35 protein-coding genes, 4 tRNA genes and 1 riboswitch (1 of these 40 cut by a window edge) are annotated in these 47,015 nt (G+C 61.1%); of the genes, 19 read left to right on the forward strand and 20 right to left on the reverse strand.

Features of this window, described 5'->3' with window-relative positions:
- The 3 genes in view from ASD07_RS08260 to ASD07_RS08270 are tightly spaced (at most 4 nt apart) and all read left to right on the forward strand, a layout consistent with a single transcriptional unit that may run on beyond the window.
- Positions 1-751, forward strand: the 3' portion of a protein-coding gene (locus ASD07_RS08260) for a phosphate ABC transporter substrate-binding protein (protein ID WP_055927888.1). Its footprint begins 68 nt before the window's first position; only the last 751 of its 819 coding nucleotides appear in the window; its start codon lies off the left edge, out of view; the stop codon is at positions 749-751.
- Between the two features lie 4 nt (positions 752-755).
- Positions 756-2,735 carry a GGDEF domain-containing protein gene (locus ASD07_RS08265; protein WP_082507210.1) on the forward strand — a complete coding sequence of 660 codons (1,980 nt, stop codon included), beginning with the start codon at positions 756-758 and terminating at the stop codon, positions 2,733-2,735.
- A complete protein-coding gene (locus ASD07_RS08270) occupies positions 2,708-3,928 on the forward strand; it encodes a TIGR03862 family flavoprotein (protein ID WP_055927894.1) in 1,221 nt (406 codons plus the stop codon). Before ASD07_RS08265 ends, ASD07_RS08270 begins: the two co-directional genes overlap by 28 nt.
- On the opposite strand, the gene ASD07_RS08275 is transcribed toward ASD07_RS08270, so the two are convergent.
- The 5 genes from ASD07_RS08275 to hpnC form a co-directional block, all read right to left on the reverse strand.
- Positions 3,902-4,717: a head GIN domain-containing protein gene (locus tag ASD07_RS08275; RefSeq protein ID WP_055927896.1), complete on the reverse strand. Its 816-nt coding sequence runs from the start codon at positions 4,715-4,717 to the stop codon at positions 3,902-3,904. The two genes, ASD07_RS08270 and ASD07_RS08275, sit on opposite strands and share 27 nt — an antisense overlap.
- An 11-nt stretch (positions 4,718-4,728) precedes the next feature.
- Complete coding sequence (locus tag ASD07_RS08280; protein WP_055927898.1) at positions 4,729-5,514, reverse strand: DUF1700 domain-containing protein; 786 nt, start codon at positions 5,512-5,514, stop codon at positions 4,729-4,731.
- Between the two features lie 126 nt (positions 5,515-5,640).
- Positions 5,641-6,987 carry a hydroxysqualene dehydroxylase HpnE gene (gene hpnE / locus ASD07_RS08285; protein ID WP_055927900.1) on the reverse strand — a complete coding sequence of 449 codons (1,347 nt, stop codon included), beginning with the start codon at positions 6,985-6,987 and terminating at the stop codon, positions 5,641-5,643.
- A complete protein-coding gene (gene hpnD / locus ASD07_RS08290; RefSeq protein ID WP_055927903.1) occupies positions 6,980-7,813 on the reverse strand; it encodes a presqualene diphosphate synthase HpnD in 834 nt (277 codons plus the stop codon). The genes hpnE and hpnD overlap by 8 nt, the downstream gene beginning before the upstream one ends.
- A gap of 38 nt (positions 7,814-7,851) precedes the next feature.
- Positions 7,852-8,676, reverse strand: a complete 825-nt coding sequence (gene hpnC / locus ASD07_RS08295; protein ID WP_055927907.1) for a squalene synthase HpnC — start codon at positions 8,674-8,676, stop codon at positions 7,852-7,854.
- A gap of 166 nt (positions 8,677-8,842) precedes the next feature.
- On the opposite strand from hpnC, the gene ASD07_RS08300 reads away from it, so the two are divergent.
- The 12 genes from ASD07_RS08300 (at position 8,843) to ASD07_RS08355 (ending at position 22,204) form a co-directional block, all read left to right on the forward strand.
- A complete protein-coding gene (locus ASD07_RS08300) occupies positions 8,843-9,916 on the forward strand; it encodes an efflux RND transporter periplasmic adaptor subunit (RefSeq protein WP_229207097.1) in 1,074 nt (357 codons plus the stop codon).
- Entirely contained in the window at positions 9,913-12,999 is a 3,087-nt protein-coding gene (locus ASD07_RS08305; RefSeq protein WP_055927910.1) for an efflux RND transporter permease subunit, read from the forward strand. Before ASD07_RS08300 ends, ASD07_RS08305 begins: the two co-directional genes overlap by 4 nt.
- Positions 13,000-13,180: 181 nt before the next feature.
- Positions 13,181-13,267 (forward strand) — tRNA-Leu (locus ASD07_RS08310).
- A gap of 34 nt (positions 13,268-13,301) precedes the next feature.
- Positions 13,302-14,639: a trigger factor gene (tig, locus tag ASD07_RS08315; RefSeq protein ID WP_055927913.1), complete on the forward strand. Its 1,338-nt coding sequence runs from the start codon at positions 13,302-13,304 to the stop codon at positions 14,637-14,639.
- A 57-nt stretch (positions 14,640-14,696) separates the two neighbouring features.
- A complete protein-coding gene (gene clpP, locus ASD07_RS08320) occupies positions 14,697-15,314 on the forward strand; it encodes an ATP-dependent Clp endopeptidase proteolytic subunit ClpP (RefSeq protein WP_055927915.1) in 618 nt (205 codons plus the stop codon).
- Positions 15,315-15,448: 134 nt separating this feature from the next.
- On the forward strand, positions 15,449-16,717 hold the full coding sequence (gene clpX, locus ASD07_RS08325) for an ATP-dependent Clp protease ATP-binding subunit ClpX (protein ID WP_055927918.1): 1,269 nt from the start codon (positions 15,449-15,451) through the stop codon (positions 16,715-16,717).
- A 235-nt stretch (positions 16,718-16,952) separates the two neighbouring features.
- Positions 16,953-19,361 carry an endopeptidase La gene (gene lon / locus ASD07_RS08330; protein ID WP_055927920.1) on the forward strand — a complete coding sequence of 803 codons (2,409 nt, stop codon included), beginning with the start codon at positions 16,953-16,955 and terminating at the stop codon, positions 19,359-19,361.
- A gap of 221 nt (positions 19,362-19,582) precedes the next feature.
- The gene (locus ASD07_RS08335) at positions 19,583-19,855 is read left to right on the forward strand and encodes an HU family DNA-binding protein (protein ID WP_055927923.1); all 273 of its coding nucleotides are present in this window, start codon (positions 19,583-19,585) and stop codon (positions 19,853-19,855) included.
- Positions 19,856-19,896: 41 nt separating this feature from the next.
- Positions 19,897-19,972, forward strand: a tRNA-Val gene (locus tag ASD07_RS08340).
- Positions 19,973-20,005: 33 nt separating this feature from the next.
- A tRNA-Asp gene (locus tag ASD07_RS08345) sits at positions 20,006-20,082 on the forward strand.
- A 23-nt stretch (positions 20,083-20,105) separates the two neighbouring features.
- Positions 20,106-20,182: transfer RNA gene (locus tag ASD07_RS08350), tRNA-Asp, on the forward strand.
- Between the two features lie 126 nt (positions 20,183-20,308).
- A complete protein-coding gene (locus tag ASD07_RS08355) occupies positions 20,309-22,204 on the forward strand; it encodes a SurA N-terminal domain-containing protein (RefSeq protein ID WP_082507211.1) in 1,896 nt (631 codons plus the stop codon).
- Between the two features lie 94 nt (positions 22,205-22,298).
- Here the strand turns inward: ASD07_RS08355 and mnmH are convergent, their stop codons facing one another.
- Positions 22,299-23,354 (reverse strand): tRNA 2-selenouridine(34) synthase MnmH, encoded by a 1,056-nt coding sequence (gene mnmH / locus ASD07_RS08360; RefSeq protein ID WP_055927926.1) that lies wholly within the window; start codon positions 23,352-23,354, stop codon positions 22,299-22,301.
- On the reverse strand, positions 23,351-23,980 hold the full coding sequence (locus ASD07_RS08365) for an arylesterase (protein WP_156397939.1): 630 nt from the start codon (positions 23,978-23,980) through the stop codon (positions 23,351-23,353). Before ASD07_RS08365 ends, mnmH begins: the two co-directional genes overlap by 4 nt.
- Positions 23,981-23,984: 4 nt before the next feature.
- On the opposite strand from ASD07_RS08365, the gene ASD07_RS08370 reads away from it, so the two are divergent.
- Positions 23,985-24,683 carry an ABC transporter ATP-binding protein gene (locus ASD07_RS08370; RefSeq protein ID WP_055927934.1) on the forward strand — a complete coding sequence of 233 codons (699 nt, stop codon included), beginning with the start codon at positions 23,985-23,987 and terminating at the stop codon, positions 24,681-24,683.
- A 4-nt stretch (positions 24,684-24,687) separates the two neighbouring features.
- On the opposite strand, the gene ASD07_RS08375 is transcribed toward ASD07_RS08370, so the two are convergent.
- Positions 24,688-26,214 (reverse strand): bifunctional ADP-dependent NAD(P)H-hydrate dehydratase/NAD(P)H-hydrate epimerase, encoded by a 1,527-nt coding sequence (locus ASD07_RS08375; protein ID WP_055927937.1) that lies wholly within the window; start codon positions 26,212-26,214, stop codon positions 24,688-24,690.
- A gap of 54 nt (positions 26,215-26,268) precedes the next feature.
- On the opposite strand from ASD07_RS08375, the gene ASD07_RS08380 reads away from it, so the two are divergent.
- On the forward strand, positions 26,269-29,871 hold the full coding sequence (locus tag ASD07_RS08380; protein ID WP_055927940.1) for a hydantoinase B/oxoprolinase family protein: 3,603 nt from the start codon (positions 26,269-26,271) through the stop codon (positions 29,869-29,871).
- Here the strand turns inward: ASD07_RS08380 and ASD07_RS08385 are convergent.
- Together ASD07_RS08385 and ASD07_RS08390 are read right to left on the reverse strand one after the other, a co-directional pair.
- The gene (locus ASD07_RS08385; protein ID WP_055927945.1) at positions 29,868-31,505 is read right to left on the reverse strand and encodes a tetratricopeptide repeat protein; all 1,638 of its coding nucleotides are present in this window, start codon (positions 31,503-31,505) and stop codon (positions 29,868-29,870) included. The two genes, ASD07_RS08380 and ASD07_RS08385, sit on opposite strands and share 4 nt — an antisense overlap.
- Before the next feature lie 12 nt (positions 31,506-31,517).
- Positions 31,518-33,128: a tetratricopeptide repeat-containing response regulator gene (locus tag ASD07_RS08390; RefSeq protein WP_055927947.1), complete on the reverse strand. Its 1,611-nt coding sequence runs from the start codon at positions 33,126-33,128 to the stop codon at positions 31,518-31,520.
- Positions 33,129-33,347: 219 nt separating this feature from the next.
- Here ASD07_RS08390 and purL point away from each other — a divergent pair, with 219 nt between their 5' ends.
- Positions 33,348-37,391: a phosphoribosylformylglycinamidine synthase gene (gene purL, locus ASD07_RS08395; protein WP_055927950.1), complete on the forward strand. Its 4,044-nt coding sequence runs from the start codon at positions 33,348-33,350 to the stop codon at positions 37,389-37,391.
- Positions 37,392-37,394: 3 nt separating this feature from the next.
- Here the strand turns inward: purL and ASD07_RS08400 are convergent, their stop codons facing one another.
- The 8 genes from ASD07_RS08400 to ASD07_RS08435 all read right to left on the reverse strand — a co-directional run bounded on the left by ASD07_RS08400 (position 37,395) and on the right by ASD07_RS08435 (position 43,457).
- Positions 37,395-38,075, reverse strand: coding sequence for a hypothetical protein (locus ASD07_RS08400; RefSeq protein WP_156397938.1), 681 nt, complete (start codon positions 38,073-38,075; stop codon positions 37,395-37,397).
- Between the two features lie 142 nt (positions 38,076-38,217).
- Positions 38,218-38,916 carry a DNA alkylation repair protein gene (locus tag ASD07_RS08405; protein ID WP_229207098.1) on the reverse strand — a complete coding sequence of 233 codons (699 nt, stop codon included), beginning with the start codon at positions 38,914-38,916 and terminating at the stop codon, positions 38,218-38,220.
- A 26-nt stretch (positions 38,917-38,942) separates the two neighbouring features.
- Positions 38,943-39,719, reverse strand: coding sequence for a peptidylprolyl isomerase (locus ASD07_RS08410; protein ID WP_055927960.1), 777 nt, complete (start codon positions 39,717-39,719; stop codon positions 38,943-38,945).
- Between the two features lie 64 nt (positions 39,720-39,783).
- Positions 39,784-40,563 carry a peptidylprolyl isomerase gene (locus tag ASD07_RS08415; protein WP_055927962.1) on the reverse strand — a complete coding sequence of 260 codons (780 nt, stop codon included), beginning with the start codon at positions 40,561-40,563 and terminating at the stop codon, positions 39,784-39,786.
- Between the two features lie 120 nt (positions 40,564-40,683).
- A complete protein-coding gene (locus ASD07_RS08420) occupies positions 40,684-40,956 on the reverse strand; it encodes a BolA family transcriptional regulator (RefSeq protein WP_055927964.1) in 273 nt (90 codons plus the stop codon).
- A complete protein-coding gene (locus ASD07_RS08425) occupies positions 40,953-41,657 on the reverse strand; it encodes a septation protein A (protein WP_307143558.1) in 705 nt (234 codons plus the stop codon). Before ASD07_RS08425 ends, ASD07_RS08420 begins: the two co-directional genes overlap by 4 nt.
- On the reverse strand, positions 41,587-41,985 hold the full coding sequence (msrB, locus tag ASD07_RS08430) for a peptide-methionine (R)-S-oxide reductase MsrB (protein WP_055927970.1): 399 nt from the start codon (positions 41,983-41,985) through the stop codon (positions 41,587-41,589). The genes ASD07_RS08425 and msrB overlap by 71 nt, the downstream gene beginning before the upstream one ends.
- An 8-nt stretch (positions 41,986-41,993) precedes the next feature.
- Positions 41,994-43,457 carry a YdiU family protein gene (locus tag ASD07_RS08435; protein ID WP_082507212.1) on the reverse strand — a complete coding sequence of 488 codons (1,464 nt, stop codon included), beginning with the start codon at positions 43,455-43,457 and terminating at the stop codon, positions 41,994-41,996.
- A gap of 234 nt (positions 43,458-43,691) precedes the next feature.
- On the opposite strand from ASD07_RS08435, the gene ASD07_RS08440 reads away from it, so the two are divergent.
- Entirely contained in the window at positions 43,692-44,441 is a 750-nt protein-coding gene (locus ASD07_RS08440; protein WP_082507217.1) for a PEP-CTERM sorting domain-containing protein, read from the forward strand.
- Positions 44,442-44,497: 56 nt separating this feature from the next.
- Here ASD07_RS08440 and ASD07_RS08445 read toward each other — a convergent pair whose 3' ends face one another.
- Together ASD07_RS08445 and ASD07_RS31260 are read right to left on the reverse strand one after the other, a co-directional pair.
- Positions 44,498-46,264 (reverse strand): S8 family serine peptidase, encoded by a 1,767-nt coding sequence (locus ASD07_RS08445; RefSeq protein WP_055927975.1) that lies wholly within the window; start codon positions 46,262-46,264, stop codon positions 44,498-44,500.
- A gap of 104 nt (positions 46,265-46,368) precedes the next feature.
- Positions 46,369-46,457, reverse strand: a riboswitch (cyclic di-GMP riboswitch).
- A gap of 269 nt (positions 46,458-46,726) precedes the next feature.
- The coding region (locus ASD07_RS31260; RefSeq protein WP_229207099.1) for an Ig-like domain-containing protein at positions 46,727-47,015 on the reverse strand (289 nt) is incomplete at its 5' end.

Genomic DNA, 47,015 nt, shown 5'->3' on the forward strand with positions numbered 1-47,015 from the left:
CAAGCGCGCGCAGAAGCTTCATATCGCCGGCTCCACCACCATGGGGCCGTTACTGAAAGAAATCGCGTCCAAATACCGCCTGATGCACCCGGAGATCGGGATCGAAGTGGAACTGGGCGGTTCTTTACGTGGGCTGGACGACGTGCGTTCGGGGCATGCGCATATTGCGATGCTGTCGCGCGCACTCGCTCCCGCCGAACGCGATTTGTACGGCATTCCGATTGCTCGCGATGGCGTTGGCGTAGTAGTTCACGCCAATAATCCGGTGCGGGATTTGAGCGTCGAACAGCTGCAAGCCATTTTCACAGGGCGCATGCGCGAATGGCGCGATGCCGGTGGCGGCCGGGAACAGGTCTATGCATTGGGCGGTCTGCGCGATGGCGCGTCGAGTGCCTTGTTTGCACGCTTCCTGCGGCAAGCGCTGGATGATTTCAGCCTTAATGCAGCGGTGGAATCGAACATCGAACGGCTGGCCGTGGTGGCCGCGTGCGAAAACGCTATCGCCTACGTTTCAGTCGGCGCAGCGGAGCGCGCCATTTCGCAAGGCGTGTCGATACGCCTGCTGCCCATTTCGGGCGTTGCAGCCAGCAGCGCCAATATACGCAACGGCAGTTACCCGATCTGCCGTGTACTCACCCTGGCAAGCAGGGATGCGCCAACCGGCGTCGCACGAAGTTTCTTCGCCTTCTGCCTTTCCGCCCAAGTGAACGGCATCCTGTCGGCATTCGACTTTGTACCCTACCTGGACTGACGCCATGGAACATTCTATTTTGCTTGGGATGCTGGCTGCGTGTGCAGCAGCGACGACCATCAAATGGCTGCTGGCACGCGAAGCCGATCACCGGCGGGCCAATGCGCAAACTGATGAGCTGCTGCGCAGCAACCGGGCCTTGCGCATGGCTTCGCGTTGCCGCGTAGCGCTGCTGCACGCCGGCAGTGCGGAGGAAATGATGGCGGCTGTCTGCAAGGCCATCTCCGAAGAGGGCGGCTATTCGCTGGTGTGGACCGGTTTGTCGATGGCTGGCAGCAGCAGGGACTTGCTGGCCAGCGAGATCCAGGGCACGCCGGCAGGACGCTTCGCAGCAGCCGCAGGTGGCTTGCAACGCGGCTGCAGCTGCGAAGGCATTGCGCTCGATGTGATGTCGGATGCGAAATCCCGCCTGCGCCATGGGACGTCGGCAGAGTTCGGCTACCCAAGCGTGCTGGCCTTGCCCCTGGGCAGCGCCAGTGGAGATGCGGCGCCAATCGGGGTGCTGTGCGTATACTCGATCGCCCCCTGCGCTTTCGACAGCGATGACGTGCAAGTCTTGCAGGAACTGGCCACCGACCTGGCGCTTGGATTGAGCAATATGCACGCGGCACGCAGCCGCCGCGCGGCCGAGCAGGCGTCGGCCTGTCACGCCCAGCATGACCCGGCGACCGGCCTGGCCAGTCGCTCGCTGTTCAATGACCGCTTGCGCCAGGCCCTGGTAGCGGCGGAGCGCACCGGCCGCAAGGTGGCCGTGCTGGCACTGAGCATGGACCGTTACCGCGGCGTCAAGGCCAGCCTTGGTGCCGACGCCTGCAGCGCCTTGCTGATGCACGCGGCATCCGCCATGAAGTCCTGCCTGCACGAGGGCGATACGGTGGCCCACCTGCTTGGCAACGAATTCGCGGTGATCCTGTCCGACCTGATCAACGACGACGATGTGCTGCCGGTTGCGGGCAAGCTGCTCGAGGCCATCAAGGCACCGATGCGCTGGCAGGACAATATCGTGAATACCACAGCCAGCATCGGCATCGCATTGATGGGCGAGGATGGCGGCGAACCTTCGGTCATGCTGCGCTCGGCCAACTCGGCTATGGCGCATGCGGTCGGGCATGGCGGCAACCGCTTCCGTTTCGTCGCGCAGGAGATGAACGAGCGCGCCTCGCGCATGTTTGCGCTCGAGGCTGAACTGCGCAGCGCCCTGCTGCACAATGAAATGGTGGTGCATTACCAGCCGCGTGCGGCCCTGGGCGATGGCTGCCTGACCGCCGCCGAGGCGCTGGTGCGCTGGCAGCATCCGACGCGCGGCCTGGTGCCGCCGGCTGAGTTCCTGCCGCTGGCCGAGAGCAGCGGCCTGATTGTTCCGCTCGGAGCCTGGGTGATTCGGGAAGTGTGCCGCCAGCAAGGGGCGTGGCGCGACGCAGGCCTGCCAATGGTGCCGGTTTCGATCAACCTGTCGGCGCGCCAGTTCCGCGAAGAAGGGCTGGTGGAACATATTGAAGTGACGCTAGAGGAGTATGATGTGCCATCGGCCATGCTGAGTTTCGAGATCACGGAATCGATGGTGATGGAGGATCTCGACGATGCCGTGGCCCGCATGAACGAATTGAAGGCAATTGGCGTCAAGCTGTCGATGGACGACTTTGGCACCGGGCATTCCTCGCTGGCCCGCCTGCGCCTGCTGCCGCTGGACCAGCTGAAGATCGACCAGTCCTTCGTGCGCCAGCTCGGCAGCGAGCAAGCCGACGAAGCCATCTGCCGTTCCATCATCGACGTGGGCCACAACCTCAATATGCAGATCGTCGGCGTCGGGGTGGAAACGCTGCTGCAGCGCGAATGGCTGCGTGCCCACTACTGCGACGAGATGCAGGGCTGCTTCTTTGGGCGGCCCATGGCGGCGCAGGACTTTGCCCAACTGCTGGCGGCCGATCGCCCGAGATCGAATACAATGCTGCCCCTATGGAAAGCAATCAATTACAAGGTGTAGCGGTGATCGGCGGCGGCCCGGCCGGCCTGATGGCCGCCGAAGTATTGGCGGCGGCGGGCGTGCGGGTAGATGTCTACGACGCCATGCCTTCGGTCGGCCGCAAGTTCCTGCTGGCAGGCCGCGGCGGCATGAATATCACCCATTCCGAACCCTATGAGGCATTCTTGGCGCGCTACGGCAGCCGTGCCGGCGTCATGCGCCCGATGCTCGATGCCTTCAAGCCCGACGACTTGCGGGCCTGGGTGCATGGGCTGGGCATCGATACCTTTGTCGGCACCTCGGGCCGGGTTTTCCCGACCGAAATGAAGGCGGCGCCGATGTTGCGCGCCTGGTTGCACCGCCTGCGCGAAAGCGGGGTGCACTTCCACCAGCGCCATCGCTGGCTGGGCTGGACAGCTGACGACAGCTTGCGCTTCGCGACAGCGGCAGGCGAGCGCAGGGTGCGCCACGCTGCGGTGTTGCTCGCACTGGGCGGTGCAAGCTGGGCGCGCCTCGGCTCGGACGGGGCGTGGCAGCCCCTGTTGGCCGAACGCGGCGTCGGCATTGCGCCGCTGGTGCCTGCCAATTGCGGTTTCGATTCCGGCTGGAGCGCCCATTTCTCCGAAAAATACGCGGGCCAGCCGCTGACCACCGTGGCGATTGATGGCCGCAAGGGCCAGATGGTGGTCACCGCAACGGGCGTGGAAGGCAGCCTGGTTTATGCCCTGTCGGCCGGTATCCGCGACCGCATCGCCGCGCATGGCAGCGCGACTATCGAACTGGACCTGCTGCCGGACTGGCCGCTGGAGCGCCTGCGGCAGGAGTTGTCGCATCCGCGCGGCTCGCGCTCGATGTCGAGCTTCCTGCAAAGCCGGGTCCACATCAAGGGCGTCAAAACCGGCCTGCTGCACGAGGTACTGGACAAGGAGGCTTTCCATGACCCGCTGCGCGTGGCGGCGACCCTGAAGGCGCTGCCAATCACCCTGCGCGCGCCGCGCCCGATCGATGAAGCAATCAGCAGCGCGGGCGGGGTTCGTTTCGAGGCACTGGAAGGAACGATGCTGAAGGCGGTGCCGGGCGTGTTTGTTGCCGGCGAAATGCTGGATTGGGAGGCGCCGACCGGCGGCTACCTGCTCACCGCCTGTTTCGCCAGCGGCATGGCCGCCGGCAAGGACATGCTGCGCTACTTAATGAACCCAGCTGACGCCGCCTGAACCGCTGCGGCTGACGTTGCGTTCCGCAGGATTGCCAAACACGCGGATATTGCCGGTACCCTTGACGGTGAGATCGGCCGATTGGCGGGCAAACACATTGGTGGTGCCGGAACCGAGCAGGGTCACGGCCACCTTATCGGTCGCCAGGTGCTCCGCATCGAGGTCGCCGGAACCGGTGACTTCCGCGGTCAGCTCCTTGCAACTGCCGCTGGAAGTGATTGCGCCCGAGCCCACCATCTCCAGCATGACTTTCTCGCCGTGGCCGGTGTTCAGGTTCAGGTCACCACTGCCGTGCACTCCGGCCTCGACATTCTTGTAGCGGCCGTTGAAGGTCAGGTTGCCCGAGCCTTGCAGCTGTACGCTCAGGTGCTCGCCGCTGAAACCATTGACGTTGCTGTCGCCGCTGCCGTTGATCACCAGTTCGTGCAGGGACGGCAGCACCAGCTCCACTTCAATCGGGCGGCGCGGGTGCAGCAGCAGCCCTTTCGAACCAATGCGCAGGGTCGAGCCATCCTGTTCGGTGCCGATATTGCCCAGCAGCCGCTGCTCGCCGCGTACTTTGAGCGAGGGCACATCGCCTTGTTTCAGGCGCAGGTCGATCGGGCCGACCAGTTCAACGCTGGAAATCGTCGCGCTCACTTCGCGCACTTCGGTGCGGGCGGCGCGGCCGGCCACGCTGGTCGGGTTGGCGGCGCCCTGGGCGCGCAGCATGCTGTAGGTGACGCCAGTCAGCAGCACCGCCAGCAAGGCCAGCCCGAAGCCGATTTTGAGCAGGGAACGGAGGTTCATTGCGTTTCCTTTCAGCGGCCGCGCAGCAGCGCAACATTCATCTGGATGTAGCGTTTCAGGCCGATCAGCGAGTAACGCGTCACCACGATGCTGGCCAGGCTCAGGACGATGCCGAGCAGTATCAGGCCGATGCCGACAGCGGTCTGCGTCGCGCGCGATTCGTTATCGAGGTCGGAGATGATGCGCACGCCGCCTTCGGCCATGGCTTCCGCACCTTCCAGCCACTTCTCGGATTTGCTGTCCGCCTCATCCCATTCCTTGCGCAGGCCGGCCGAAGGTTCCTGGAACACCTCGATGCCGTGGTCGCTGATCGAAATCTTGGTTTGCATGCGGGCGTCCACCTGGTCGCCTGCGTCGTCGAAAATGACAAGGTGGCGCAGCGGGCCGGTCAGGACCAGCTCATTGGCGCCGGCCAGGCCGGTTGCGGTAATGGCAATGCCGCTGATGTAAAAGGCGAAGGCGCTGGCGTAGATCGACACCAGCAAAGCAGAAAAGACTGCTGCCGGCACCACCATGAAGAGGTTGAAGATGCCGAGGCCAATGAGCGAGAGCAGCATGCGGGCCAGGTTGGCCGGATTGCTCTTTTGCTCGAATGCGCTGCGGTGGGCGTTGGCGCGCAGGGTCATGGCGATCTTGCGCGGCTCATCCAGTTCGGCCGCGATTTCCTCTTCAGTCCTGCCGGCGGCCAGGCTGTCGATAAAGCGCTGTTCGTAGTAAGCCATCGTCTTGGCCGCCACGTCGGGCGGCAAGCCGGCGAGGGCTTTCTTCAGTGCGTCAAGGTACTCATGCTTGCTCATTGGAAACTCAAGCCTCCGGTTGTTCCATGATCGCACTGTATCGTTGGCACCAGGGCGGCTCCACTTGTTTACGACAGGATGCAGAAATGGGGGAGCAGGCGACTGAAAAGCGGGACAGGCGGGACATCAAACTTTCGCTTTCGCGAGCAGGCGGGCGGCTTGTACGCCGCTGCGGACGGCCATTTCGAGCGTTGCAGGGTAGTCGCCGGCGGTATAGTCGCCGGCCAGGACCAGGCCTTTGGCCGGAGTTTCGTTGGCGGGGCGCTTCAGGCCCGGCGTGCAGGCGTAGGTGGCGCGTTTTTCGGTGATGACTTTGCTCCAGGCCGGCTGCGCGAACTCTGGCCGCCGCAGGTCGGCCGCCAGTTGCGCCGCCACTGCTGCCGTCAATACATCCTGCGGCAGGCCGGCCGCGTCGCTGGAAGCGCTGATCACGACGGCAAACAGGCCGTCCTGCCGGGCATCGAGCTGGCCGCGATCAAAGACGAATTGGCCCCAGCGCTGGCTTGCAGGATCGTCAACCAGGGCGAAGAACGGGATCTCCAGGCGCGTGCCGGGGGCATATTGCAGGTAGCAGGTGGTGATCGGCTCGGGCTCGAACGCGGCCAGCTGGCTTGCCAGTTCGGCAAAGCCCGGCATGCCTTCAACCAGTGCGATGGTCGCGCTGGACGAGGCGGCGAGCACGACGCCATCGAAATTGCCGCTCCAATCGCCGCCAACGGCCGCGCCGCTCGCCTCCACGCGCCAGCTGCCGGCAGCCGCTTGGAGGGCGCTGACTTTGGCGCCCAGGTGGATGGTGTTGCCCTTTGCCTGCAGCCAGGCTGCCGCGGCATCCGGGAAGAGGGCGGAAAGGTCGGCGCGCGGCACCAGCATATCGGAGGCGGCGCGGCGTGCGCCAAGGCTGTCGCGCAGCACGGCCAGGAATACCTGCGCCGATGCGCGTTCCGGCGGCGTATTCAGCGCGGCCAGGCACAATGGCCGCCACATCAACGTCACAAGGCGCGGCGTCTGGTCGAAGCGTTGCAGCAGCTCCGCCACGCTGCAATCATTGTTCAAACGCCAATCCATCCAGCGTGCGGTAGTGGTGAAGCGCGCCAGCGCCATCTTGTCCTCGCGCGCCAGGCCGCGCGCGCGCAGCAAGGCGATGCCGACATGCAGCGGCGCCGGCAGGCGCGGGGCCAGGAAGTTCATGCCATCGCCGCCAGGCGGATAGCGCATCTGCAAGGGCAGGGTGAGGACGGCCGAGCGTAAATCCACGCCAACGGCGCGCATGATGCGCAGCGATTCGGAATAAGCCCCCAGCATGATGTGCTGGCCGTTATCCAGCTCGCGCCCCTCGACAGCGACGCGCCGCGCCCGCCCGCCCAAGGTGCGGGCAGCCTCGAAAACCGTCACCTGGTGGCCAGCCCGCACCAGTTCGACCGCGGCGGCAAAACCCGCCCAGCCGCCGCCGGCTACCGCAAAGTGCTTAGCCACGAACCCAGGTCTTCCAGGCCAGCCACAGTTTGCGGATAGGTGTCAGCGAAATGCGTTGCTTGAGGACGTGGTAGCCGTCCTCTTCGATCTCGTTCAGCAGGGTGCGGTAAATCGCTGCCATGATCAGGCCCGGGCGCTGGGCGCGCCGGTCTTCCTTCGGCAGCAGTGCAAATGCTTCGTCATAAGCCTTCTGCGCGCGCGCCACCTGGAATGCCATCAGTTTCGAGAAATTCTCGGTCTCGCGCGCGTTCAGCAGGTCCGCCGCAGTCACATTGAACTGCTGCAGCTCATTGACCGGCAGGTAAATGCGGCCTTTGCGGGCGTCTTCGCCTACGTCGCGGATGATATTGGTGAGCTGGAAGGCATGGCCCAGCTTTTCGGCGTACCTCAGCGTCTCCGGGCGGGTCACGCCGAAAATCGACGCCGACAGGATGCCGACTACGCTGGCCACGTGCCAGCAATACTTCGACATGCCCGCGTAATCCAGGTAGCGGGTCTGGTTCAAGTCCATCTCCATGCCATCGATGATGGCCTGCATATGTTCTTGCTTCAGGTCGTACACGGCGAGATGCGGCTGCAAGGCCTGGGTGACAGGGTGCGACTGCTTGCCTTCATACATCTGGGCGATTTCGTTGCGCCACCAGGCCAGCTTGATGCGTGCCAGCGACTCATCGCTGCATTCATCGACGGTGTCGTCAACCTCGCGGCAGAAGGCGTACAGCGCCGTGATGGCACGGCGGCGCTCCGGTGGCAGGAACAGGAAGCTGTAATAGAAACTGGAGCCGCTGGCGGCGGCCTTCTGCTGGCAGTATTCGTCGGGGGACATGTTCTTATGGCTTGGGTAATGCTGACAAAGGCGCTATTTTATAGTGAAGAAGGCTTCATCCGAAGCGCGCGCCATAAAAGCTTGAACCAATCGCGCTTTTGCAGCGTCGGACGACGCAGGAAAACGTCATAATCGACTTCCTCGATTGCCTCCAGGATGCGCAGGCCGCCCTGGACCACCAGGCGCAGCTCCAGGCCGATGCGGCCTTTCAGGCGGCAGGCCAGCGGGGCGCCGGATAGCATCAGGGCGCGGGCGCGGTCGACCTCGAACTTCATCATGGCGCGCCATTTTGCCCTGTTATCGGGGCGCGCGAGGTGGGCCGGCGACAGCGCATAGCGGGCCAGGTCTTCCATTGGCAGGTAGATGCGCTCCTTATGCTCGTCGATCGCCACATCTTGCAGGAAGTTGATGAGCTGCAGGGCGGAGCAGATGGCGTCCGACTGGCGGACATTCTCTTCACTGGCGGCGCCGTACAGGTGCAGCATCAGCAGGCCGACCGGGTTGGCCGAGCGGGCGCAGTAATCGAGCAGGGACGCGTAGTCCTGGTAGCGGTGCACCACAATGTCCTGCTTGAAGGCGGACAGCAGGTCGTAGAAAGGGCGCAGCGGCAGTTTATGCTGTTCGATGACGGCAGCCAGCCGCTCGAACATCGGCTCAGGGCCGCCTTCTGCGCGTTCGATGCGGCCCAGCGCTTCTTCATAGGCCGCCAGGGCCGCCAGGCGCTGTTCCGGCGTGGCGACGCCTTCGTCGGCGATATCGTCGGCGCTGCGGGCAAAGGCATAAATCGCCTCCACTGCCGGACGCAGCCGGCGCGGCATCAGGATGGACGCGACAGGGAAATTCTCGTAATGGTCAACGGACATAGAGGTGCTGTTCTAAATTAATGACGCGAAAGTCATTTGCAAGTTCGGTTGACCCGGCTATAATTTTTTCTTACTAAACGGAAAGTCAGTTAGTTCCAAACGGGAAATAATAATGGCAAACATGCACTCCCGGCAATTGCCAGAGACACTAAAAAGGAATTCCATCGTGTTCGTAGCGAAAAAACTCCCCCTGGTTGCGGCTTGCGCTTTGCTGCTCGCAGCCTGTTCGAAAGAAGCCCCCAGGACCGAAGACATCCGGCCGGTGCGCGCCATGGTGCTGCAAAGCTCGGACATCGATGTGAATGCCGAATTCTCCGGCGAAGTCCGTTCGCGCGTCGAATCGCGCCTGGGATTCCGGGTTGGCGGCAAGATTATCTCCCGCAAAGTGGATGTGGGGAGCGTGGTCAAGCGCGGCCAGGTCCTGATGGACCTTGATCCCCAGGATTTGAAGCTGTCGCAGGCGCAGTCCATGGCTGCCTTGCGCGCGGCGGAAACCACGCGCGACCTGGCCAGCGCGGAATTGAAGCGCTACCAGGAGCTGCGCGACAAGAACTTCGTCAGCCAGGCTATCCTCGATGCCAAGCTGTCGGCCTATAAGTCGGCGCAGGCGCAAGTCGATTCGGCGCAGGCGGCGTATCGCGGCATGTCCAACCAGGCCGGCTACGCCAGCCTTGAGTCGGACATCGATGGCGTAGTCACCGCGGTCGATGCGGAAGTCGGGCAGGTGGTGTCGCCCGGCACGCCGGTCGTGCGCGTGGCCAAGACCGATGAAAAGGAAATTGTGTTCGGCGTGCCTGAAGACAAAGTCGACACCCTGCGCGCCATCACGGACGTGCATGTGCGCCTGTGGGCCAGCCCGGGTAAAACCGTGATAGGCAAGATCCGCGAGATCTCCCCGGTGGCCGATCCCTTCACCCGTACTTATGCCTTCCGCGTGTCGATTCCCTCCAGCCTCGCCGAAGCCAAATTGGGCATGACTGCGCTGGTGGCTTTTGCCTCGCGCACGCCGCAGCCGCAGATCAAGGTGCCGTTGACGGCCTTGTTCCATGAGAAGGCCGCGACCTCCGTGTGGGTGGTTGAAAACGGCGTCGTGCGCCTGGTACCGGTCACTGTGAACGGCGTCTCGGGTAACGAACTGGTCCTGGGCAGCGGCGTGAAGCCCGGCCAGACGGTCGTTACCGCAGGCGTCAACCTGCTGAAGCCTGGCCAGAAGGTAACCATTCTCGGAGCTGCTAAATGAAGGGCTTCAACCTTTCGCGCTGGGCGCTGGAGCACATTCCGCTCACGCGCTACCTGATTGCGGTGCTGCTGCTGGGCGGCATGCTGGCGTACAAGAACCTGGGGCAGGATGAAGATCCGCCGTTTACCTTCCGTTCGATGGTGGTGCAAGCCTTCTGGCCCGGCGCCACCTCGCTGCAGATGGCCGAACAGGTCACCGACAAGCTGGAAAAGAAGCTGCAGGAAACGCCGTTCATTCACGAAATCACCAGCTATTCGAAACCGGGCCAGACGCTGATCATTCTCAGCCTGCGCGAGTCGACTCCGCCCAAAGAGGTGGCCCAGGCCTGGTACCAGGTGCGCAAGAAAATCGGCGACATCCGTTCGACGCTGCCTGCCGGCGTGCAGGGCCCCGTTTTCAACGATGAATTCGGCGATACCTATGGCTCGATCTTTGCGCTGTCCGGTGACGGCTTTAACTATGCGGAGTTGAAAGACTACGCGGACCTGGTGCGCCAGCAGCTGCTTGGCGTGAAGAAGGTGTCCAAGGTCGAACTGTTCGGCGTACAGGACGAGAAGATCAATATCGAGTTCTCGCACAAGAAGTTCGCCCAGCTGGGACTGACCATCGAGCAGATCGCCAACCAGATCGCCACCCAGAACGTGGTGGAGGCGACAGGCGTTGTGGTGACGCCGACCGACAACCTGCAAGTGCGCGTTTCCGGCGCGCTGCGCACGGTCAAGGACCTGGAAGAGCTGGAGCTGCGTGCCAATAACACGACCTTCCGCCTGGGCGACTTCGCGACCATCAAACGCGAATACCTCGATCCTCCGCGCGACAAGATGCGCTTCAACGGCAAAGAGGTGATCGGACTTGGCGTGTCGATGGAGAAGGGCGGCAACATCATCCAGATGGGCAAGGACCTGGAGAAGACCGTCAACGCCATGAAAACCAAGCTGCCGGTCGGTATTGAACTGGAGCGCGTGTCGGACCAGCCCGCCGCGGTTACCGCGTCGGTGGGCGAATTCCTGCATACCCTGATCGAAGCGGTGCTGATCGTGCTGGCAGTGAGCTTCGTTTCGCTCGGCCTGCATACCAAGCCCAAGCTGCGCCTGGATACGCGTCCCGGCCTGGTGGTGGCATTGACCATCCCGCTGGTGCTGGCGGTAACCTTCCTGTTCATGCGCATACTGGACATCGACCTGCACAAGATCTCGCTGGGCGCCCTGATTATCGCGCTCGGCCTGCTGGTCGACGACGCCATCATTGCCGTTGAAATGATGGTGCGGAAGATGGAGGAGGGCCATTCGCGGCTCGAAGCGGCGACCTTCGCCTACACCTCCACGGCCATGCCGATGCTGACCGGCACCCTGATCACCGTCGCAGGCTTCCTGCCGATCGGCCTTGCCGCATCGGCGGCAGGCGAATACACCTTCTCGCTGTTCTCGGTGAATGCGATTGCGCTGGTGACTTCGTGGATCGTGGCCGTGGTGTTCACGCCCTACATCGGTTACATCCTGCTGAAGGTGAAGCCGCACTCCGAGGGCGGCGGCCATCACGAACTGTTCGATACGCCGGGCTACCGCAAGTTCCGCTCCATCGTGAACTGGTGCGTGGAATACCGCAAGACCACGATCGTGGCCACGCTGGTGGTGTTCTTCCTGGGCGTGTACGGCTTCAAGTTCATCGAGAAGCAGTTCTTCCCGGATTCCAGCCGCCCGGAGCTGATGGTGGAGATGTGGTCGCCGGAAGGCACGGCGTTCGCGCAGACCGAACGCCAGGCGAAGAAATTTGAAGAGTTCATCCGCAAGGAGCCGGGTGTGGCCAGCGTGACGACCTATGTCGGCACCGGCAGCCCGCGCTTCTACCTGCCGCTGAACCAGATCTTCCCGCAGACCAACGTGTCGCAGACCGTGGTGCTGGCGAAAGACCTGCGTTCGCGTGAAGAACTGCGCAAGAAGATCAGCAATGTCTTCAAGACCGACTTCCCGGAAGTGCGCGGCCGGGTGCAGTTGTTGCCGAACGGCCCGCCGGTGCCGTACCCGGTGCAGTTCCGCATCACGGGTACCGAGGTGGAAGGTGTGCGCTCGATTGCCGACCAGGTGAAGGACATCGTGCGCGCCAACCCCAACGCGGTGGGCGTCAACGACAACTGGAACGAATCGATCAAGGTGCTGCGCCTTGACCTAAACCAGGACAAGATGCGTGCGCTGGGCGTAACGTCGCAAACCGTGATGCGAGCGGCGAACACGATCCTTTCGGGTACGCCGATTGGACAGTTCCGCGAAGGCATCCGCCTGATCGACATCCAGGTGCGCCAGCCGCTGGACGAGCGCAGCACCATTGCGGTCCTGAACGACACTTACATTCCGACCAATAGCGGCCGTTCGGTGCCGATCTCGCAACTGGCGCGCGTGCATTTCGTCTGGGAGCCGGGTGTCGTGTGGCGCGAAGGCCGCGAATGGGCGATTACCGTGCAGTCGGACGTGGTGGAGGGCGTGCAGGGGCCGACCGTGTCGGGCCAGATCAATCCGAAGCTCGATGAGCTGCGCGCCAAGCTGCCGCCGGGCTACGAGATCAAGGTCAAGGGCGCCGCTTCGGACAGCAGCGCAGCAGAGGAGTCGATTGCCGCCAACTTGCCGCTGGCCGTGTTCATCATCTTCACCTTGCTCATGCTGCAGCTGCACAGCTTCTCGCGTGCGCTGCTGGTGTTCCTGACCGGGCCGCTGGGCGTGGCCGGGGCGGCGATGGCGCTGCTGGTGATGGGAAGGCCGCTGGGCTTTGTCGCAAACCTGGGCATTATTGCGCTGTTCGGCATGATTATCCGTAACTCGGTAATCCTGGTGGACCAGATCGAGCAGGATATCAAGGCCGGGGTGCCGGCATGGGATGCGATCGTGGAATCGGCGGTGCGGCGTTGCCGGCCGATCATCCTGACCGCGGCGGCGGCGGCGCTGGCCATGATTCCGTTGTCGCGCTCCGTGTTCTGGGGGCCGATGGCGGTGGCGATCATGGGTGGGCTGATCCTGGCGACCGCGCTGACCTTGCTGTTCTTGCCGGCTTTGTATGCGGCGTGGTTCCGTGTGCCAAAACCAAACCGATAAGCAGTGCCTGACCCTGCGGGTCAGGCATCGGGGTTGCCGGTTTTGCCCAAATGTTGCGCATAACGCAAAAAACCACTTCCGCACTCCAGAAACACCGTATAGAATGCCGGGTTGAAGTTGAAAGCCCCGGGCGACCCCGTTTTCACTGTAAGGTCGCCCTTTGCTTTTGTGCAAATATGCCGCGAGGATGGCGAAATTGGTAGACGCACCAGGTTTAGGTCCTGACGCCAGCAATGGTGTGGGGGTTCGAGTCCCCCTCCTCGCACCATAAGTACACTTATTTTTATTGGACGATTTTTACAATGGCCACTGCAGTTGAAACCCTGGGCACTCTCGAACGCCGCATGACGATTTCCTTCCCACTGTCGGACGTACGTTCCGAGGTGGAAAAGCGCCTGAAAGTACAGGCTCGCTCCGCACGTGCTCCTGGCTTCCGTCCAGGTAAAGTGCCAATGAAGATGGTTGCCGCACAATACGGCTACCAGATCGAAACCGAAGTGCTGAACGACAAAGTCGGCCGCGCTTTCAACGATGCCGCCAATGAAAACCAGCTGCGCGTTGCAGGTTTCCCACGCATCGAGCCAAAACAAGACGCACCGGAAGGCCAATTGTCCTTCGACGCAACGTTCGAAGTGTACCCGGAAGTCGAAGTTGGCGACCTGACCAAGGTTGAGATCGAAACCGTCAAGTCCAACGTGACCGACGTAGAAATCGACAAGACCATCGACATCCTGCGCAAACAGCGCGTGCACTTCCACGTGAAGGGCGAGAAGGGCGAACACGGCGACGGCGGCGAAGCTATCGCTGCCAACGGCGACCGCGTGACCGTGGACTTCGTCGGCTCCATCGATGGCGTTGAGTTCCCAGGCGGTAAAGCCGAAGGCTACCCGTTCGTGCTGGGCGAAGGCCGCATGCTGCCGGAATTCGAAGCCGCGACCGTCGGCCTGAAAGTTGGCGAAGCCAAGACCTTCCCGCTGTCGTTCCCAGAGGACTACCATGGCAAGGACGTGGCTGGGAAAACCGCCGAGTTCACCATCACCCTGAAGAACCTGGAATGGGCGCACCTGCCGGAAGTCGACGCGGAATTCGCTAAGTCGCTGGGCGTGCCTGACGGCGACCTGGCCAAAATGCGCGAAGACATCAAGGTGAACCTGGAGCGCGAAGTTGCCGGCCGCGTCAAGGCGCGCAACAAAGAAGCCGTGATGGACACCCTGGTGAAGACCGCGACCCTGGAAGTGCCACAGTCGCTGATCGCACAAGACACCGAGCGCCTGGCGGAAATGACCCGCCAGGACATGGCTCAGCGCGGCATGAACGTAAAAGATGTACCATTCCCTCCAGAGCTGTTCAAGGACAAAGCCGAGCGTCGCGTACGCCTGGGCCTGATCCTGTCCAAGCTGGTGGCTGACCAGAACCTGCAGGCTACCCCTGACCAGGTGAAGGCGCAGATCGAAGACTTCGCGCAAAGCTACGAGGATCCACGCGAAGTGCTGAAGTACTACTACTCCGATCGCCGCCGCCTGGCTGAAGTCGAAGCTCTTGTATTGGAAGAAAACGTCGTTACTTACGTCCTGGGCCTGTGCAAGAACGTCTCGAAAGAAATTCCTTTCGACGAACTCATGGGAAGCGTACAAGCTTAATAGCTTGATATCATTCGACGCCGGCCCCGAGCCGGCGTTGTTTTCAAAGGAATTGGAATGAATCGTAATCCCGCACTCGATACGGAAATGCTCGGCCTGGTGCCGATGGTGATCGAACAAAGCGGCCGCGGTGAGCGCTCGTACGATATCTACTCGCGCCTGCTGAAGGAACGCGTGATCTTCATGGTCGGTCCGGTCAACGACCAGATGGCCAACCTGATTGTCGCCCAGCTGCTGTTCCTGGAAAGCGAAAATCCGGACAAGGACATCTCGCTGTACATCAATTCCCCTGGCGGTTCCGTTTCCGCGGGCCTGGCGATCTTCGACACCATGCAGTTCATCAAGCCTGATGTGTCGACCCTGTGCACCGGCATGGCCGCTTCCATGGGCGCCTTCCTGCTGGCCGCAGGCGCCAAGGGCAAGCGTTTCTCGCTGCCGAACAGCCGCATCATGATTCACCAGCCGTCCGGCGGCTCGCAAGGCATGGCGTCGGATATCGAGATCCAGGCGAAAGAGATCCTGTACCTGCGTCATCGCCTGAACAGCATCATGGCAGAACGCACCGGCCAGTCGATCGAACAAATCGCCAAGGATACCGACCGCGACCGCTTCATGTCTTCGGACGAGGCAGCGGAATATGGCCTGATCGACAAAGTCTTGACCAGCCGCGCATAAGCGTCCTTGCAAGTCGACGCCCGGACGCTACAACGTTCGGGCGTTTTGCTTTTATTTCGGGTAGCATGTGGTTGTGCGCAGGATTTCTTGCTTGTGCGCACGGCAAATTTGCACCAAAACTAAAGATTAGTCCCATGTCAGAGAAAAAATCCTCCAGCGGTGAAAAACTCCTTTACTGCTCGTTCTGCGGCAAAAGCCAGCACGAGGTGAAGAAGCTGATTGCCGGCCCGTCCGTCTTCATCTGCGATGAATGCATTGACTTGTGCAATGACATCATCCGCGACGAGACCTCCAGCATCGAATCTGTCACGGGTGCCAAGTCGGACCTGCCGACCCCGCTGGAAATCACCGAACTGCTGAACCAGTACGTGATTGGCCAGTCGACTGCCAAGCGCATCCTGTCCGTGGCGGTGTACAACCATTACAAGCGCCTGAAACACCTTGGCAAGAAGGACGACGTTGAACTGGCCAAGTCCAACATCCTGCTGGTGGGCCCGACCGGCTCCGGCAAGACCCTGCTGGCCCAGACCCTGGCGCGCATGCTGAATGTGCCGTTCGTGATCGCCGACGCGACCACCCTGACCGAAGCCGGTTATGTGGGCGAAGACGTGGAAAACATCATCCAGAAGCTGCTGCAAAGCTGCAACTATGATGTTGAAAAAGCACAGCGCGGCATCGTCTACATTGATGAAATCGACAAGATTTCCCGTAAGTCCGACAACCCGTCGATCACCCGCGACGTTTCGGGTGAGGGCGTGCAGCAGGCGCTGCTGAAGCTGATCGAAGGCACCATGGCTTCCGTGCCACCGCAAGGCGGCCGCAAGCATCCGAACCAGGATTTCGTGCAGATCGACACGACCAATATCATGTTCATCTGCGGCGGCGCATTTGACGGCCTGGCCAAGATCATCTCCAACCGTTCCGAAAAGTCCGGCATCGGCTTCGCGGCGGAAGTGAAGAGCAAGGAACAGCGTTCGAACAGCGACCTGATGCTGGACGCCGAGCCGGAAGACCTGATCAAGTTCGGCCTGATCCCTGAACTGGTGGGCCGCCTGCCGGTGGTGGCGACCCTGGCCGAACTGACCGAAGAAGCCCTGATCGAAATCCTGGTCGAGCCGAAAAATGCGCTGGTCAAACAGTATTCGAAGCTGCTGGAAATGGAAGGCGCCGAACTGGAAATCCGTCCTGCCGCCTTGCACGCCATCGCCCGCAAGGCACTGGCTCGCAAGACCGGTGCCCGCGGCCTGCGTTCCATCCTGGAACACGCGTTGCTGGACATTATGTTCGACCTGCCAAACCAAACGAACGTCACCAAAGTCGTTATCGATGAAAATACGATCACCAGTGGCGCAAAACCCCTCCTGATTTATCAGGAATCCCCCAAAGCTGCAGGGGAAAATTAAATAGGGTTTTGAATCCCTGAGGCAAGGCGTTACAATCGGTCTCAATAACCATAACGCCGGCTTCAGTCGAAAAGCCACTCGCGATCACTCGTCGCGCGTGGCTTTTTTTGTTCTGAATCGGCATTAAGTTAGAGTAAAACTGCATTTTCTCAAAGCAAATATAATTGCAGCATAGGGCTTGTGAATTGGCCGCTGGGGCCTATATCAGAATCAAGCTTTTAAAATAAGGTACGCCATGACAACTACCAAATTAACTGAGCAAACTCAACTGCCTCTGTTGCCACTGCGTGACGTAGTCGTCTTCCCGCACATGGTAATTCCGTTGTTCGTTGGCCGACCAAAGTCCATCAAGGCGCTCGAAGCTGCCATGGAGCAGGGTAAGAGCATCATGCTGGCGGCACAGAAAGCCGCTGCCAAGGACGAACCTTCGCCTTCGGATATTTATGAAATCGGCTGCGTGGCCAACATCCTGCAGATGTTGAAGCTGCCTGACGGCACCGTGAAGGTGCTGGTTGAAGGCGCCCAGCGTGCACGCATCAAGAAGATCACCGATAGCCCAACCCATTTTATTGCCGACCTGATGCCGCTCGAATCCGAGCAGGGCGATGAGTCGGAGATCGAGGCCATGCGCCGTGCGATCGTCCAGCAGTTCGACCAGTACGTCAAACTGAACAAGAAGATCCCGCCTGAGATCCTGGCTTCGCTGTCGGGTATCGACGATGCCGGCCGCCTGGCCGACACCGTGGCCGCCCACCTGCCGCTCAAACTTGAGCAGAAGCAGGTGATCCTGGAAATCATCGAAGTGTCGAAGCGCCTGGAGCACCTGCTCGGCCAGCTGGAAGGCGAGCTCGATATCCTGCAGGTGGAAAAGCGCATCCGTGGCCGCGTCAAGCGCCAGATGGAGAAGTCGCAGCGCGAGTACTACCTGAACGAGCAGGTCAAAGCCATCCAGAAGGAGCTGGGCGAGGGCGAAGAGGGCGCCGATATCGACGAACTCGAGAAGAAGGTCATCTCCGCCAAGATGCCGAAGGAAGCGCTGGAAAAGGCCCAGGCCGAGCTGAAGAAGCTGAAGCTGATGTCGCCGATGTCGGCCGAGGCAACCGTGGTGCGCAACTATATCGACACGCTGGTGTCGCTGCCATGGAAGAAAAAATCCAAGGTCAACAACGACCTGGCCAATGCCGAGAAAGTGCTCGACCACGATCACTACGGCCTGGAAAAGATCAAGGAACGCATCGTCGAGTACCTGGCGGTGCAGCAGCGCGTGGACAAGCTGAAGGCGCCGATCCTGTGCTTCGTGGGTCCTCCAGGCGTGGGTAAAACCTCGCTGGGCCAGTCGATCGCCAAGGCCACCAACCGCAAATACGTGCGCATGGCGCTGGGCGGCGTGCGCGACGAAGCCGAGATCCGCGGCCATCGCCGTACCTACATCGGCTCCATGCCGGGCAAGGTGCTGCAGTCGCTGTCGAAAGTCGGCGTGCGCAACCCGCTGTTCCTGCTGGACGAGATCGACAAGATGGGCGCGGACTTCCGCGGCGATCCATCGTCGGCCCTGCTGGAGGTGCTGGATCCTGAACAGAACCACACCTTCTCGGACCACTACATCGAAGTCGATTTCGACCTGTCCGATGTGATGTTCGTGGCGACCTCGAACTCGTACAACATCCCGCCGGCACTGCTGGACCGTATGGAAGTGATCCGCCTGTCCGGCTACACGGAAGACGAGAAGACCAATATCTCCTTGCGCTACCTGTTGCCGAAGCAGGTCAAGAACAACGGCTTGAAGGAAGAGGAAATCGCCATCAGCGAAGGCGCGGTGCGCGACATCATCCGCTACTACACCCGTGAAGCCGGCGTGCGTTCGCTGGAGCGCGAAATCTCCAAGATCTGCCGCAAGGTCGTGAAAATGCTGCTGCTGAAGAAGTCCGACAAGAAGGTCAGCGTCACGCCGAAAAACCTGGACAAGTTCCTGGGCGTGCGCCGCTACGACTTCGGCGTGGCCGAGAAAACCAACCAGGTGGGCCAGGTGGTCGGCCTGGCATGGACCGAAGTGGGCGGCGACCTGCTGACCATCGAATCGGTCAGCATGCCTGGCAAAGGCAACGTCATCCGCACCGGTACTTTGGGCGATGTGATGAAGGAATCGATCGAAGCTGCCCGCACCGTGGTGCGCAGCCGTGCCGCACGCCTGGGCATCAAGAACGAGGCCTTTGAGAAGAAGGACATCCACATCCACGTGCCGGAAGGCGCAACGCCGAAGGACGGTCCATCGGCAGGTATCGCGATGACCACGGCGATGGTGTCGACCTTCACCGGCATTCCAGTCCGTGCGGACGTGGCGATGACGGGCGAGATCACGCTGCGCGGCGAAGTGCTGCCCATTGGCGGCTTGAAGGAAAAGCTGCTGGCGGCGCATCGCGGCGGCATCAAGACCGTGCTGATTCCTGAGCAGAACGTCAAAGACCTGGCCGAGATTCCGGACAATGTGAAAAACAAGCTGGAAATCGTGCCGGTGCGCTGGATCGACAAAGTGCTGGAAGTCGCACTGGAACGCCAGCCGGAACCAATCACCGAGCCGGTGGCGGCGGTGGAGGTGCCGGCAGTTGCAGCGGCCGACGGAAGCAGCGAAGTAGTCAAGCACTAAACCGAAGGGCCGGTGTCCGACCCGTTGGGTCAGACACCGGTTTGCCGGTTTTAGCGGTAAAAAGGGCGCCAGAAATGGCGCCCTTTTTGTTTCATGACCCGATTTGCCCTTGACACAGTGCAACCCCGACCTGTTTAATACGGCCCTGAGATTTTTATACGCATCACAACGCGGCATAAAAAACGGTATAAACGATATAAACCTTTGTGACGGGGACTGTAATGAACAAGACCGAACTGATCGACCACATCGCGACTTCCGCTGACATCTCCAAGGCCGCTGCTGCGCGCGCCCTGGATGCTGTGATCGATGGCGTAACCACCACCCTGGCCAAGAACGACAGCGTCACCCTGGTTGGCTTTGGCACCTTCTCCGTGAGCGAGCGCGCAGCCCGTACCGGCCGCAATCCGCGCACCAAAGAAGAGATCAAAATCGACGCAGCGAAAGTTCCTAAATTTAAAGCTGGTAAAGCTTTGAAAGACGCTGTACAATAATGGCCTTCGGTAAGCAGCAATGCTTACCGGCCAGTTTAAGCGGGCGCTTAGCTCAGTTGGTAGAGCGGATCCCTTACAAGGATTAGGTCGGGAGTTCGAGCCTCTCAGCGCCCACCACTTAAACGAAATGGTGTACCTGTTGTGAATGCTGGAGCGGTAGTTCAGTTGGTTAGAATACCGGCCTGTCACGCCGGGGGTCGCGGGTTCGAGCCCCGTCCGCTCCGCCAGCAAACACATATGGCCACTACCTGGAGTGGTAGTTCAGTTGGTTAGAATACCGGCCTGTCACGCCGGGGGTCGCGGGTTCGAGCCCCGTCCACTCCGCCAGAATCCCGAGAAAGCCCCACAAGTCCAAAAGACGGTGGGGCTTTTTCATTTGCTATTGGAGCAACTGCCCTGTAAAATCGCGCGAGCAGTTTTCACGCCTCCTCTCTACGGAAAAAAATAGCTGACATGTTTGATTTTGTACGCACGCATCAAAAGCTGATGCAGATTATCCTGGCGCTCCTGATTGTGCCGTCGTTTGTGCTGGTCGGTGTCAGCGGCGTCAAGCTGTTCGGCGAAGACGCGAACACGATTGCCAAAGTGGCAGGCCATCCGGTCACCCAGCAAGAATGGGACAACGCCCAGCGCAACCAGCTGGACCAGCTGCGCCAGCGCATGGGGCCGCAGTTCGACCAGAAGCTGTTCGATACTCCCGAGTTCAAACAGAACATCCTGGACCAGCTGATTGCCCAGCGCGCGATGAACGCGGAAATCCGCAGCGCCCACCTGACCGCCAGCGAGCAGAAGGTGCAGGAAGCGATTACGACGCAACTGCCATTGTTCAAAGCTGACGGCAGCTACGACAAGGAACAATACCTGCAGATCCTGGCAGCGCAAGGCATGAATGCCGGCATGCACCAGGAACAGGTTCGCCACGACCTGGCCTTGCAGCAGGTAGCTACCGGCGTGGAACTGAGCGGCTTCGTACCGCGCACCGTTGCCAAGGCGATTTCCGATTTCGGTTCGCAAGAGCGCGAAGTGCAGGAACTGGCGCTGCCGGTTTCGCAATTCCTGCCGAATGTGAAGGTCACTGACGACATGGTGAAGGCCTTCTACGACAAGAACGCCAAGCTGTTCGAGATTCCAGAGTCGGCCAAGATCGAATACGTCGTGCTGAACGCGGAAGCCGTGGCTTCGCAAGCCAGCGCAAGCGATGAAGAAATCGCCGGCTACTACAAGTCGAACCAAAAGCGTTTCGCGGCTGAAGAAACCCGCCGTGTCTCGCACATCCTGATCTCTGCCGAAGGCGGTAAAGCTGCGGCGAAGACCAAGGCGGAAGCAGTGCTGGCCGAAGTTCGCAAGAATCCGGCCGACTTCGCGAAGATTGCTCAAGCCAAGTCGGACGACTCTGGCTCCGCAGCGCAGGGCGGCGACCTGGGCGTGATTGCCAAAGCCGGCAATGCGGCTGAAGCAGCAGCCCTGAAGATGAAGCAGGGCGAGATCAGCGACCTGGTGGAAACCGATTTCGGCTACCACATCGTTACCGTGACCGAGTTGAAGCCGACCCAGGTAAAACCGCTGGACGAAGTGAAGGGCGAGATCGCTGCTGAAATCAAGAAGCAGAAAGCCGCCAAGCTGTACTCGGACATGTCCGAACAGTTCACCGACATCGTGTTTTCGGATTTCGAAAGCCTGAAACCGGTGGCCGACAAGCTGAAGCTGAAGATCGAAACCATGGACGGCATTTCCCGCCAGCCCAACCCGATCCTGGGCGCAGCGCCATTCAACAACGCCAAATTCCTGAACGCCCTGTTCGCCGACGAAGCGCTGAAGAACAAGCGCAATACCGAGGCTGTTGAAGTTGCGCCGCAAACCCTGGTTTCTGGCCGCATCGTCGAATTCAAGCCTGCTTCCAAGAAGCCGCTGGCTGAAGTGGAAGCGGCGATCAAACAGCAGGTAGCGCTGGAAGAGGCCGTAAAAGCTGCGAAGAAAGCCGGTGAAGAGAAGCTGGCCGCAGCCAAGAAGTCCGGCGATGCTGCAGGCTTCGGCGAGGTGAAAACCATCTCCCGTGCCAAGGCCGACGGCATCAATCCGGCGGCTGTGGCGGCAGTGATGAAGGCTGATGCCTCCAGGCTGCCAGCCTACGTTGGCGTGGAAATTCCGGGCCAGGGCTATGGCGTGTACCGCATTGGCAAGGTCGGCCAGCCGGCAGAGCAGGACGCTGCCCGCCGCGAAGAAGAAGGCCAGCGCATCAACCAGATCGTCGCACAGCAAGAGATGACTGGCTACATCGATGTACTGAAGCAAAAAGCCAAGGTCAAGATCCTGCACCCGGTTGCAACGATCAAGAAGCAGGCCGAATAAGATACTGAGCGCTTAAAAAAAGCCGGTGTCCGTGAAAACGGACACCGGCTTTTTTCATGCCTGCCGATTTTCTCCGCCGGGAGGCTTGTCCTGCTTATGCGCCGTGCAGCTTGCGTGCCGCGGCGACAAAGGAGTCGGGTGAAATATCGGGCAGCGCAACTTCAATCGCTTTTTCGAACTGGACGAAATTACGGTCGATCGATTTGAGGTAAGCCGGGTCGTAGTGGTCCACCAGCAGTTCATCGACCAGCGCCGGCATGTCGCCGGCAAACGCCATCGCCTGCCAGCGTTCGATGCGTTCGCGACCGTGCAGTTGCACCAGGAACTCCAGCTGGGCGTTCAGGGCAGGGGCGTTGCAGGCAAAGTGCTGGTAATCCTCGATCAGCAGTTTGACGCGGTCTTCCCGCGAGACCTGCATGGAGATGCAGGGCGAAGCGCGCATGCGCTCCATCAGCGCGCCCGGCACCCGCAGGCTGCCGACCTTGCGGCTCTCCGCTTCGACAAAGACAGGCAGGCCCGGGTCATAGCGGCGCAAGCGGTCCCAGATTGAAGTCTCGAATGCCTTTTGCGAAGGCTGCGGCTGGCAGGGGATATTGCCCAGCACCGAGCCGCGGTGGGCGGCCAGCTGCTCCAGGTCCAGCACCTGGGCGCCGATTGCTTCCAGCGTATCGAGCAGGCGGGTCTTGCCGCTGCCTGTGGTGCCGCAAATGACGCGGAAGTCCAGTTCCGGGGTTTGCTCGAGCTGGGCGTTGATGGCGCCGCGGAAGGCCTTGTAGCCGCCATCGAGCTGCACCACCGGCCAGCCGATCTTGGCCAGCACCGTCGCCATCGAGCCGCTGCGATTGCCGCCGCGCCAGCAGTAGATCAAAGGCTTCCAGTCGCGCGGCTTGTCCAGCCACAGGGTCTCGATGTGGTAACCGATATTCTTCGATACCATGGCGGCGCCGACTTTCTTTGCTTCGAAGGAGCCGACCTGCTTGTACATGGTGCCGACCGCGATGCGCTGCTCGTCATCCAGCACCGGGCAGTTGATCGCGTTTGGCAGGTGATCCAGCGCGTATTCGGACGGGCTGCGTGCATCGATGATGGTGTCGAAATCGTCGAGGCGGGACAGGACATCTTCGATAGAGAGGATTTCTGGATACTTCATTTAGTTTTGAGTATTGGCTGGAGGTGGGGCCAGATATTGCCCAGGATGATAGGGTGGGCCGCCGCCAGCGGATGCAGGCGGTCCGGCTGGAGCAGTTCGGGCTTTTGGGCGACGCCGTCAAGCATGAACGGCGCAAGCGGCACTTTGACGTCCTTGCTGAGGATGCCGTACATGGCGAAAAATTTGTCGGCGTAATCGCGGCCGTAGTTCGGCGGCATCCGCATGCCGACCAGCAGCACCTGGGCACCGGCCTTGCGCGAGTCGTCCACCATGGCGCGCAGGTTGGATTCGGCGGCGGCGACCGGCAGGCCGCGCAGGCCGTCGTTGGCGCCCAGTTCAATGATCACGATATTCGGTTTGTGCTTGCTCAGCAGGGCTGGCAGGCGGGTGCGGCCGCCGCTGGTCGTTTCGCCGCTGACACTGGCGTTGACCACGGTTGCGGGCAGTTTCTGGTCCTTCAGGCGCTGGTCGAGCAGGGCAACCCAGCCGGCCCCGCGCGATATGCCATATTCAGCCGACAGGCTGTCGCCCACCACCAGGACGGTTTTTGATGCAGAATAGGCGTTCGTGGCGGCGCTGAACATCAGCATCAGCACCGCGAAGCAGCGGACTATATTTTTGAACATGACCATGCGTGATATTCCTCAATCCTCCAGCCAATTGGCCAAGGCGGCGATTTCCGTCTCGGGACTGGGCAAGCGGGTGGCCGACGCCAGCGGCGAACTGACCATCCTGCATGGAGTGGATTTTACAGTGCAAAAGGCGGAAACGCTCGCCATTGTGGGGGCTTCCGGCTCCGGCAAATCGACCTTGCTTGGCCTGCTGGCGGGCCTGGATACGCCCACCGAAGGCACGGTAGTGCTCGATGGGGTGGATATTTTCGCCCTGGACGAAGATGGCCGGGCTGCCATGCGCAAGGAAAAACTGGGCTTCGTGTTCCAGTCGTTCCAGCTGCTGCCTCATTTGACGGCAGCCGAAAACGTGATGCTGCCGCTGGAGCTGGCCGGCGATAACGCGGCGCGTGAAAAAGCAGAAGCCATGCTGGGTCGGGTTGGGCTTTCCGCCCGTTTGAAGCACTACCCCAAGTTCCTGTCGGGCGGCGAGCAGCAGCGCGTGGCGTTGGCGCGTGCCTTCGTGACTCAGCCTCCTTTGCTGCTGGCCGATGAACCCACCGGCAGCCTGGATGCTGCCACCGGCGAATCGGTGATCCAGCTGATGTTCGAATTGAACCGCGAACATGGTTCGACCCTGGTGCTGGTCACGCACGATACCCATATCGCTGCGCGCTGCGGGCGCGTCATTACGATCGCGGCGGGAAAGATCGCCTGATCCGTCAAGAGCCGTGGTGCGCGGCCAGCCGGTTGAGGGCAGTGCGGATGGCCGGAATCAGCTCGCTCGCTGTAAGGCCGATCGGCCCGGCGCCGTCGGCGACGAGGACGTCGGCTGCCATGCCGTGCAGCCAGACGCCGGCCAGTGCAGCCTCCCATTCAGGCCAGCCCTGCGCGAGCAGGCTGCCGCACAAGCCGGACAGCACGTCGCCGGTGCCCGCCGTGGCAAGGGCTGGATTGCCGGTGGTATTGACTGCAATGACGCCGTCGCGCGCGGCGATCACGGTTCCTGAACCCTTCAGCACGACGGTCGCCGCGAGGCGCTCGGCCAAGGCACGTGCCGCGGCCGGCCGGTCCGACTGCACCTCGGCGGCCGTAATGCCGAGCAGCCGTGCGGCTTCCAGCGGGTGCGGCGTCAAGATGCAGGGAAGCGTGCGTTGCGCCAGTTGTTTGCGCAGGGCTTCGGAGCCGGCCAGCAAATTCAGTGCATCGGCGTCCAGCACCACGGCGCTTTGGCTGTGCAGGGCGCTGGCCAGCATTTCTGCGCTTGCCGCCGAGCCGCCCATGCCGGGCCCGATCACCAGGACCGCGCTGTTGAAGTCATATTGCTGGGCGCTGCGGCACATCAGCTCGGGCAGGGCGGCATCGAAGGCCGGTGCTTCGCCGACGAAGCAGGCGTAGACCCGCCCCGCACCGCTGGTGAGCGCCGTGCGTGCAGCCAGGATTGGCGCACCGGCCATGCCGCGCGCCCCGCCCACGACAGCCACACTGCCATGGCTTCCCTTGTGCGAACTGTGGCGGCGCCTGCGTATGCAGTGTCCGAAGAGCGCTACCTCGTTCAGCCTCGCCCGCGATGCGGGGAACAGGCCGCGCTCGATGTCCAGGTCGCGAACGATGACGACGCCTGCATGGTCGCGCCCCTCCGCCGTGTGCAGACCGGGCTTGTCGCCGATGAAGGTGACTGTGTGCGTGGCGCGCACGGCAACGCCTGGCTCAACTCCGCCCACAATGGCGCCGGTGTCGCAGTCAAGGCCGCTAGGCACGTCCAGCGCGAGGATCGGGCAGGCCAGGCCGTTGACGGCAGTTACCAGCGCAGCAAAGCCGCCGCTGATCGGCCGTGCCAGACCGATGCCTAACAAACCGTCGACAACCAGCGTCCATTCAGTCGCTGCGGCCACGGTGCACGCGTCAGCCGCATCGTTGAAGTCAGCGAAGCGCGCAGGCGAGCTGCGGGCGCGCCGCAGTGCTTCGATGCGTTCTGCCGAGGGCGTGTCTGGCGGCGGAAAATGCAGGACCGTGACTTGCGCGCCCGCATGGCCGAGGTGCGCTGCTGTTTCGAGGGCGTCGCCGCCGTTGTTGCCCGGTCCCGCCAGCACCAGCACCCGGGCGCGGTAAACAGTGAAAGGCAGGAGGTCGAGCGCCTCGCTGGCGCCGGCCTGGCCAGCGCGCTGCATAAGCGCACCTTCGGGCAAATGCTGTGCCGCAGCGCGCTCGATCGCGCGGATTTCTGCAATCGTGAAGAGGGGCGTCATGCGGGGCATTCTAGCACTACAATACCTGCTTCACGATTAGAGCGAGGCGGCGCAATGGACTGGCAATTCTGGATCGACCGAGGCGGCACTTTCACCGATATCGTAGCCCGGCGGCCCGATGGAAGCCTGGCTACCCACAAGCTGCTGTCGGAAAGTCCTGGGCAGTACCGTGACGCTGCGATTGCCGGCATCCGCCATTTGCTGGGCGTCGCCGCTGGCGGCCCGATCCCGGTCGGGCAAGTCGGCGCCGTCAAAATGGGCACCACGGTCGCCACCAATGCGCTGCTCGAGCGCAAAGGTGAGCCGACCGTGCTGGCGATTACGCGCGGCTTCCGCGACGCCTTGCGCATCGCCTACCAGAATCGTCCGCGCCTGTTTGACCGCCATATTGTGCTTCCTGAATTGCTCTACCAGCATGTCGTGGAAATCGATGAGCGCATCGGCGCCCACGGCGAATTGGTACAGGCCCTGGATCCTGCGGCGGCGCGCACAGGCCTGCAGGCCCACTATGATAAAGGGTTGCGTTCGATAGCCATCGTCCTGATGCACGGTTATCGCTACACGGCGCACGAAGCGGTACTGGCCCAGATCGCGCGGGAAATCGGCTACACACAAGTCTCCGTATCGCATCTGGTCAGCCCGATGATGAAACTGGTGGCGCGTGGCGATACGACGGTGGTCGACGCCTACCTGTCGCCAATCCTGCGCCGCTATGTGGACCAGGTGGCCTCCGAACTGCCGGGCGTGAACCTGCAATTCATGCAGTCCAGCGGCGGCCTGACCGATGCTCGTACCTTCCAGGGCAAGGATTCGATCCTGAGTGGTCCGGCAGGCGGCATTGTCGGCATGGTGCGCGCCAGCCGCGCGGCTGGTTTTGAAAAGATCATCGGCTTCGACATGGGCGGGACGTCGACCGATGTTTCGCACTTCTCGGGTGAATTCGAGCGTGTGTTCGAAACACAGGTGGCGGGCGTGCGCATGCGCGCGCCGATGATGAGCATCCACACTGTCGCCGCGGGCGGCGGTTCGATCCTGCATTTCGACGGCAGCCGGTTCCGTGTCGGACCCGATAGCGCCGGCGCCGATCCAGGCCCGGCCAGCTATCGCCGCGGCGGCCCGCTGGCGGTCACCGACTGTAACGTCATGCTCGGCAAGATCCAGCCGGAGTTCTTCCCGCAACTGTTTGGCGGCGACGGCGCGCAAGCGCTCGATGGCGCAGCAGTGCGCGAAAAGTTCAGCGCGATGGCCGCCGCGATCCAGGCAGCCACAGGTGCACCATCGTCGCCGGAGCAAGTTGCCGAGGGTTTCATTGAAATCGCGGTCGGCAATATGGCCAATGCAATCAAGCAGATTTCCGTGCAACGCGGGCATGACGTCACCGAATATGCCCTGACCAGTTTCGGCGGCGCAGGCGGCCAGCACGCCTGCCTGGTCGCCGATGCCCTGGGCATGAAGACTGTCTTCATCCACTCTCTGGCAGGCGTACTGTCGGCCTACGGTATGGGCCTGGCCGACCAGACGGCGATGCGCGAAAGTGCCGTCGAACTGCGGCTGGCGCCCGAAACGCTGCCAGCGCTGGAGGCACGCCTGCAGGCGCTTGGGGAAGAAGCTGTGGCCGAGCTGCACGCGCAGGCAGTCGTCGACGAACGTATCAGCGTGGTGCGCCGCGCCCACCTGCGTTACGAAGGCACGGATTCAGCCTTGATCGTCCTGTTCGACTCCATCGACGGCATGAAGGCGCAATTCGAGGCCGCATACCGCAAGCGCTTTTCCTTCCTGATGTCCGCCAAGGCGCTGATCGTGGAGGCCGTCTCGGTGGAGGCAATCGGCAAGTCGGATGCGCCACCGGAGGCCGCTCCCCGGCAAGCGCCGCGCCACGCCCCGCTGGCGCCATCGCAAACCGTGCGCATGTACAGCGCCGGCCAGTGGCACGAGACGGGACTTTTCAAGCGCGATGCGACCCGGATCGGCGACATCGTCAAAGGCCCGGCCATTATTGCCGAAGCCAACGCCACGACGGTCGTGGAGACCGGCTGGCAAGCCGAAGTGACGCCGCAGGACCACCTGGTGCTGACCCGGGTGCAAGCGCTGCCGGTACGTCGCGCCATCGGCACCACGGCCGATCCGGTAATGCTGGAAATCTTCAACAACCTGTTCATGTCGATCGCCGAGCAAATGGGCCTGCGCCTGCAGAACACGGCTTACTCGGTCAATATCAAGGAGCGCCTGGACTTCAGTTGCGCCATATTCGACGCCGAGGGCAAGCTGATTGCCAACGCGCCGCATATGCCGGTGCACCTTGGTTCGATGGGCGAAAGCATCAAGACGGTCATGCGCGGGAACGCCGGCCGGATGCACCCCGGCGACGTCTATATGCTGAACGATCCGTATAACGGCGGCACCCACCTGCCTGACGTCACTGTTATCACGCCGGTGTTCGACGAGGCGGGAAGCGAAATCCTGTTCTACGTCGGTTCGCGCGGCCACCATGCCGATATCGGTGGCAGCACGCCCGGATCGATGCCGCCCGATTCGCGCAATATCGAAGAAGAAGGCGTCTTGATCAACAACTTCAAGCTGGTCGACGGCGCTTCCGGCGGCCAGCTGCGCGATGCTGAAGCGCGCGCCTTGCTGGCCGGCGCGCGCTATCCGGCGCGTAATCCCGACCAGAACATGGCCGACTTCCGGGCCCAGGTCGCGGCCAACCAGAAGGGCGTGGAAGAGCTGAGCAAGATGGTCGCGCACTTCGGCCTCGACGTGGTGCGTGCCTATATGGGGCACGTGCAGGACAATGCGGAGGAGGCGGTGCGCCGCGTGATCAGCGCCTTGCGCAACGGCAGCTACGAACTGAAACTCGATAACGGCGCCGTGATCAAGGTCGCCGTTCGGGTCAACGCGGCAGAACGCAGCGCCGAGATCGACTTCAGCGGCACTTCCGGGCAGTTGGAGAATAATTTCAACGCGCCGTCCGCGGTGTGCATGGCGGCCGTGCTGTACGTATTCCGCACCCTGGTTGACGACGACATTCCGCTTAACGCGGGCTGCCTGAAACCGCTGCACGTGATCATCCCGCCGGGTTCGATGCTGAACCCCCGCTATCCCGCATCGGTCGTATCTGGCAACGTTGAAACATCGACCTGCATTACCAACGCGCTGTATGGCGCGCTAGGCGTGCAAGGCGCCTCGCAGGGGACGATGAACAACTTCACCTTCGGTAACGCGAAGCACCAGTATTACGAGACGATCAGCGGCGGCTCCGGCGCTGGCGATGGTTTCAGCGGTACTGACGTGGTGCAGACGAATATGACCAACTCGCGCCTGACCGATCCGGAAATCCTGGAATTCCGCTTCCCGGTACGCCTGGAAAGCTATGAGATCCGCCACGGTTCCGGCGGCGCGGGCCGCTGGCATGGCGGCAATGGCGGTGTGCGCAAGGTGCGCTTCCTGGAACCGATGACGGCCGCCATCCTGTCGAACAACCGCATCCATGCGCCGTTTGGCATGGCCGGCGGCGAGGCGGGGGCGTTGGGCCGCAATGCGGTGCTGCGCGCCGATGGCAGCACCGAGCAACTGGGCCATATCGGCAAGACCGAGATGCAGCCCGGCGACATCTTCGTCGTGGAGACGCCGGGCGGAGGGGGATTCGGGCCGGCCTAGGCGGTGGTGGAAATACCGTACTTGCGCTGGGTGCCCGAATACTGCATCAACACGGCCTCCAGCGCGGGGCTGCCGGCGTCGAGTCGACGGATGCGGTCGATCAGGGTGCCGGCCTGGTCGCCCAGCGGTGCTTCCCAACCCAGTTCGTCCAACTGGCGCAGGATCGCCTGCACGGCGGCATACAGTACCTTGAGGTTGCCCGGCGTGCGGCGCAGGGCCTGGTGCAGCGTCGCCACCGCAGCGCGGTGGTCGCCCTGGCGCGCCATGGACTCGGCCTCGGTAACCAGTTCCTGCATGACGTTGTCGATCTTTTCGCCGACGCCCTGTGCCAGGTCGTGGCGGCCGGCTTTCTCGAAGACGCTGACAGCTTCTTCCATGGTGATCGGTTTTTCGTTGTCGTTCATCATATGCATGACGACATCCGCGGCATCCTTGTCCAGCCGATGCTTCAGGCAGGAATCGACCAGGCCGATGCGCAGGCGATTCGACAGGCCGCGTGCCATGCCCACCGCAGTCACCGCATTCGACAGCTCGGAGGCGGCTTCGGTCGCGTGCCCGGTTACGTCCAGCAGCAGGGCAGAGGAAATATGCTTGCACACTTCCGTATTGGCGCTGGCGCGCAGCGTGCGCTCCATATCGCGGATCACGCCGGAGGCCTGGTTGACGTCGCCTTTGCGCACCAGTGCGCGCACCAGGTTCACATGGTCTTCGGGATCGCGGAATTCGGAATAGCGGGCCTTGGCCACCACCTGGCGGAATGCCTTTTCGGCTGCCGTGATATCGCCGGTGCCGTACGCCACTTCGCCGAGGTGGCGCAGGCGCCGCACCATATTCGGCGACATCGACACCGCGTCTTCCAGGATTTTCTTGGCCTGCTGCGACTGGCCCATGGCCTCGTAGGAGCGGGCCAGCAGGTCATAAGCCGCCATCATGTTGGGGTTGGCTTCGAGCAGGCGCTCCAGCGTGCCCATTGCGTCGGCATAGCGCTCGAGGCCGAACTGGCAACGGGCCAGTCCGAGTTGCGCCCAGCCGGTAGGACGCCCAACCAGGATCGCCTGGTAGATCAGCTCCGCTTGCGCGAGTTCGCCGGCTTCGTAATGGAGTTCGGCGCGCAGGCGGGCAAATTCCGTGACGTAGCGCGGATTGGCCGCTTCAGCTTCCTGGCAGGCGTCGATGGCTTCGCGCTGCTTGCCTTGTGCGATAAACTGGTAGATCGGCATGAATACCGCCCGCCGATCCACGGCGCGGCCGATGCGCTGCATCAGGCCGTCGACGGTGAAGGGCTTCAGCACATAATCGGTCGGCGTCAGTTCAGCGGCGCCAATCACCTTGGTCTGCACCGCTTCCGATGTCAACATGATGAAGATGGCCGAGCGGTCGATCAGCTTATGGTGGCGCAGGTCTTCCAGCAATTGCTGGCCATCCTGGCCGTTGTCGTCATTGCCGCTGCCAAGGTCATATTCGCACAGGATGACGTCAAAGCGTTTGTTGGTCAGTTGCCGGATCGCCGTACCGGAGCTGACGGCATACTCGATGCGCGTGATCGAGGCCTGGTTCAGCATATTGTGCAGGTTGCCCCGCATCGCCGGGTTGGGGTCGATGATCAGCACCGACAGGTCGCTATACGATTGCATTAACTTCGTCTCTTATTGTTTGCCCCGGAGGGTGACATATTGTGATGATAACGCAGCCAGCATGGGATGATGGGGATCCGCCTGGCGCATTCGTATCAACAGCGCTGCACATTGCTCGCCCAGCGCCGCTTCCCAGCCGCTGTCGCCCAACAGTCGCAGCATGGCTGAGGCGAGGGCGGAGATCAGCCCGGCGTTCTCCGGGCGCCGCCGCACAGCCACCTGGAGTACCTCGATCGCCCCGCGCTGGTCGCCCTGGCCGCTGCGCGCGGCGGCCTGCCTGACCAGGCCGTCGAGGTAGCGCTCCACGCTGTCGCCCTGGTTTTGCGCCAGTTCGGCCCGGCCGGTGCGTTCATAGACCGCTGCCATATCGGATTCGCTGACGCCGCTGGCCGGATTGCCGGCCAGCGCATCCAGCAATTGCATGCCTTGTTCGTCCATGCCGTGGCGCAGGCAGTTTTCCGCCAGGTCCAGTTTGAGCGCGCTCGACAGGGTAGCTGCTGCGCCGGCTGCGTGTGCGGCATGCGCCAGTTCGCTTTGCGCCGCCCCGGCATTGCCGTTCAGTTCCTGTACCAGGGCCGAGGAATAGGCCTTGCAGGCGTCCGTCGCGGGGCTGCCGCGTGCCGAACGGTCCAGGTCGCGCAAGGCATTCGCTGCGCCGGCGGCATCGCCTTTCCGGACCAGGGTTCGCACCAGGTTCACGTGGTCTTCCGGGTCGCGGAACTCCGAATACCTGGATTTGGCGACCACCTGCTTGAAGGTCTTTTCGGCCGCCTCCAGATCGCCGGACTGCAACGCCACTTGGCCGAGGTGACGCAGGCGCCGCACCATATGGGGCGAGATCGAGACCGCTGCTTCCAGCGCGGCGCGGGCTTCCGCCGGCTGGCCAAGCGCTTGCTGGGTGCGTGCTATAAGGTCATAGGCCGCCATGTATCTGGGGTTGTCGTCGATCAGGCGCTGCAGGGTGTCCAGGGTATCGGCGAATTGGCCCTGCTGGAACTGGCAGCGCGCCAGGCCAAGCTGGGCCCAGCCGAGGGGCCGGGTTTCCAGGATCTCCCGGTAGATTGTTTCCGCCTGCGCGACTTCGCCCAGGGCCGTATGCGCTTCGGCCCGCAAACGGGCGCATTCGGTGGCGTAGCGCGGATTGGCCGCCGCCGATACTTCACTGGCCAGTATCGCCTCACGCAACCGCTCGCGCCCGATCATCTGGTGGATCGGGCGCAGGGCGGCGCGCCGGTCGACCGCCCGGGCGATGCGCTGGGCCAGCACGTCGACCGTGAACGGCTTGAGGATGTAATCGGTTGGGGTCAGCTCCGCCGCGCTCACTACCTTGCTGTACACCCCCTCGGTGGTCAGCATGATGAAAATGGCGGCAGGGGAGATCAGCTGGTGGTGGCGCAGGTCTTCCAGCAACTGCTGGCCATCCTGTCCCTGGTCGTTGCCCAGGTCGTACTCGCAGAACACCAGGTCGAACGCCTTCTTTTCGAGATGGCGGATGGCAGTTCCTGCGCTCACGCCGTGCTCGATGCGGGTGATCCCCAGTTGGCCGAGCATCTTGTGCAGCCCGCTGCGCATATGCTGGTTGGGGTCGATAACCAGGACTGACAGGTCGCTATATTCTTCCATTTTGGGGGTAGAAGGCTGTCATAAAGGCAGAATACCCCAAGGACGAGCAAAAAACAGGCATAAACGCAGCAAATGTTGCTTTCGGACCAATGAAGGAAGGGTGGGAAGTGATGCGTGAAACAAGTATAATGTCGGCAAATCGAAATACAGCAAGACCAGTCAGCTCGTGCACAGTATTCCTTTAAACCGCAGCTACGCTGCATTCTTCACGCCCCCACTATGTTGATTCTGCCGGGCTCCAACGCCCTGTCCTCCTTCCGTAGCCAACGCCTCCTTAACCAGCTTCAAGCAGTTCTGCCGACCATTACGTCGGTCCAAGCCCGCTTTATCCACTTTGTCGACTCCGCTTCGCCCCTGTCCGAAGACGATCTGAACCGCATGAATGGCCTGCTGACCTACGGCGAGCCAGCCTTGCCGGAGCATGCTGAAGGCGTGGTGGAAGAGTTTGTCGTCATCCCGCGTTTCGGCACCATTTCGCCTTGGGCTTCCAAAGCCACCGATATCGTGCACAACTGCGGCATGGCGCACATTCACCGCGTGGAGCGTGGCGTTGCTTACCGCATCAACCTGAAGGGCGGCATCCTGGGCACCGGCCTGGGCGCGGCCAGGAAGCTGGATAGCGAGCAGGCGCAAGCCGTCGCGGCGCTGCTGCATGACCGCATGACCGAATCCGTGCTGCGCCACCCGGACCAGGCCGCCGGCCTGTTCTCGAGCCTGGAAGCCAAGCCGCTGGAATCGATCGACGTGATCGGCGCCGGCCGCACCGCGCTGGAAAAGGCCAATACCGACCTTGGCCTGGCGATGTCGGACGACGAGATCGACTACCTGCTGGAAGCCTTCACCAACGCCAAGCGCAACCCGACCGACGTCGAACTGATGATGTTCGCGCAAGCGAATTCCGAGCACTGCCGCCACAAGATCTTCAACGCCGACTGGACCATTGACGGCGTGGTGCAGGACAAGTCGCTGTTCAAGATGATCAAGAACACCCACGAGAAGAACCCGCGCGGCACTATCGTGGCCTATTCGGACAACTCGTCGATCATTGAAGGCGCTGAAGTTACCCGGTTCTACCCGCGTGAAGGCCAGGAATACGCGCCGTCCACCGAGCTGGTGCACACCCTGATGAAGGTGGAAACCCACAACCACCCGACCGCGATTTCCCCATTCCCTGGCGCCTCCACCGGTGCCGGCGGCGAAATCCGCGACGAAGGCGCGACTGGCCGGGGCTCCAAGCCTAAAGCCGGCCTGGCCGGCTTCACCGTGTCCAACCTGATGATCCCTGGCGCCGTGCAAGCCTGGGAAAACGCGGCCAATGTGACCGCGCCGGTCGGCAAGCGCGACGAAAGCCAGGTGTACGGCAAGCCCGAACGCATCGCTTCGCCGCTGCAGATCATGATTGACGGCCCGCTGGGCGGCGCCGCTTTCTCCAATGAATTCGGCCGCCCGGTGCTGGGCGGCTACTTCCGTACCTACGAGCAGAACATCGGCCAGCAGTTCGCCGGCGGCAAGGACACCGTGATGGGCTATCACAAGCCGATCATGATTGCTGGCGGCATCGGCAATATCTCCGGTTCGCACACCCACAAGAACGACATCCCGGTTGGCAGCCTGCTGATCCAGCTGGGCGGTCCAGGCATGCGTATCGGCATGGGCGGTTCGGCCGCGTCGTCGATGGCAACCGGCACCAATACCGCCGACCTGGACTTCGATTCCGTCCAGCGCGGCAATCCGGAAATGGAACGCCGCGCCCAGGAGGTCATCAACGGCTGCTGGCAGCTGGCCGACAAGAACCCGATCATTTCGATCCACGACGTGGGTGCGGGCGGCCTGTCCAACGCTTTCCCGGAAATCACCAACGACGCCAAGCGCGGCGCGATCTTCGACCTGCGCAAGGTGCCGCTGGAAGAATCCGGCATGGCGCCGAAAGAAATCTGGTCCAATGAATCGCAGGAGCGCTATGTTCTTGCCATTGCGCCGGGCGACCTGGCACTGTTCCAGGCCCTGTGCGAGCGTGAACGCTGCCCATTCGCCGTCGTCGGCGTGGCAACCGAAGAGCGCCAGCTGAAGGTGATCGACCAGGAAATGGGCAACAACCCGGTCGACATGCCAATGGAAGTCCTGCTGGGCAAGCCGCCAAAGATGCACCGCGACGTGAAGCACGTGCAGAACGACCTGCCGGCCATCGACCTGACCGGCATCGCGCTGGAAGAAGCCGCCAGGCGCGTGCTGCTGCTGCCAACCGTGGCCGACAAGAGCTTCCTGATCACCATCGGCGACCGTACCGTGGGCGGCATGTCGGTGCGCGACCAGATGGTGGGCCCATGGCAGGTGCCGGTGGCCGACTGCGCCGTGACCACCCTGAGCTACGACGGTTACGTGGGCGAGGCGATGGCGATGGGCGAGCGTACGCCGCTGGCTGTGATCGACGCCCCGGCTTCCGGCCGCATGGCGGTCGGCGAGACCGTCACCAACATGGCTGCCGCGCCGATCAACGACATTTCCGACATCAAGCTGTCGGCCAACTGGATGGCTGCCTGCGGCCAGCCTGGCCAGGATGCGGCCCTGTTCGACACCGTCAAAGCGGTCGGCATGGAACTGTGTCCGGCGCTGGGCCTGTCGATCCCGGTCGGCAAGGACTCCCTGTCCATGCGCACCACCTGGAAAGATGAAGGCGCTGACAAGGCGGTGATTTCGCCCGTGTCCCTGATCGTTTCCGGTTTCTCGCCGGTGTACGACGTGCGCAAGTCGCTGACCCCGCAGATCCGTACCGACCTGGGCGAAACTTCCCTGATCGTGATCGACCTGGGCCGCGGCAAGAACCGTATGGGCGCCTCCGCGCTGGCGCAGGTCATGGGCCAGCTGGGCAATGCCGCACCGGACGTGGATTCGCCGGAAGACCTGAAAGGCTTCTTCAACGCGATCCAGCAGCTGAACAAGGAAGGCAAGATCCTGGCCTACCACGACCGTTCCGACGGCGGCCTGTACGCAACCCTGGTGGAAATGGCCTTTGCCGGCCGCGCCGGCCTGTCCGTCAACCTGGACATGCTGACCCTGGGCGCCGAAGGCACCATGGACCATGGCGATGCCAAGAACTGGGCCGGCCAGGTCGCAGAGCGCCGCAATGAGCTGACCCTGTCCGCGCTGTTCAACGAGGAGCTGGGCGCTGTGATCCAGGTTCGCGCTGAAGAAAAATCGGCCGTGATGGACGTGCTGCGCACCTTCAACCTGGGCGCTTGCAGCCACATTATCGGCAAGCTGAACGACCGTGGCGTGATCGAATTCACGCGCGACGCCAAGACCATCTACTCGCAGCCGCGTGCCGAGCTGCATCGCCTGTGGAGCGAAACCAGCTGGCGTATTTCCCGCGTGCGTGAAAATCCTGCGACCGCGGATGCGGAATACGATCGCCTGCTGGACGAAACCGATCCAGGCATGCAGCCAAAAGTCGGCTTCGACATGGCGCAGAACATCGCCGCACCGTTCCTGTCGTCGGGCGTACGTCCTCGCGTCGCAATCCTGCGCGAACAGGGCGTGAACTCGCATATCGAGACTGCCTGGGCGATGCACCGCGCCGGTTTCACCGCCGTCGACGTGCACATGAGCGACCTGATTGCGCGCCGCGTTTCGCTGGACGATTTCCAGGGCATTATTGCCGTGGGCGGTTTCTCGTACGGCGACGTGCTGGGTGCAGGCGAAGGCTGGGCCAAATCGATCCTGTTCAATCCGGAAATGGCCGACCAGTTCGCCAAGTTCTTCCAGCGCAAGGATACCTTCGGCATGGGTATCTGCAACGGCTGCCAGATGATGTCGAACCTGAAATCGCTGATTCCAGGTGCCCACGCCTGGCCGAAGTTCACCACCAACAAGTCCGAGAAGTTCGAAGCACGCTTCTCAATGGTGGAAGTGCTGGATTCGCCATCGATCTTCCTGCAAGGCATGGCCGGTACCCAGGCGCCGATTGCCATTGCGCACGGTGAAGGGTTTGCCGACTTCAGCCAGACCGGCATTATCGACGAGGCAATCGGCGCACTGCGCTTCGTGGACAACAAAGGCAGTGCCACCGAAACCTACCCGTACAACCCGAACGGTTCGCCGCGCGGGCTGACTTCGGTAACCACGGCCGACGGCCGCTTCACCGTGATGATGCCGCACCCGGAACGCGTGTCCCGCACGGTGCAGAACTCCTGGCACCCGGACGGCTGGGGCGAGGATGCGCCTTGGGCGCGCATGTGGGGCAACGCGCGCAAGTTCATCGGTTAAGGCTTATGCGCGCCGGCGGCGCGCTGCCAGCAAGGCAGCGATGCCGCCGAGCATCAAAACGGCCCCGCCCGGGGCCGGCACCTGGGTCGCATCGGCGAATTGGAAGTCGTCGGCGACCCAGTTTCCATTCAACTGTCCCAGTTCGCGCCGATCGATCCGGTAGCCCGTGACCGGGCCAAGGGACGCGAAGATGCTGGTGTCGGCAAAGGACAGGGGCTCGGGCAGGCCGGGGTGACTTTCCGGCAAGTCAAACACGACTGAACCAAGTTCGGTTGCGCCATTCAAGGCCACGATCGTGACCTGGTCCGCGCCGCCTTCACCAAATCCATAGTACTGGTTGCGGCCAAACCAGGCGCCGGTCAGCACTTTATTGGTGGTGATTGTCATGCCGCTGGAACCGGATGAATTGGAGACGAAATAATGGCCGGAATGCGGAATACCAAACAGGGGACCGCCTGGCCCGCCGACCCGATATTGGTCGCCGACCACGCCAAAGCGTGCGTCCCAGATCACGCCCTGATATTCCAGGCTGTCCGGTGAACTGGTCCACTGGATACCGCTTGCGCTATCCAGCGCGGGCGGAATCGGCAGGTCGTCAAATGTGGCGATGACACCCGCCATTGCTGGTGCCGCGCTAATAAAAGCGGCGCAGGCAATTAACTGCCGTAATGCGAGTTTATTCATTTCCAGCCTCCTTAAGTTGTCACGAGTTTAACTCGGCATTTTAAGGCCCGGCAATGGTGTGCATTATTGCTGTTGTTTTGGCGTCGGCCCGCAACTTCCATGGTGCACGCCAGAAGCTGGCGTGTTCACGCAAATTCCGGGCTTAGTCCAGGGGCGTCAGGTGCTTGCCCGCTTCGCGGATGCTCAACCGGGCGAGGCCCTTCTTGTTTTCATTAATAAAATGAGCCACATTATGTGGTGCATGCCGGGCATAATCCCGCAAGGCCCAGCCAATTGCTTTCTGAATGAAAAATTCATTTTCATGGCCGAGTGCGAGGGAATATCGGAACAGCCGCATTTCATCGGTTTTCCCGCGCCAGCCTAATTGGTGGAGGAGGGCAATCCGGCGCATCCAGAAGTTTTCATGCTTTAAAGCCTTGTCCATTTCATGGTGCTCAAAGCGCAGCACGTCGCCGATAATTCCAGCTAGGCCATCCACCGAATCCCACCACGATTTGCGCGGGACGAAGGCCAGCAATTCCGGCACATCGATAGCTTTGAATTGTTTCCAATGCGCCGCCATTAAATCGAGGGCCGCATATTGGTATTCCCGTTCCGGCATTTGCCAGAGTTCGCCTGCCACGCCGATCAGCTCGGCAGGCGCAGCACCTGTGAAGGCCCGGATCAGCGGCTTGATTGCCGCGCGCCGGGCCGGCGTGGCGATGCCGAGGAAGGGGAATTGTTCGCGCATATAGGCGCGCATCGCCGGGGCCCGGGTGGCATCGGCCAAAGGAGCGAGGGCGGAAATGATGTCTTTGGTGGTTGGCATAATAAAAAAGCGCCCCGCGGGGCGCTTGATCAAGGCAGCCGGTAAAGGCGCACCCGGGATTATTGCACTTTAGCCTTGGCGATCAGCTGGTCGCGGTAAGCTGCAACTTTGCGCTGGGTCAGGGACTCGGAGATCTGGCCTTTGATTTCGTCCAGGGACGGCACTTTGGCGGCGCGGGAGCCTTCCAGCTTGATCACGTGGTAGCCGAATTGCGATTGCACCGGCTTGTCGGTGACCTGGCCGTCTTTCAGGGCCACCATGGCATCCGCGAATGGCTTCACGTAGTTGCCTGGTGCTGCCCAGTCCAGGTCGCCGCCGTTGGCTGCCGACCCTGGATCTTGCGAAGCCTTGGCCAGCTCTTCAAACTTGGCGCCGCCTTTCAGCTTGGCGATGATGTCGGTTGCTTCTTTCTCGGTCTTCACCAGGATGTGGCGAGCGTGGTATTCCTTCTCGCCTTTGGAAGCCTTGAACTGGTCGTAAGCAGACTTGATTTCTGCGTCGCTCACAGGGTTTTTCTTCACATAGCTGACCAGCAGGGCGCGGATGATGATTTCCTGGCGAGCTTGTTCCAGGGCGTCTTTCACGTCCTTGTTGGCAGCAACGCCTTGCTTGGTGGCTTCCTGCACCAGCACTTCGCGGCCGATCAGGGATTTCTTGATCATTTCGCGCAGTTGTGGCGAGTCAGGCTGGCCTTGGGCGGCAGCTTGTTTGACAGCGGCATCCATCTGGGCCGATGGAATGACTTTGCCGTTCACGGTGGCGACGTTCTGGGCAAACGCAGGAGCTGCAGCAACTGCGATCAGGGCCAACAGCAGGGTAGCTGGTTTAAATTTCATTGAGTGTTTCCTTAGTTAAAATAAATCCGGCGCCACTCAGGCGCCGGATCAGGTCCGTGACGGATTATTGTACTTTGGCTTTCTTAACCAGGGATTCCTGATAGGTCTGCAGTTTTGCGCGCATCAGGGAATCGGCGATACGTGGCTTCACTTCTTCCAGGGTTGGCAGCTTGACGGCGCGGGTGTCTTCTACCTTGATCACGTGGAAACCGCTCGGGGTTTGCACTGGCTTCTCGGTAATCTGGCCTTTTTGCAGCGAGGTGAAGGCATCTGCGAAGACTTTAGGGAAGTTGCCTGGGGTGCCCCAGTCCAGGTCGCCGCCGTTGGCAGCGGAACCGGTATCCTTGGAGTTCTTGGCCAGGTCTTCGAACTTGGCGCCGCCTTTCAGCTTGGCGATGATATCGGTCGCTTCTTTTTCGGTTTCAACCAGGATGTGACGCACGTGGAATTCCTTGTCGCCTTCAGCGGCAACAGCGCGGTCGTATTCAGCCTTGATTTCGGCGTCCGCAACCGGGTTCTTCTTCACGTAATCAGCAGCCAGGGCATTCAGCATGATGTCCTGACGAGCCTGTTCCAGGGCAGTGGTGACGTCCTTGCTCTTGGACAGGCCTTGCTTCTCGGCTTCCTGGATCATTACTTCGCGGCCAATCAGGGACTTCTTGATCATTTCGCGCAGTTGTGGGGTGTCTTGCTGCTGGCCTTGGGCAACGACTTGTTTGACCAGGGCGTCAACTTTGGCGGTCGGGATGGCTTTGCCATTAACGACGGCGGCGTTCTGGGCAAAAGCTGGTGCAGCGGCAACGGCGATAAGTGCGAGCAGCAAGCGGGCTGGCTTGAAAGTCATTTAGTTTAATTCCTAGGGAAAGTTTACTGAATTGCGGGGATTTTGAGCTGGTTCGCCGAGATGTCTCTACTATTCAACGATCGAGGTTCTTTTTGATGTTTCCCAAAAACTCCGCGCATATCATACTTCGGACGGTGCCAGTGCGGTAATGGCCAATGCATGAATTTCTTTATGCATCATATCGTGCACGGAATCATACACCAGACGATGGCGCATGACGAGTTTCACACCCTCGAATTTAGTAGAGACTATTTTCAGTCTGTAATGACCGCCGCCGGAGGCTGCGCCGGCATGGCCGGCATGCAGCGCGGATTCATCATCCAGCACGATTTCCGTCGGGGCCAGCGCCGCTTCCAGGCGCTCGCGGATCTTGGCCAGGCGCGGATCGCTCATGCTTCATCCTTAATATGTTTAGAGAGGTAGAAAGCCTGCGCGATAAAGAACACCAGCATCATTCCGGTAACCCCGAAAGCCTTGAAATTGACCCAGGCGTCGTTATCCGACTTGAACAGGATGAAGGCGACAAACAGGTTGACGAAACCCAGCACCAGCCAGAAGGTAATCCACATGAAATGCAGGCGGACCCAGACGTGCTCAGGCAGCTGTACCTGCTTTTCCATCGCCACGCGAATCATGTTTTTATCAAAGAAGCGGTAAGCCACCAGCATTGCCGTAGCGAGCGACCAGTAGATAATGGTCGGCTTCCATTTGATAAAGCCATCGTCGTGGAAATAAATGGTCATGCCGCCAAATACGATAAACACTACAAGGGAAACCCATAGGGCACCATCGACTTTTTTGCGGCGCGCCAACAGATATAACACTTGCGCAGCAGTGCCGATAATACCGACGATGGTGGCAACAACGATCGCCGCTTGCGAAGCGGGAATTGCGCCGCCGGCAACCAGGTCGCCGAGGTGGGCATTCAACATGGCATGCGCCGCTTCCTGGTGGCTGCCGGCAAACTTGTAGCTGACAAAGAACAGAATCAGCGGAAACAGGTCGAAAATAATCTTCATCTTTTTAGGGCTTTGGTTCGAAGCGCAGCGAAGCCGAATTAATGCAATAGCGCAAGCCGGTCGGCGGAGGGCCATCGGGGAAGACGTGGCCCAGGTGGGCGTCACATACTGCACAGATGATTTCGGTGCGCAGCATACCATGCGAGCGGTCGGTTTTCTCTATGACATTGGCGGGATTGAGCGCCTTGAAGTAGCTCGGCCAGCCGCAACCTGAATCGAACTTCGCATCCGATTCGAACAGTGGCGTATTGCAGCACACGCAGGTATAGATGCCATGCTCGTGGTGGTCCCAGAACTTGCCGGTAAAGGCACGCTCGGTGGCCGCGTGGCGGGTCACCTGGTATTCCGTTGGATCGAGCTGGGCGCGCCATTCGGCGTCAGTCTTGACTACTTTGTCGCTCATTTTCTCTCTCACGATGAGCAGCTTACCGAGAGCTGGCTGGACCAGTCCGGCGGGAAGCCTGCGTATTGTTCATTTTCAGTTTGCTCGTCGAAAGGGCGCTCGAGCATGGCCAGCAAGCGTTCTACTTCGGAAAAGTCTTTATTTTGCGCCTTTTCAATGGCGACCTGTGCCATATAGTTTCGCAGCACATATTTGGGGTTGACCTGATCCATCGCAAGTTTTCGCGCTGCATCATCGCTGTTTTCCGCGCGCAGACGCGCACGGTAAGCTTCGGCCCAGTGATCGAAAGCGGGGCGGTCGATGAACAGGTCGCGCAGCGGTTCGTCGCCTTCGGGACCGCCCGCGCGCAAGCCGCTGAGGCGGCGGAAGAAGATCGTGAAATCGGTGTGATTGGCTTGCAGAACGGCGAATAGGCCATCGAGCAGTTCGCGGTCCGCATCCTGTGCGGTCGTCAAGCCTAGTTTGGCGTGCAGCAGTTTGTCGATGTGGCGCGCGAACTCGGGCTGGTACGCATCGAGCGCTTCCTGTGTCAGCTCGACTTCGCCGATCAGCGGCAGCAGCGCTTGCGCCAGGGCGTAGCAGTTCCAATGGCCGATTTGTGGCTGGTTTGAATAGGAGTAGCGTCCCTGGTCGTCGCTGTGGTTGCAGATCTGGTTGGCGTCGAAGCCATCCATGAAGCCGAACGGGCCGTAATCCAGGGTCAGGCCCAGGATCGACATATTGTCGGAATTCATTACACCATGCATGAAGCCTACGGCTTGCCAGTGGGCAATCATGCGCGCGGTACGGCGGCTTACTTCTTCCAGCAAGGCTGCGTAAGGATTTTCTTCCTCGCGAAGGGCTGGGTAGAAGCGCTCGATCACGTAATCGGCCAGTTGCTTCAATTCTTCCGGCTTGCGGTTGTAATACCAATGTTCGAACGAGCCGAAACGGACGAAGCTGGGCGCCATGCGCACCACGACAGCGGCCGTTTCGATCGACTCGCGGACGATGCCCTGGTCCGAGCCGACGACCGACAAGGCGCGGGTCGTTGGGATACCCAGGCCATGCATCGCTTCCGAGCACAGGAACTCGCGGATGGAGGAGCGCAGTACTGCACGCCCGTCACCCATCCTGGAATAAGGTGTCATGCCGGCGCCCTTCAACTGCAGCTCAACCGGACCGTCCGCAGTAGTGATATCGCCGAGCAGGATGGCTCGTCCATCGCCGAGCTGGCCGGCCCAGACACCGAACTGGTGGCCGGAGTAAACAGCTGCCAGCGGCTTTGAGCGTTCAGCAACACGATTGCCGATCAGGATTTCAAGCGTTTCCTGGGTTGAAAGCGCTGTGGGTTCGAGGCCGACCAGGCGTGCGGCTGAAGGACTCGCTGCAACCAGGTATGGCGCCGGCAGCGGCGTTGGCATCAGGTGCGTGAAGAAGGCGGGCGGCAGGCCCGCGAAGGAATTTTCAAAAGGGAAGTTTGCGGCGCTCATTTCCCCGCATTGTAACGCAGGCGAAGAGGGCCAGTTACCGTCCTAAGGGAAAACTAAGTATCGCTTTGCCCCTTGCGCAAGAATGCCTTTCTCACAAGTGACTTGCTGTCGAAAAGTTTTACACCTGATGACTGCGAAATCAATATGGCTGAGATTAACTGTTTGATTCTGCGGGGGGGTGACTTGCAGGCACGCTCTATGCATCTACTACGATACAACAACCAAGGGGGTGCCATGAAAATCTTGAAAACACTGTTGGGTGCAGCACTGAGTGTCGCCGCTTTGGCGGCTCCAATCGCCGAAGCTGGAACGATTACTTTCCAGTTCGGTAATAGTGGAGCGTATAGCGGGGATGTGCCTCCTGCAACCCAGGATATTTACGCAACTGCAACCCTCAACTGGGTAGACGGCGACACCATGGCGACTCTCGTGATGAGCGTCGGCCCTGGCTTGCCTACCGGTGCGTACGTCAATGATTGGTATTTTAACCTTGCTGGCGGCAACAATTTGACGGACGTCCAGTACGCTGGCGGCGTGGGCGATATTGAAGCGTCGAGCGTCTATTTTGGAACCCTGAATGGGTATAACGCAGACGGCGGCGGCTATTTCGACATGCGCTTCTCGTACTCCACCAGTGACCATCAACTGGGGGAAGGTGATGTCTCAACGTACACGCTCACCGCGCTGAGTGCTTTGTCCGCGGACGCCTTTAGCGACTTTTCGGTTCACAAAATCGGTAAGCAATGGGTGATAGATGGACGGATGATCCAGGCTGCAGTTCACGTGCAAGGCTACGAGGGCAGCGTGTGGCTGAAGCAATGTGACGATAATGGTGTGGATTGCGGTCCTCCAGTGATCGACTTCTGCACGGAAAACCCAACCGATCCAGCTTGCGTCGCTGTTCCAGAACCAGCAACCCTGGCCATCCTTGGCACCGGTCTGTTCGGCATGGCGCTGGCACGTCGCCGCAGGGGTAAGTGGTAATGACTAAGATTTCCGAAACCAGAACGGCAGCCTAGGCTGCCGTTCTTTTTTGTTACTTACCGGGTAACGTAGACCGTAGAGGTCGAAGTGTTGCCCGCCTTGTCGCGCGCAACCGCTTGCAGCGTGTGATTGCCGCGCGCCGCCTTGTTGGTGTTCCAGTTGTAGGACAGGCTGGAACCGGCACCGGAAGCAACCACGCCGCCGTCGACGTACAGCGACATCGAAATGCCCGCGCTGCCGCTATTGTCCGAAGCGTTGACCGAAACGGTCACGTTGCCGCGAACAGAACCTGCCACCGGGTTGGTAATCCGGACTACCGGCGCGGTGGTATCGGTGGCCGGCTGAGTCGTCGTCGTGTTTGCCACGTTCACCGAGACCGGCGAAGACGATGCGACGTTGCCGGCTGCATCATAGGCCACGGCAGTCAAGGTTGCCATGCCGTTGATAACTCCCTTGGTATCCCAGGCGAAGCTGAACGGTGCGGCGGTGTCGGAAGCGACCACGGTACTGTTGACTTTGAGCTCCACACGGGTAACGCCAACGTTATCCGATGCGTTGGCGGTAACGGTTGCGATGCCGGAAACCGTGCTGCTGGCGCCAGGAGAGGCAATCGCTACCGTCGGACGAGTCGTATCGGTGACGGGCACGGTGGTCGAGCTGCCAGCGGCCGCTACCGCAGCAGCAGCGTTGACGCGGCCATAGCCGAAGTAGATGTCACGTCCTGAAGTGCCGAGGTCGGTTGCCGTGGAAAACAGGATGTTCTGTACCTGGGCACCGGTCAGCGATGGATTTGCCGCCATGACAAGGGCACCGACTGCAGCCGCGATCGGGCTCGAGAAGGATGTGCCGGCCTGCATCCGGTAGCCACCGCCACGGGTGGTGGTGTAGATGTTGGTGCCTGGCGCCGACAACTGCACGAAGGAGCCGTAGCTGGAGAAGCTGGCCTTGGCGTCATAGGTATCGGTGGCCGACACGGCGATCATGGAATCGGTCGGGGTGAAGCCTTCGTTGATGTTGCTGTTGCCGGCGCCGACGAACACCAGGCCGTTCTTGCTCTTCATGTAGTTCGAAGCGCTGACCACGGCCGAGCTGCTTGGCAAGTAGGCATAGCTGGCGTTGGCAATACGGGCGCCGTGGTCGGCAGCGTAGGTGATACCGGCGGCGATCGCCGAGTAGGAACCCTGGCAGGATCCGGCCGAATTGAGGTAGCCGGTACGGATCGGCATGATCTTGGCTTTGCCGGCCACGCCCACCACGCCCAGGGCGTTGTTCAACGCGGCAGCTGCGCTGCCGGCAACTTCGGTGCCATGGCCGCAGACATCGCTGGAATTGGTGTTGTTGTCGATCGTGTTATAGCCAGGAACCATGTTGGCTGCCAGGTCGGGATGGCTGGCATCCACGCCCGAATCGATGATTGCGATGATGACGCCTGCGCCCTGGGATCTATCCCATGCCGTAGCCGCGCCGATCTTGTTGAGATGCCATTCGCTGCCAAAATATGGATCGTTGCTGGTGGCGGCGACATCCACAAGCTGGTCCAGCTCGGCGAACTTGAAGTGCGGATTGTGCTTGAGTTTGTTGGCGATGGCTTTTTCGGAGCCATGCGGCACATCGATGACGTGGATATTGCTTTGACCCAGTTTGCGGGCTTTGCCGGCGCCATGGATCTTGAGGTCCTTGGCGAATTCGTCTGCGCCCAGGCCGGCTTGGGGTTCGACGATGATGCGGCCAGCGATAAATTCTGGATCGGCGTGGTTTGGAGCGGAGAACGCCAGCGGGGTTACGGCGGCGAAGAGGAAGGCGAAATTGCTGAGTTTCTTCATTGAAAAGCGAGTCCTGTTTTCGGAGTTTCGGAAAAAAGGGACTGCCTCCCGCCCTGGAAAGGGCGGTTGAAGAGTACAGCGGGGACTTCAGTGTCACCGGTGTATCTGGCAGTCCAGCCGTCATAGACGCTTGCGCGCCCTTAGACCGTCGACTTTGCGTCCCGTGCTTTCGCACGGTTTGCCTTTGTCAGACTTCAAGTTCGATAGTAACTGATGATTTACCGTGCGGCAAATAAATTTGCCCGCAAATTACATCCTGAAACAAATCAATCTGAGCATTTGTGCAAAGTTGGCTTGCAAGATTGTAGCGATTAATAATATTCAGTCAAATCAATGAGTTAACTAATGGCGCGCGGAAATGGATATTAACTCAATTTCACTTGGCGACGCATTAATGGTTATTACTTGCTGATAATAAAAAAAGCCCGGCCGAAGCCGGGCTGTAACAGGGTATTTTATTAATTAGCGGGTCACTTGCACGGTGGTGGTGGAGGTGTTGCCAGCGGCATCCTTGGCCACAGCCTGGACAGTGTGGTTGCCGGCAGCGATCTTGCGGGTGTTCCAGCTGTAGGACAGGGAGGAACCGGCGCCGGATGCTTGCAGCTGGCCGTCGATGTAGACACTCATGTTGATGCCGGCCGAGCCGCTGTTATCGGAGGCGTTCACGGTGACGTTCACAGTGCCGGACACCGAACCGGAGGTCGGGTTGGCGATGGTGACCACTGGAGCGGTGGTGTCAGCCACCGGTGCG

Origin of the sequence: Duganella sp. Root336D2 (assembly GCF_001425005.1) — a bacterium.
Lineage (GTDB): Bacteria > Pseudomonadota > Gammaproteobacteria > Burkholderiales > Burkholderiaceae_D > Rugamonas.

Bases quoted from the DNA above. Each gene is read 5' to 3' on its own strand.
- ASD07_RS08265 (WP_082507210.1), top strand. From the start codon at position 756: ATGGAACATTCTATTTTGCTTGGGATGCTGGCTGCGTGTGCAGCAGCG.
- ASD07_RS08270 (WP_055927894.1), top strand. From the start codon at position 2,708: ATGGAAAGCAATCAATTACAAGGTGTAGCGGTGATCGGCGGCGGCCCG.
- ASD07_RS08275 (WP_055927896.1), bottom strand. From the start codon at position 4,717: ATGAACCTCCGTTCCCTGCTCAAAATCGGCTTCGGGCTGGCCTTGCTG.
- ASD07_RS08280 (WP_055927898.1), bottom strand. From the start codon at position 5,514: ATGAGCAAGCATGAGTACCTTGACGCACTGAAGAAAGCCCTCGCCGGC.
- hpnD (WP_055927903.1), bottom strand. From the start codon at position 7,813: ATGTCCCCCGACGAATACTGCCAGCAGAAGGCCGCCGCCAGCGGCTCC.
- hpnC (WP_055927907.1), bottom strand. From the start codon at position 8,676: ATGTCCGTTGACCATTACGAGAATTTCCCTGTCGCGTCCATCCTGATG.
- ASD07_RS08305 (WP_055927910.1), top strand. From the start codon at position 9,913: ATGAAGGGCTTCAACCTTTCGCGCTGGGCGCTGGAGCACATTCCGCTC.
- tig (WP_055927913.1), top strand. From the start codon at position 13,302: ATGGCCACTGCAGTTGAAACCCTGGGCACTCTCGAACGCCGCATGACG.
- clpP (WP_055927915.1), top strand. From the start codon at position 14,697: ATGAATCGTAATCCCGCACTCGATACGGAAATGCTCGGCCTGGTGCCG.
- clpX (WP_055927918.1), top strand. From the start codon at position 15,449: ATGTCAGAGAAAAAATCCTCCAGCGGTGAAAAACTCCTTTACTGCTCG.
- lon (WP_055927920.1), top strand. From the start codon at position 16,953: ATGACAACTACCAAATTAACTGAGCAAACTCAACTGCCTCTGTTGCCA.
- ASD07_RS08335 (WP_055927923.1), top strand. From the start codon at position 19,583: ATGAACAAGACCGAACTGATCGACCACATCGCGACTTCCGCTGACATC.
- ASD07_RS08355 (WP_082507211.1), top strand. From the start codon at position 20,309: ATGTTTGATTTTGTACGCACGCATCAAAAGCTGATGCAGATTATCCTG.
- mnmH (WP_055927926.1), bottom strand. From the start codon at position 23,354: ATGAAGTATCCAGAAATCCTCTCTATCGAAGATGTCCTGTCCCGCCTC.
- ASD07_RS08365 (WP_156397939.1), bottom strand. From the start codon at position 23,980: ATGTTCAAAAATATAGTCCGCTGCTTCGCGGTGCTGATGCTGATGTTC.
- ASD07_RS08370 (WP_055927934.1), top strand. From the start codon at position 23,985: ATGCGTGATATTCCTCAATCCTCCAGCCAATTGGCCAAGGCGGCGATT.
- ASD07_RS08375 (WP_055927937.1), bottom strand. From the start codon at position 26,214: ATGACGCCCCTCTTCACGATTGCAGAAATCCGCGCGATCGAGCGCGCT.
- ASD07_RS08380 (WP_055927940.1), top strand. From the start codon at position 26,269: ATGGACTGGCAATTCTGGATCGACCGAGGCGGCACTTTCACCGATATC.
- ASD07_RS08385 (WP_055927945.1), bottom strand. From the start codon at position 31,505: ATGCAATCGTATAGCGACCTGTCGGTGCTGATCATCGACCCCAACCCG.
- ASD07_RS08390 (WP_055927947.1), bottom strand. From the start codon at position 33,128: ATGGAAGAATATAGCGACCTGTCAGTCCTGGTTATCGACCCCAACCAG.
- purL (WP_055927950.1), top strand. From the start codon at position 33,348: ATGTTGATTCTGCCGGGCTCCAACGCCCTGTCCTCCTTCCGTAGCCAA.
- ASD07_RS08400 (WP_156397938.1), bottom strand. From the start codon at position 38,075: ATGAATAAACTCGCATTACGGCAGTTAATTGCCTGCGCCGCTTTTATT.
- ASD07_RS08410 (WP_055927960.1), bottom strand. From the start codon at position 39,719: ATGAAATTTAAACCAGCTACCCTGCTGTTGGCCCTGATCGCAGTTGCT.
- ASD07_RS08415 (WP_055927962.1), bottom strand. From the start codon at position 40,563: ATGACTTTCAAGCCAGCCCGCTTGCTGCTCGCACTTATCGCCGTTGCC.
- ASD07_RS08420 (WP_055927964.1), bottom strand. From the start codon at position 40,956: ATGAGCGATCCGCGCCTGGCCAAGATCCGCGAGCGCCTGGAAGCGGCG.
- ASD07_RS08425 (WP_307143558.1), bottom strand. From the start codon at position 41,657: ATGGCCCTCCGCCGACCGGCTTGCGCTATTGCATTAATTCGGCTTCGC.
- msrB (WP_055927970.1), bottom strand. From the start codon at position 41,985: ATGAGCGACAAAGTAGTCAAGACTGACGCCGAATGGCGCGCCCAGCTC.
- ASD07_RS08435 (WP_082507212.1), bottom strand. From the start codon at position 43,457: ATGAGCGCCGCAAACTTCCCTTTTGAAAATTCCTTCGCGGGCCTGCCG.
- ASD07_RS08440 (WP_082507217.1), top strand. From the start codon at position 43,692: ATGAAAATCTTGAAAACACTGTTGGGTGCAGCACTGAGTGTCGCCGCT.
- ASD07_RS08445 (WP_055927975.1), bottom strand. From the start codon at position 46,264: ATGAAGAAACTCAGCAATTTCGCCTTCCTCTTCGCCGCCGTAACCCCG.